This is a genomic window from Paraburkholderia solitsugae, from assembly GCF_013177695.1.
Classification (GTDB): domain Bacteria; phylum Pseudomonadota; class Gammaproteobacteria; order Burkholderiales; family Burkholderiaceae; genus Paraburkholderia; species Paraburkholderia solitsugae.
Genome location: NZ_WOEY01000149.1, coordinates 1 through 56,253, shown reverse-complemented (window position 1 = coordinate 56,253; position 56,253 = coordinate 1). Strand labels below are relative to the sequence as shown.

Sequence of the window (56,253 nt, the reverse complement as noted above, 5' to 3'; positions counted from 1 at the left end):
GGCTCTGCGCGAGTCTTCTCGCGAGCGAGGAGGGCCGCCGCGCGACGATTCTCTCGCTGGTTGCTTCGGTGGCCACCGCTTACATCAATCTGCGCGATCTCGACCAGCAACTGGCTATTGCCAAGTCGACTACCGACAGCCGAGCCGGATCGGTCAAAGTATTCCAGGCACGATTCGCGGGCGGCGATGTCTCGCAGATGGAACTCGCGCAGAGCCAGTCCGAGTATGAAGCATCGCTCGCGACGATTCCGCAACTCGAGACGCAGATCGCGCAGCAGGAGGACGCCTTGTCGGTCCTGCTCGGTCGCAACCCGGGCCCGATTCTGCGCGGCCGTGAGCTGACCGAACTGGTGCTGCCCGCCGTACCGGCAGGTCTGCCGTCTGATCTGATCGAGCGCCGTCCCGATCTGCTGCAGGCCGAGCAAAATCTGGTCGCCGCCAATGCCCTGATCGGGGCAGCACGTGCGCTGTATTTTCCGCAGATTTCGCTGACGGGCCTGTTCGGCTCGACGAGTATCGAGTTCTCAAAACTGTTCACCGGACCTGCGCGCGTCTGGTCGTACGCTGGCTCGTTGACGGTGCCGATCTTTACGGCAGGCAGCATCAGCGGCCAGGTCAGCCAGGCCGAGGCGCAGCAGCAACAGGCGCTGATCCAGTACGAGGAGGCTATCCAGACAGCGTTCCAGGAAGTCGACGATGCGCTCATCGCGCTGCAGAAGTCGCGCGAGCAACTGGTCGTGCAGGGACGCCAGGTGGACGCGCTGCGTACGTATGCGCGGCTCGCGCGGCTGCGCTTCGAAGGCGGTTATACGAGCTATATCGAGGTGCTCGACGCCGAGCGCAGTCTGTTCAACGCGCAACTCAGCTATACGCAGACCAACGGCCTGGTGTTCGCCTCGCTGATCGGTCTTTACAAGGCGATGGGCGGCGGGTGGGTCGTGCAGGCCGAGGCCATGACCGGGCGGGTGATGGGGCAGAAGGCGGTGGCACAGGTGGCCGGTCAGTCCGGCGATCAGTCGGGGACGCCATCAGCGAGTCCGCCAGAGAGTCCCTCAGCGAATCCGACAACCACCTCACCGGGCGCGGAGCAGCCTAAATGACCACCGCCACAACAAACGAGGCAAACGAAGCCGGTCCGATTTCGCTCGTCGCCTGCCACGAGTGCGATCTGCTGCAGCGCGAATCCGCGGTGCCACCCGACGGCACGCTGCGCTGCTGCCGCTGCCAGGCGGAACTCTATCGCGCCCATCCCGACAGCACCGACCGGGCGCTGGCTTTTACGCTCACCTGCGTCGTGCTGTTCTTCATCAGCAATCTGTATCCGATCGTGGGACTCGCGGTGAACGGCGATCTGGTCGAGACAACGCTGCTCGGTGCGGTTCGCGTGCTCTACAAAGACGGCATGTGGCCAATCGCGGGCCTCGTTCTTGCCACCACCTTCCTGATGCCGTTGTTGCAGATGACGGCCATGGCATATCTGCTGGTGCCGTTGCAGCTAAACCGCCGCCCGTATCACGCCGATCTTGTGTTTCGCCTGATGCATCTCGCGCAGCCGTGGGGCATGACTGAGGTCCTGATCCTCGGCATGCTGGTGGCCCTGGTGAAGCTCGCGCACATTGCGAGCGTCGTACCGGGTGTCGCGCTATGGTCGTTCGGTGCGCTCATGCTGCTGCTGGCGGCGGCCGGATCGGCGTTCGATCCACGCGCGCTTTGGCAGCGCATCGGCGGCTTCGACGATGCGGCCTCGAAGACGGAGGCGGCCGCCGCCGCGTCGGCACATACCGCGCTGCGTTGCGGCCTGCTGAGTTGCCATAGTTGCGGCCTGCTGGTGAAGTCGACGGCGCATGTCCACGACGCTGCATGCCCGCGCTGCGGCGCGCATCTGCATGCGCGCAAACCCGAAAGTATCGCGCGCACCTGGGCCTTCCTGATTGCCGCCATCGTGCTGTATATCCCGGCGAATACGCTGCCCGTGATGAATACCAGTTCGCTGTTCGGCTCGGAGAAGGACACCATCCTGAGCGGCGTGGTTTATCTCTGGACCTCGGGCTCATGGCCGCTCGCCGTGGTGGTTTTTATCGCCAGCATTGCGGTGCCGATGCTGAAGATCCTGGCGCTGATGTACCTCGTGATCTCCACGCAGCGGCGCTCGGTCATGCTCGTCCAGCAACGAACCCGCATCTATCGTTTGGTGGAACTGGTGGGCCGCTGGTCGATGCTCGATATTTACGTCATCACCATTCTTGTCGCGCTCGTGCAGTTCAACGCGCTCGCCACGATTCAGGCGGGACCCGCCGCGGTCGCGTTCGGCTCGGTCGTCGTGCTGACGATGTTCGCGGCCATGTCGTTCGACCCGCGCCTGATCTGGGACGCGACGGAGGATCATCATGTCTAGACCTCCCGGGCCGCCTGAGCTCCCCGAAGCGGTGGCGACGCGTCGCTCGCGCTGGCGCATGCAGGTGGTATGGCTGGTGCCGCTGGTGGCGGTGCTGATCGGCGGCTGGCTCGCGGTCAAGGCAATCCTCGAACAGGGGCCGACCGTCACCATCAGTTTCGAAACCGGCGAGGGGCTCGACGCAGGCAAGACCAAAATCAAGTTCAAGAACGTGGATATCGGCGTGGTCAAAAGCGTCATGTTGTCGCGTGATCACCGCAACGTGGTCGCCACCGCCGAGCTCACGAAAGACGCCACGGGTTTGCTGGTGGACGACACGCGTTTCTGGGTCGTGCGTCCACGGATTTCGGGCGGCACGGTGTCGGGCATCGGCACCTTGATCTCCGGTTCGTTCATCGGCATGGATGTGGGCAACTCGCCCAAGTCCCGGCGCGACTACGTCGGGCTCGAGTCGCCGCCGGTGTTCGCGAGCGGTGTGCCGGGCCGCGAGTTCGTCCTGAAGGGCGACGACATGGGGTCGCTCGATATCGGCTCGCCGATCTATTTCAGACGCTTGCAGGTCGGCCAGATCACGTCGTACAAGCTCGACGCGGACGGCAAGGGCGTGACGATGCATGCCTTCGTCAACGCGCCGTACGACAAGTACGTGCAGAACGATACGCGCTTCTGGCAGGCGAGCGGTGTCGACGTCTCGCTCGATGCGACCGGTGTGAAGGTCAATACGCAATCGCTGGTGGCCATTCTGATCGGTGGTCTCGCTTTCCAGACGCCTGACAACACGGTCGATCAGCCGGAGGCGGGTGCCAGCACCGAGTTCACGTTGTTCTCCGACAAGGCCGAGGCGATGAAACGTCACGACCTTATTGTCGATAAGTATGTGCTCGAATTTAAGGAATCGGTGCGCGGCTTGACGGTCGGCGCGCCGGTCGATTTCCTCGGCATCGTGGTAGGCGAGGTCGAGGCGATTCGCACGCGGTTTGATCCAGTCACCAAGCAGTTCAGTATTCCGGTTGACATCAAGCTGTTTCCGGAGCGCTTCACGTCGCGCTTTGCGTCTGGAAAGCCCGGCGGCCGGCTTTCAACCGACGCCGATCGGCAACAACTTGCGCAAACGCTCGTGGATCATGGCCTGCGAGCCCAACTGCGCACCGGCAATCTGCTGACCGGCCAGCTCTATATCGCACTCGGTTTCTTTCCTAATGCACCCAAAGCGAAGGTGGACTTTAGCGTGAACCCGCCCGAGATGCCGACTATACCAGGTGGCTTGCAATCGCTACAGGACTCGGTGACGACGCTCATCGCCAAGCTGAACAAGATCCCGTTCGAAGCGATCGGCACTGATGCGCATCAGACCCTGCGCGACGCGGATGCATTGCTCAAGCGGCTGGATACCGAGGTCGCGCCGCAAGCGGCTCAGACGCTGGCCGCAGCGCAGTCCGCGCTCGACTCGGCGAATAACGCGTTGCAGCCCGACTCCGCGCTATCGCAGAACACCGGCGACGCAATGAAGGAACTGGCGCGCACGGCGGCAGCCTTCCGCACGCTGGCGGACTATCTCGAGCGCCATCCAGAGGCACTGATCCGCGGCAAGCTGGAGGATAAGAAATGATGCGCTCATCCTTAACCGTAGCCGCGGCGTTGGCGCTTGCCGCGTTGTGCGGTTGCGCCTCGTCGCCCAAATCGGACTTCTACACGTTGAGTTCAGCGGCGCCGCAGACGGGCAACCCGCCCGCCGCGCCGATCGCGGTGCTGATCAGCGCGGTGACGGTGCCCGACCTCGTTGACCGGCCGCAGATCGTGGTTCGCAGCGGTGACAACACCGTGGATATCGATGAATTCGCCCGCTGGGCCGATCCGTTGAAAAGCCAGATTCCGCGTGTGGTAGGCGCCGACCTGGGGCAGTTGCTGAACAGCGCGCTGGTGTCGACTTATCCGGTGGGCGGTGATTCGGCGTCGGCTTACCGGGTTCAACTCGACATCCAGCGCTTTGATGCGACGCTCGGCAACGCCGTGACGGTCGACGTGCTGTGGTCGGTGACGCCACCGGGGAAAAAACCGCCGTTAAGCGGCCGGAGCACGGTTCACGAGCCTTGCACCGGTGCCGGTTTCGATGCGGTGGTGGCGGCATACAGCAGGGCGCTCGGAGCGGTGAGCCGCGATATTGCCACCGCGATCCGCCCGGCGTCGCCTTGATGCGCGGTCAGGCATAAGGTCGCGCGTAGTCCGGCATCCGTACATCGGACCCTTGGCGGCGCGTCGCGACACGGGAGAGGTATTGTGAATCGAGCGGGAAATCTGTGTTGTAGTGGGGCGCTTCTCAGCCTCGTGCTAATGGCTTGCGCCGATGCTGTTGCTCAATCCGCCGTGGCGGGGCTGATCGAAGAGCAACATTGCATGTTCTGTCATACCACCGAAGGGGCCGATCTCGCGCCGTCATTCCCGAAGATCGCACAACGCTATCGCACGTCGCCAGGGGCGAGCGCCATGCTGGAAAAGAAGCTGCTAGTCGGCGGAAAAGCTCACTGGGGCGATATCACCATGCCGGAGGCCGATCCGATTCCGCCGCTTTCAAGTGACGATGCCCACGCGCTCATTCAGTGGGTGTTGCGCCAATGACTCAAACTTCACGCGCCTTGAATCCCGGCTTCCTTGCGATAGTCGCTCGGTGAAACGCCTTCCCAGCGCTTGAACGCGCGAGTGAAGTTGCTCGAGTCGCTAAACCCCAGCAGAAACGTGATTTCGGTAATTGATAACGCTGACTGTTGCACGTAGCTGGCGGCCAATTCCTTGCGCGTCGAGTCGAGCAGCTCATTGAAATTCGTATCGTGCTGCGAGAGCTTGAACTGCAAGGTGGTCGGGCTGATGCACATGGCGCTGGCAACTTTGTCTCTTGAACAGTCGCCGTTGGGCAGATATTCAATGATTTTCTGCCGCACCGTGCTCACCACATCGTGTTTGTCGAGACGGGCGATATAGCTGGTGGCGAGGTTGTCATGCAGTTGCGCCAGCTCAGCACACGCGCCGGCCAGCGGCTGTTGCAAATCCGGTTTAGAAAACACGAGTTCCGGCGCCGCCTGGTCAAAATCGACGGGTGAGCGAAATAGCTTCTCGTAGGGGCCGCTGCCTTCACGCGGCATCGCATGAGAGAACGCCACGCGAAGCGGATGGAATTCGGCGTGGTAAAGCTGGCGCATGGACAGTACGACAAAACCCAGCAACGCATCTTCCGTCTCGGCGCACACGGCCACCAGCAGCTTCATGCGCAACAAGATCTCGTCACCATTTTCAATGATGTTGATTTCGCAGGCCTGAGACGCGAGCCTGAAGAAACGTTCCAACCGTTGGCAGAATGCCATCAGGTTCGAACTGGCGGCGAGCGCATACCCGAGTGCGTGCAAATTCGAAACGTGAACGAATCTTGCGACCGTCAATCCGAAGTAGGGGTTGTGCGTCACGTCCACACAGACCTTAAAAAGCCGGGTCATCGTGGCGACCGGCAGCCGCGTCATGGGATCGTTCTTCATCAGCGACGGATCGATGCCGGCCGCGTGAAAGATCCGGGCACTATCGACCCCGTTGTGTTCGAGAGCGCGTGAAATTGCCAGCGCATAGCCACCGATCGTCGTGACAACGGCGTCGCTTTCAGAGCGGGAGTGGGTGGGTTTCTGCATGTTGGACGGCAATCATTGCTGGGCCGGCATGCTGTGTATGACCGGCAGGCAGGCTGTGGGAGAAACACGCGTGAGCGACGGTGCGGGGTCGCGTCGATGTCGCAATAGTGTAGCCGCAATTGCACTGCCAACTCCATCGGCGTAAATGCCAAGTCAGGGATTGTTACCCGCAACCGGTCATTCTGCATGAAGGCTAAAGCGACTGATGTGCGTTTTGCGCGGCGTTCGCAAACATCTTCTATGCGTCTTACTTTCCCTCGGTGTTTACCCGCCTCGAGCGCCAGCTTGCCGACGGCGCAACGCGCAAGACCACTGGATTGTCTTCAAAGACCAGCGTCCCGCGGGATGCGGTTCATAAAATGCCTCCGAATTGTCTATGACCCGCAGAACCGCGATCCGGCGGCTGGCGTCACGTTTCAGTCCATGACAGGAGACCCTCATGACCCGCGAATTCAAACCTGCGGCATCCGATGCCGTTCCGACGGAACCGTCGTCCGAAGCGACCGGCTCAGTCGAGCAGCCCCCGCTCACCGGCGTGGCCGCAGCAGGAACGCAGGATCTGCCGTTTCCCAAAACGCCAACAGCCAGTCTTGCCGCACGTACGCTGGCTGAGTCGAAGCATCAGTGGCGCAGTAAAGCCACCCATTTGCGCGCCGATGCGCCGAACGTCCTGATCATCATGCTGGACGATGTCGGCTTTGCACACGCCGACACCGTCGGCGGCGCGATTCATACGCCGACGCTCAGCCGCATTGCGGATTCTGGCGTGCGCTACAACGCTTTTCACACCACTGCTATCTGCTCGGCGACCCGTGCGTCGCTGCTGACGGGGCGCAACCACCATCGCGTGGAATCCGGGACTATCACCGAGTTGGCGAGCGATTTTGACGGCTACACCGGCGAGATTCCGAAGACGTCGGCGACGATACCGGAAGTGCTGCAGCACTATGGCTACAGCACCGCCGCATTCGGGAAGTGGCATAACACGCCGGCCCAGGACGTCTCCGCCGCCGGTCCGTTCGACCGCTGGCCGACCGGTTGCGGGTTCGACCATTTCTACGGATTCATGGGGGCGGAGTCTTCGCAATACGAGCCGAACCTGTATCGCAACACCACGCCGATTGACCGGCCCAACGATCCGAAATATCACCTGAGCGAAGACCTGGCGGCCCAGGCCACAAGCTGGTTGCGTCAGCAACATGCTCTCGCGCCGGACAAGCCGTTTCTGATGTATTGGGCGCCGGGCGCGGTGCATGGCCCGCACCAGGTGTTCGGTGAGTGGTCGGATAAGTACAAGGGGAAGTTCGACGGTGGTTGGGATGTCTACCGCGCGCAGGCGTTTAAGCGCCAGAAGGCGCTTGGCTGGATTCCTGCCGACAGCATCCTGACGCCGCGCCCGGACACGATGCCCGCGTGGGATAGCCTTGGAAAAGACGAGAAAAGATTCCAGGCGCGCCTGATGGAGGTGTACGCCGGGTTCCTCGAGCATGCCGACACACAGGCCGGCAAGGTCGTGGATGAACTGGAGCGGCTGGGCCTGCGTGACAACACGCTGATCTTTTACGTGCTGTCGGATAACGGCGCGTCCTCGGAAGGCTGGAGCGGCACCATCAACGAGATGCTGACGCTCAACGGCGTGCCGATGCCTTTCGCGCAACAGATGAAGATCCTCGAAGAGGAATACGGCGGCCTGCCCGCGTTGGGCGGTCCGAAGGTGGCGAACATGTATCACGCCGGCTGGGCCTGGGCCGGCGAAAGTCCGTTCCAGGGCACCAAGCTGGTGGCGGGCTATTTCGGTGGGACTCGTGTGCCCATGGCGGTTTCCTGGCCCAAGGGCATCAAGGCCGATGCCGACGTGCGTGGGCAGTTCCACCATGTCAACGATATCGCGCCGACCATCTACGACATCATCGGCATTACGCCACCAGAGTCGGTCAATGGTCTGAAGCAGGATCCGCTGGATGGCGTGAGCCTCGCGTATACGTTCGCTGATAGCGAGGTGGCCACGCAGAAAACGCATCAGTACTTCGAAGTATTCGGTAGCCGCGGTATTTACTCGGAAGGCTGGATGGCGTCTGTTTTCGGGCCGCGTGTGCCATGGTTGCCAGGCGCCTACGCCGCCTATGCGAACTGGGATCCGGATGAAGATGTGTGGGCGTTGTACAAGCTCGACGGCGACTATTCCCAGTCGAACGATGTTTCGCGCGACTACCCGCAAAAGCTCGCGGAATTGAAGGAGAAGTTCGATAGCGAGGCGCGCGCCAATCACGTTTATCCGATCGGCGCGGGCTTAGGGCCGCTTCTCAATCCCGACGCGCGTGTGGGGACCAGTCAAACCGAATGGCACTTCAACACAGAGGTCACGCGCCTGCCCGAGTTCTGTGCGCCTAATCTTCGGGCGCGCAACAACCGGGTAACGGTAGACGTCGATGTGGCCGCGGCGGGCAGCGGCGTGCTCTATTCGCTGGGCGCGGTAGCCGGCGGTCTGGTGCTCTATATGGACGACGGTTACCTTCACTACGAATACAACTTCCTGGGTGTGGTGAGAACGCGCTTACGTTCAGCGGACAGGATCGCGCCAGGCGCGCATCGATTCGATCTCGAGACCGTGATGAGCGGGGCGGCACCGGGAGCGGCTGCAGCCTTGGTGATGGGCGTCGACGGCGTGGAAGTGGCGCGGGGTACGACACCGTTCACCGTCCCGCTTGCGTTCAGCGCGAGCGAAACATTTAACGTCGGCGTTGACCTCGGTTGCCCGGTTACGCTGGATTATCGTGACCGTGCGCCGTTCAGATTCGATGGCCGGATCAACGACGTGCATATCGTCTACCTGCCATGATCGATTACATCGTTATCGGCGGTGGGTCGGCGGGCTGTGTGCTGGCAGCCCGCTTGAGCGAGGACCCACAGGTCCGGGTTTGCCTGCTCGAAGCAGGCAAACCTGATAACAGCGCATTGATTCAATGTCCGGCAGGTCTCGCCGCGTTGATCCCGTATCCCATCTTCAACTGGGCGTTCAAGACGACGCCCAACTCGGGGATGAACGGCCGGATCGGCTACCAGCCGCGCGGCAAGGCGTTGGGCGGGAGTAGTTCGATCAACGGGATGATGTATATCCGTGGCGACCGGACCGACTACGATCAATGGGCAGAAGCGGGCAATGCCGGGTGGAGTTATGACGAGGTGTTGCCGTACTTCAGGAAGTCGGAGAACAACGAGTTCTGGGGCAGCGACGCGTATCACGGCGCCGGCGGCCCGCTCAACGTGGCGGACGTGCTGGAACCGAGCGTTTATGCAAGAGCGTTTGTCGAGGCCGGCGTACAGGCGGGTCATTCGCCCAATCCCGACTTCAACGGCGATCATCAGTTGGGGATCGGACTGACGCAGGTCACGCAAAAGAACGGTGAACGCTGCAGTACCGCGAAGGCTTTCCTGACACCGAATCTCGGCCGGGCGAATCTGCAGGTCATCACCGGTGCGCAGGTTACGCGAATCCTGATGGAAGGTAAGCGCGCGGTTGGCGTCGAGTTTCGGCAAGGTGGCGCAATCAAGGTTTTAAAGGCCACGCAGGAAGTCCTGTTGTCGGCCGGCGCCTTGCAGTCGCCTCAGATCCTGATGCTGTCGGGCATTGGGCCTGCCGGGCATTTGCAGCAGCACGGCATTAAAGTCGTCCACGATTCACCGGGCGTCGGCCAGAACCTGCAGGATCACATCGATATCGTTCACAGCTACGAAGCCGGTGCGTCGCGGGGGCTGTTTGGCCTGTCGCTGTCGGGCGTGTGGTCCGTGGCGAAGGGCATTCGCACCTGGGCGAAATATCGACGCGGTGTGCTGACGTCTAACTTCGCGGAAGGCACGGGCTTTGTGAAGACGCTGCCGGAAGAAGCGCGCCCGGATGTGCAGCTTGTGTTTATCGTTGCAAAACTGATCGACCACGGTCGGAAGATATTGATCGGTAACGGCTACTCGATTCACTGCGGCCTGTTGCGCCCGAAATCCCGCGGCAGCGTTTCATTGGCGAGCGCCGATCCGTTGGCGCCGCCGCTGATCGACACTAACTTCCTCTCCGATCAGGATGATGTGAGCCGTCTCATACGCGCTTTGAAACTGGTGCGCGGCATCATGCGTCAGCCGGCTCTCTCGCGATTTGGCGGCAAGGAATCCAGAAACTCGGCGCGCGCGCAGACTGATGCACAGATCGAAGCGTTCATTCGCAATCACGCTGACTGCGCTTATCATCCTGTCGGGACCTGTCGCATGGGTAACGGTGCGCTCGATGTGGTCGACGATCAATTGCGTGTGAAAGGGGTGCAGGGTTTGCGCGTTGTCGACGCGTCGATCATGCCGAACATCGTGTCCGGCAACACCAACGCGCCAACCATCATGATCGCGGAGAAAGCCGCCGACATGATCAAGGCGGCGTTGGCCGAGATCAAAGAGGGATCATGCTGCGCGTCCTGAAAGCGGCTTGTCTCGCGATCTATGGACTTGCGCTTGCAAGCCTCGTTGCGCCCGGGCCATCGAGCGGACTCGCTCATGGTGTGGAGATCGTGGCGATGGTGTTTCTTGCCATCCACGCACTCGAGGCCGTCTTCGTCTTCGAGAGATTGCGGCTGTCCCGGGGGCCACTGGCGCTTAGCGTGCTTCTAACGCTCCTGTTCGGCATGCTGCACTGGATGCCCCTTGTGACGGCACGATCGCGCGGTACACAAAATTAGAGCCGCAGCGGCATCGGGTAAGAGGCGAAACGCAAAGCGTTTTTCGCCTCGTCTCACCGAACGCCCAGCGCTGCGACGGCTCATCATCTTTATCTCCAGGGGAGCGGAATCATGGGTGTTCTCGACGGAATTCGCGTCGTTGAAATAGCGGGTATCGGGCCCGGTCCTTTTTGCGGCATGTTGCTCGCGGATATGGGCGCCGAAGTCATTCTGATCGAGCGCGCCGACGCCAACGACGGCGGCATGCTCGATCTCGGCAAGAGCGCGATCGTCAATCGCGGCAAACAGTCTATTGCGCTGAACCTGAAGGACACGCGCGCGATCGACGCCGTCCTGCGACTCATCGAGAGCTCAGACGCATTGCTCGAAGGCATGCGCCCTGGCGTGATGGAACGGCTTGGGCTAGGTCCAGAGAAGTGTCTCGCGCACAATCCGCGTCTCGTGTACGGCCGCATGACCGGATGGGGGCAGACAGGACCGTTGGCGCAGAGCGCCGGCCACGACCTGAATTACATCGCGCTCTCCGGCGCGCTGTGGTTCGCGGGCGAACCCGGTAAGCCGCCTATGCCACCGCCCACGCTATTGGGCGATCTGGGCGGCGGCGCGCTGTATCTTGCCATGGGTGTGCTTGCCGGCATCCTGAGCGCTCGCCGTACCGGTCAGGGTCAGGTAGTGGACGCCGCGATCGTCGACGGCAGCGCCAATCTGATGAACCTGCTGCTGTCGGTGCACGCCGCCGGGCATCAGCCTATCGAACGCGGCCGCGGCCTTCTCGACGGCCCGCACTGGAGCGGCACCTATGCGTGTGCCGATGGCCACTTTGTCAGTGTGCAGGCGCTGGAGCCGCAATTCAATGCGCTGCTCTTCAACAAACTGGGGCTTGGTGACGATCCGGATTTCCGGCAGCCTTATCACCCGCATCGATGGCCTGCACTGCGTGAGCGGTTGGCGGCGGTGTTCGCCACGCAACCCCGGCAGCATTGGATCGATTTGCTCGAAGGCAGCGATGCCTGTTTCGCGCCGGTGCTGACACCGGTTGGCGCCATGACGCATCCGCATATGGCCGCTCGCGGCGTCTATGCCGAGCGTGACGGGGTATTGCAGGCCGCGCCCGCGCCGCGTTTCTCCGCGACCCCGTCCGGCGTCCCGAACGCCGTACCGCGTCGTGGCGAACATGGCCTTGCGATCCTCCGAAGCGCTGGGCTTGGCGAAGACGAAATCGCGCACTTGCTTGGCGCTCATTGAGGCCACGTAACTGAGGCTATGTAACTAAGGTCACGTAACTGGGGCCACGTCACATGCAGCCTATCGCCGGGACCTGCGACTTCATTCCAATGACCTGTTGCCGGCCTCAGTTCTCCATACGATCAGCACACTCGCCAATTTCTTGAGGCCGGCGCATTCGTCGAGCGTCCTGATCACTAAAAAAGTATGGAGATGTCATGAACGAAGACGTTTTGTTGTACGACGTCGATGGGTCCGTCGCCCGTTTGACGCTGAACCGCCCGAAGGCGATGAATTCGCTGAACCTGGCCATGCTGGCGGAGCTGGATCGCCGTCTGACGCAGATCGAAGCCGACGACGAAATGCGCGTCCTGGTACTCACCGGTGCCGGTGCGGCCTTCTGTGCCGGCGCGGACCTGAAGGAAGTGCTGGCGGGCCAAACCCTCGGTCCGGGCGAAGCGGATTTTCTCGATCGTGCGAACCAGGTGTTTGGCCGGCTGCGCAATTTCCCGAAGCCCGTGATCGCCGTATTGAATGGCATCACGATGGCGGGCGGCCTGGAGCTGGCGATGTGCGCGGATCTGGTGATCGCCGCCGAGAGCGCCACGCTCGCCGACGCGCATGCCAACTTCGGCGTGTATCCGGGCGCAGGCGGTGCGGCTGTCCTGCCGCGGCTCATTCCGCTCAACATGGCGATGTATCTGCTGCTGACCGGCAAGTCCCTGTCGTCCACCGAGATGAAGGCATGTGGCCTCGTCTGCGAAGTGCATCCGGATGCGGAACTGGCCGAGGCCGCGCAGAAGCTTGCCATGCACATCGCGCGAAAAAGCCCCATTGCGTTGCGCCGCATGAAAGAAGTAGCGCGGCAATCCGCCGACAAAACGCGCGACGACGCCTTGCTGCACGAGCAGGTGATGCTGCGCCAGCACATGCGCACATTCGACTTTCACGAAGGCCTGCAGGCCTTTACAGAAAAGCGCGCGCCCCGGTTTCAAGGCCGTTGATTCACATCGTAACGAGAACGGAAATATGAGCGATATTTATGTGGTCGGCGTCGGCATGACTGCCTTTGGGCGCCTGCTTGAGAAGTCCGTGTACGACATGGTCGGAGAAGCCGTAGCGCTCGCGTTGAAAGACGCCGGTTGCGGCGCGGCCGACATTGGCTCCGCGTTTTACGGGACCATGACAAACGGCCAGTTTCAAGGCCAAACCGCCATCCCCGGTCCGATTGCGATGCGCCGCCTCGGCATTGAAGGCGTGCCGGTATTCACGGTGGAGAACGCCTGCGCTACAGGTTCGTCGGCATTCAACCTGGCAACGCTGGCGTTGCGCTCGGGTAGCTGCGATATCGCGCTGGCCGTCGGTGCGGAGAAGATGAATATTCCGGACAAGGCGAAGATGTTCGCGGCGTTCGACGGCGGCTGGGACGTTTCCACGGTGGAGCACAACAAAGCGACCTTGCTTGCCATGGGCGAGGGCGTGACGCCGCCGCCAGGCACCATGTCGGAGCGTCCGTACAGCGTCTTCATGGACGTGTACGCCGCCATCTGCCGCAACCACATGCAGCGTTACGGCACCACGCAGCGGCAGATCGCTGCGGTCGCGGCAAAGAACCATCAACACTCGGTGCACAACCCGCTGGCGCAGTTTCAGCGTGCCTTCAGCATCGATGAAGTATTGGCGTCGCCGCCGATCGCCTATCCGTTGACCACCTTGATGTGCTCTCCCATTAGCGACGGCGCGGCTGCGGTCGTGCTGTGCAATGCGGCGGGACTGAAGCGGCTCAACGGTGCGGCCAACCGCGCGGTGCGTGTGCTCGCCAGCGTCGTGCAGACCGGCACCACGCGCGGCCTCGATGAACCGCACAAAATCATCGCCCATCTCGCGGCCAAACAGGCTTACGAACAGGCTGGCGTGGCGCCCGCGGATGTCGATGTCGCCGAAGTTCACGACGCGTCCGCGATCGGCGAAATTCTCAATGCCGAGTCATTGATGCTGGTGCCTTTCGGTGAAGGCGGGCCGGCAGCGGAACGGGGCGAGTTTACGGTCGGCGGCCGCATGCCGATCAACCCTTCCGGTGGCCTCGAATCGAAGGGCCACCCCATCGGCGCAACCGGTCTCGGCCAGATCCACGAGCTGGTGACCCAGTTGCGCGGCGAAGCGGACAAGCGGCAAGTGGACAACGCCCGCATTGCGATTCAGGAAAACGGCGGCGGTCTTTACGGTATCGAAGAGGCCGTGGTGGCCATCACGATTCTCGCCAAACAGTAAGTCATTCAGGGAAGCCTAAAGATGGGATACGTATTCAGGACGGAAGAGCAGCAAGGCGCGGTGGACGGACTGCGGCGCTATCTGGCAGACAAGGCCGATCCCTTGTTCAACAAGGAGTATCGCGACAGGTTCGTGCCGAAGGAACTGATGGGTGAGTTCATGCGTGAGCTGAGCCAGTTCGGCCTGATTTCGGGTACCGTGGGTGAAGAGCACGGTGGCCTGGGTCTTGATTGGCTCACGATGATCATGCTGTTCGAAGAAGTGGCGGCCACCTCGGTCGATCTGTCGGTGCCGGTGCTGATCAATAGTTTCTGTGCGCAGATGGTGGCGAGGCTGGCCCCGGCGCACTTGCGCGAGCGCTATCTGCCCGGACTGCTCAAAGGCGAATTGTTTTGCAGCGCCGGTATCTCCGAACCGGACGTCGGCTCCAACGTGCTGGAGATCAAGACGCGCGCCCGGCGAGACGGGGATCATTACATCATCAATGGCGAGAAGACGTGGATCAGTAACGGCGCCTATTCGGACATTCTGATCTGCACGTGCCGGACCGGCGACGATCCGCGCCGCGGCCTGACGCACTTTCTGCTGGACCGCAAAGAGCATCCGTACGAGGTCCGTGACATTCACAAGATCGCCTGGAATAGCCAGTCGACCGCGCAGATTTTCCTCACCGATGTCCGCGTTCCGGCTAGCAACATGCTCGGCAACGAAGGCGAAGCGCTGAAGAACACACTGACGATGTTCGAACGTTCGCGCGTTTTCGTGGCCGCCCAGGGTGTGGGTCTCGCCCGGCGCGCGTTGGAAGAAGCGACGCGCTATGCCACGGAGCGCAAGCAGCACGGCAAGGTGATTGCCGGGCACCAGTTAATCTCCGCGATGCTGGCCGAAATGGCCACGCATGTCGACGCCAGCCGTCTGCTGACCCAGCGTGCCGCATCGATGATCGAAGCGGGGGTGCCCGCCGAGATGGAAGCCGCCATGGCCAAATATTTTGCCTGTGAAGCCGCGGTGACAATCGCTCGCCAGGCGGTGCAGATTCACGGCGGCAACGGGGTCACCAAGGAGTTCCTGGTCGAGAAGCTGGCGCGCGAAGCGATTGTTGCGCCGATTCCGGAGGGCACGACCCAAATCCAGCAACTCATCATCGGGCGCGCGCTGACTGGGGTCAACGCATTCTGATGCATGGCGGTGCTCAGGGCGCCGCCCGCACCAGGGCCTTTCAAATTCTCAACTTCTATTCGGATATCCCATGCGTATTCAGGACAAAGTCGTCGTTATCACCGGGGGCGCTTCGGGGCTTGGCTTGGCCACCGCGCTGTACCTCACGCAGGAAAAGGGCGCCCGTGTCGCTATTTTCGACTTGAATGTCGAAGCCGGTGAAAAGGCGGTAGCCGACATCGGCGCCGATCGCGCGATGTTCGTGCAGACGGACGTCAGCAGCGAAGAGTCGGTGCAAAAGTCTGTCAGTGAGGTGATGGCCCGCTTCGGCGCCATTCATGTCTGTATCAACGGCGCAGCCGTGCCGACTCCGTTCAAGGTGCTGGGCAAGGACGGCAAGGCCGCTCCGCTCGCCAAATTTGCGCAGACGACCGCGGTCAACCTCAACGGCGTGTTCAACGTCATGTCCAAATGCGCGGAGCAGATGGCGAGCAATGACCCTGAGGCGGGCGAAGAGCGCGGCGTGGTGATCAACGTTTCTTCGGGCGCCGCGTACGAAGGCCAGATCGGGCAGAGCGCCTATGCGGCGACGAAGGCGGGCGTTATCGGTCTGAACATGCCAGCCGCGCGCGAACTTGGCGCGATTGGGGTTCGCGTCAACGCGATTGCCCCGGGTCTGTTCCTGACGACCATGGTGGCAGGGCTCGACGAGAAGGTGCTGACCATGCTCAAGGAGCAGATGGAAGCGCCGAAGCGTTTAGGCGATATGCGCGAGTTCGCTCACTGCTGCGCGTTCATCATTGAAAACGCGTACCTCAACGGTGAAACCATTCGTCTCGATGCTGCGTCACGTATGCGTGCGAAATAGGATCGGTCGATCCCTGAACGTTTGAGAGTTGGTGCTGGAGGAGATTAAAAGAATGAGATTGGCAGACTATTTCGATGCGGTAGCGCAGCTTCACCCTGACAACCTGGCGTTTGTCGATGGCGCCACCCGCATGACGTACGGTGAGGCTCAAAAGTACGTTCATGCAGTAGCACATGGCCTGACTCGCGCGCGCGCGGCGGGCGCTGGCACGCATGCTGCCATTTATGCACCCAACGATTATCGGGTCAGTCTTCTGCATCTGGGTATCAACCTGGCTGACTCCGCATGGTTGTCCGTTCACATTCGCAATTCGGTAGAGACCAATGCCGAGGTGCTCGAGTACTTCGACACCGACATTGTGTTCTTTCACAGCTATTTTGAAAGCAGCGTTCCCGTGCTGAAAGCGACGCTATCGAAAGCCCGACTGTATGTCTGTATCGACCGCGCGTCGGAGCATGGGATATCGATGGACGAATGGCTGAAGGATTGCTGGACGCCATTCCGTAATCAACCGGAAGACCCGGCCACGCGCGCTTTCCTGCAGCCGACTGGCGGCACCACTGGGCCGTCCAAAGGCGCGGTGCATACGCATCGAAGCCTCGAATTCATGGGGCTGGGACTAGCTTCGGCCTTCGGCATCACGTCCAGTTCGCGGCATTTGTGCGTCGCTCCGCTAACGCACGCGGCTGGACTGCTCGTGCTTGGCTTCACAATCAAGGGTGGTGTCAACGTTCTCATGCCAGGTTTCGATCCAGAGGCCCTGCTCAGCCTGATCGAAGCAGAAAAGATCACTCACCTCTATCTGCCGCCCACCGCCGTTTATGGCCTGCTGGCGCATCCGAAGACGCGGGCGACCGATTTCTCGTCGTTGCAGGCGTTCATCGTCGGCGCGGCGCCTATCGCACCCGAGAAGTTCAAGGAAGCGGTTCAGGTGTTCGGCCCCATCATGTACGAAAGCTTCGGGCAAACCGAGACGCTGGTGCCAATTCTGGTCAAAGGTCCCGCCGACTATCTGAAGCAGGACGGCAGCTTCGACGAGGACGTGGTGAAGGCTGCCGGCAAAGCGGTCGACGTGGCGTGTCTTGCCATCATGGACGAAGCCGGCAATCTGTTGCCTGCCGGCGAACGTGGCGAAATCGTCGTGCGCTCGTCGATGGTCATGCAGGGCTACTACAAAAAGCCGGACGACACGGCAGCCGTTTCGAAGTTCGGCTGGCACCACACCACCGATGTAGGCGTGCGGGACGCACGGGGCTACATCACCATCGTGGACCGCATTAAGGACATGATCGTCACCGGCGGCTTCAATGTTTTTCCCGTCGAAATCGAGAAGGTTATTCAGGGCCATCCCGCCGTTCTCGACTGCATTGTGATCGGCGTGCCCGATGATAAATGGGGCGAGGCGGTGAAAGCGGTGGTTCAACGCAAGCCGGGGCAGACCGTTTCCGAAGAAGAGATCATGGCGCTCTGCAAGGAACATCTGGGCAGCACGAAGACCCCAAAGAGCGTCGAGTTCTGGGCGGATCTGCCGCGCAGCGCGGTGGGCAAGCTGCTCAAGAAAGACGTGCGGGAAAAGTACTGGGACGCGCAGTGGCGCTCGGTGTGAGTGCCGTTGTACCGATGCGCCGGCCACCTCCTGGCTGAAGCGCACGGTACTGCGGGATCGGGTACTCGAAGGTGCGCGATCGGGAACGTGTCGAGAAAGCGTCGAGAACGCGGGTGAAGGGGAATGCCGAGATGAAAGACTCGATTGAGAATCTGCGGGACGTATTGGCCCGGCAACGCGCGGCATGCCTTGCCAGCCCCTATCCTGAACGCTGGCAACGCAGGCGCGCGTTGAAAGAGGTGCGAGAGGCGCTGAGCCGCTACCAGGATCGACTCGCGGCAGCGATGAGCGACGATTTCGGCCGCCGCTCCGAGTTCGAATGCAAGATGCTGGATGTGATGTTTCCGGCGTTGCAGATCGACCACGCGCTTGCCAACCTGCGCCGCTGGATGAAACCTCAGAAGCGGCACACCGACTGGCTGTTTCTCAGCAACAGCGCCAAGGTTGTGTACCAGCCCAAGGGGGTCGTCGGCGTGATTGCGGCCTGGAACTTTCCGGTTGTCGAGGCCGTGGGGCCGATGATCATGGCAATCGCAGCGGGCAATCGGGTGATGATCAAGATGTCGGAATTCTCGTCCCGCAGCACGCTGGTCCTGCGCGAGATGCTGGCCGAAATATTTCCGCAAGATCAGGTGGCGGTGTTTGGCGGTGGCGTGGATGTTGCGCAGGCCTTTGCGAGCTTGCCGTTCGATCACATCGTGTTTACCGGTTCGCCTGCCGTCGGCAAAGAAATCATGCGTGCGGCGTCAGCCAATCTGACACCTGTCACGCTGGAGCTCGGCGGCAAGTCGCCTGCGATCGTCGCCCCTTCAGCGTCGATCGCGGCCGCGGCGCGCTCGATCGCGCACGGCAAGGCATTCAACGCGGGGCAGGCCTGCGTGGCACCGGATTATGCGTTGGTGCCGCGCGATCGGATCGACGAATTCGTTGCAGCCGCGGTGAGCGCATTCCAACGCATGTACCCTGATCCGGTTGGCGATCCGCACTACACCTGGATCGCTTCCGATCGTCACGCCACGCGCGTGCAGGCGTTGCTGGCCGATGCGGTTGCCAAGGGCGCTACCGTCATTTCGTGCGGCACCGGCAACGGCTCACACGTCGTGCCCATGCAGATCGTGACAGATGTGACGCCGGATATGCGCATCATGCACGAAGAGCTGTTCAATCCGATCCTGCCCGTGGTGGCCTGCGATTCGCTGGACGAAAGCATCCGGTACATCACGGCGCGGCCTCGTCCCCTGGCGTTGTACTACTATGGTGCGGACGCGGGCGAAATCAAACGGCTGGAGCGGGACGTTCACGCCGGAGGTATGACCATCAACGATTGGGCATGGCATGTGTTCCAGGGGGACTTGCCATTCGGCGGCACCGGCAATTCGGGAATCGGAAGCTGGCGTGGGCCGGAGGGATTCAGAGCGCTGTCGCACGGCAAGGCGGTGCTGAAGATGAGGCGGTGGTTCCCGATCGGTCTGTTTCATCCGCCCTACGGCACGCGCGTTCAACGGCTGATATCGAAGCTCTTCCTTGGGCATCCTGACCCCGCGTTGAACCTTCCGTGTTCGCATGAGAGTGAACCCCGTCGGTATGGTTCGACGGCGCAAGACACGAGCAGGGAGTCGACATGAGGGCGCTACACCTGATCCAGGCCCGGGGGGCTTCCCGCTCCGGCGCGTACCAGAGCTCGAAGGCGTATGCGTGGACCGTGTTCGCATTGAGTTTCGGGCTGATTCTCTCGGACTACCTGTCGCGCCAGGCGGTTGGCGCCGTATTTCCGTTGCTCAAACCGGTGTGGGGAGTATCGGATTCGCAACTGGGCGCGCTGGTCAGTATCGTGTCGCTGGTGGTCGGCGTGATGACCATTCCGTTATCGCTGATGGCGGATCGTTGGGGGCGCGTCAAGAGCATTACGCTGATGGCGTTCGTCTGGTGCTTCGCCACCATCGCGTGCGGCCTCGCGACCAGCTACACGCAGATGCTCGTGGCTCGTGCCATGGTGGGATTTGGCGAGGCCGCCTATGCGGCTGCGGGCGCGGCTTTGCTGGCCCACACTTTCCCAGAAGATAAGCGCTCCGCGGTGCTGGGGGCGTTTCAATCGGGCAGCGTGTTCGGCTCCGTCATGGGGGTGGTGATTGGCGGTGCGGTCGCGAGCCAGTTCGGCTGGCGCTATGCCTTTTTCGCTGTCGGCGCACCAGGCCTGCTGTTCGCCGTCCTTTACCCCTTCTTTGTTCGGGATTACCAGGTTCCTGCTTTGCAACAGGACGCTTCTGACCATGGCCTCAACGGGCGGCTGCGGCTTGCCGAAGTATTCAAACACGTGTTCGCTGCGCGTTCCGGCAACTTCACGTTCGCCGCGTTCGGTCTGCAGGCGGGGATCCCCGCCATTCTGATCGCATGGGTGCCGACGTACTTCAATCGCTTCTACGACTATGACCCGAAGAAGGCGAGCCTGATCGCGGCGGGGGTGGTGCTCGTGATGGGTATGGGCATGCTCTTTGGCGGCGGCGTGGCCGATTGGCTGAGCAGGGGGCGGCCGCGCTATCGGGCGCTCGTGTCCGCCGCGTACGCGCTGATTTCCGCGTTGACGCTGTTTGCGGTGTGCGCCTTGCCGCCTGGCGTAGCGGGGCTTGTGCTGCTGCTCGTCGGCGCGCTCTTCGCCGCGGCGCATGGGGGCGCCGCGGTGGCGATGCTGATCGACGTCACCCGTCCCGCCGTTCACGCCACCGTGACGGCAACCGCGGTGTTGAGCGCCAGTCTGCTTGGCATGGCGCCGGGTCCTTATCTGGTGGGGATCCTTTCCGACGTCGCGAATCTGCGGACAGCGCTCACTGTTGCGCCACTGATGTCGCTGGCCGCGGTGGTTCTATTCCTGCTTGCCGCGCGCTACTACGAAGCGGATATCGCCGCGAGGAAGGCTGCCGGCTAGGACCGGCAGTCGTTTCTCGCGGCGCCTCATGTCGCACGCCGAACGCCGCGCGATTCTGGCGACACTCTGAAAGACCATTCTTTTGGCCGCAATGACAGGCGCGGAATCCGCTCGTCCCATACGATGAACCATCGACGCAATACCGCCTGAGCCGGCTGTATTGCGGGGTGATTTAGCCAAATCTCAAGCGGGTTGCTTGTTCGTCCAAGGTCATAGCCATGATTTCTACTTTGCATTCCCGAGCGGCCTACGGCTGCTGTCAAGCATGAATACCGACGCTGCGGCAACGCTAACCGGCATTCATCTGATGGCGAAGCCCATCGGCGCGCTTTGCAATCTGGATTGCGGCTATTGCTTCTACCTCGAGAAACAGAACGCGTTCCCGCCGCGTGAGCGCTTTCGCATGTCCGATGAGGTCCTCGAGGCCTATGTCCAGCGATATATTGCGGCTCAATCGGCGCCAGAGGTCGAATTCACGTGGCAGGGCGGCGAGCCCACCCTGCTGGGGCTGGACTTCTTCGAGCGCGCCGTCGCACTGCAGCGCAAGTTTGCTCAGGGCAAGCTGATTCGCAACACCTTGCAGACCAACGGCACCTTGCTCGACGACGAGTGGGCTGCGTTTCTTCGGCGCGAGCATTTCCTCGTGGGCGTCAGCCTGGATGGTCCGCGTGCCCTCAACGACGTGGCACGCCCTGACAAGCGCGGCCATTCGAGTTACGACGATACCGTGCGTGGTTTGGCCGCCTTGTCGCGTCATGGCGTGGATTTCAATGTGCTGGTCACGGTATCCAGCGCCAATGTGCATCAGCCACTCGAGATCTATCGCCACCTGAAAGAGTTGGGGGCGAGTTTTATCCAGTTCAATCCGGTCGTCGAGCGCGCAGCTCAGCCGGAGGAAAAGATCATCGGACTGCATTTTGGCGTCCCCCCGGCGCTCAGCGTATCTGCCGTAGCGAAAGCAAAGCCGGTGGCGCGTACAGGGACTGCTGTGACTTCGCACACGGTGAGCGCGCTTGCATACGGCGCGTTCCTGTCGGCGGTATTCGATGAATGGGTTCGCAACGACGTCGGCATGGTTCACGTGATGAACTTCGAATGGGCGCTTGCGTCGTGGTGCCAATTGCCCGCGGGCGCGTGCATCTTCAGCCCGCGTTGCGGCAAAGCCGCCATCGTCGAGCACGACGGCAGTGTCTACGCTTGCGACCATTTCATGTACCCGGAATATCGCCTCGGCAACGTCATGTCCGACGATCTGGGCACCATGATGTCCTCGCCGGCGCAGACCGACTTCGGCATGGCGAAGGAAACCTCGCTGCCGGGTGAATGTCTGCGTTGCGAATTCCGTTTCGCGTGCCATGGGGAGTGCCCCAAGAACCGCTTTATCGAAACGGCAGAGGGTGAGCCCGGCCTCAATTATCTGTGCGCCGGCTATAAGGCCTACTTCCGCCACATCACGCCCGCGATGAACATCATGGCGCGCTTGCTGGGGCAGGGGAAGCAGGCGGACGAGGTCATGGACATCCTCCGGTCCTGACGCCAAACCCGTGATGTCTCGCCCGACGATCGCGGCGGGACGTCCGGTTTGAATGACCATCCGATACGGCTGACGCGAACGACTTCAGGCGCGTATTGGACCGCGGTGCCTTGACGATCTGTCATGTGGCACTGCCCGTTGAGAGCTGATGAGCGGCTTACACAAGCCGTTCGCCGGTTGACTGCTGACCACGAGTCTCGCAGGTTGCTGGTTTTATAAAGTGATGCAGCACAGAAATTTCTGGTTGCCACGTGGACGCAGGATCAGGTACTCCAAGGAGACAAAATGAAAAGAGGTTTTGCAGTTGCAATCGCAGTGGCAACAGTTGGTACTACTGTGCATGCACAATCGTCGGTAACAATGTATGGGGCAGTGGATACGGGGTTGCTTTATCAGAGTACGGCAGCGGCTTCGTACAGTCCCGCCGCGCCGAATACCGGCCACCTTTTCAAAATGGCGAACGGCGGTATTTATACCAGCATGCTCGGGTTTAAGGGAACGGAAGACTTGGGCGGCGGATGGAAAACCAACTTCAAATTGCAAGGTGCGTTTGACAGTACAAGTGGCAAGTTTGGGTTGAGCGGTACCGCTGGCGCGGCGGCGCAATTCAATCAGGAGGCGTCGGTTGGCCTGGCCGGCCCGTACGGGTCGCTCACCATGGGCCGGCAGATTATCCCGCTGACCTACGCGATGGCTTACACCGATGTGCGCCAGGGTGGCTACTTCGGCAGTATCTTTACCGCGCTGGTCAGCATGAATTCCGCTGCGGGTTGGCCCGGGACCAGCACGAACGCACAGCTCGGGGCGGTGTTCGACGACAACGCCATCGTCTATACCTCGCCGAACTTCGGCGGCGTGACCGCCAGCCTCGAATACGCGCCGGGTGGTGTAGCGGGGCAGGCGCAGGGCAGCACACGGGAATCGGCGGTTTTGCAGTACGACAACTACGGACTGAAACTCGCGGCGGCCTATTACAACGGGCACGATACCAATCCCAGTCCGACCACCGTGGCGACCGGGCTGGACAACAACCGGTTCTACTACCTCGGCGCGCTGTATTCGATCAATGGCTTTTCGGTCAGCACGTCGTTTAGCAACGGCCGCAATCCCGCGCATCCGAAGACCACCAACTTCGATATGATTTCCGGCGGCCTCGGCTATCGGTTCACGCCGGCGTTCGAGGTGACAAGCGGCGTCTATTACATCAAGGACGAAAATAACTCGGCGAACAAGTCGACTGAATTTGTGCTCGGCGCGAACTACAGTCTTTCCAAGGCCACCACGCTGTATGCGCAGGTGGGCTATGTGGACAACAAGGGCAAGATGAATCAGTCGATTGAATATGGGCAGCCTGTTGCGCCGGGTATGAATACGACGGCGGCGATGATCGGCATCAGAAAGCGGTTCTGACGGCGGCTGCCTAGGTATTCCTGGGAGGGGCGCACCGAAGCGCTCCTCCCAGTTGCCGTTATGGATTCGATTGCGTACGCCGATGGAAGACCGTGGTGCACGGCTCGCGCGTGGCCGCCTGGCGAGTCGCCGTTAACCTTCCCGCTTCTCGCCGGATCGTATTGCGCAGGTCATCCACAGAAAATGTTCATATCCTTGTGGACAAGTCTTGGCCAAACCCGCCAAGTGATTGAGCGCAGAGCGATTTCCCGATTGATACGGCGAGCAGGCGCATCCATGCAGACGACTGGCAACGTGCCGCTCATTGCGCCGGAGAGGCCAGCAGCGACACCGGCACGCCATGACAACTCACCGTGGCCACGAGCGCTGCGTCGAGGCCGGTACTCGTTTTTGTGTTGGCATCGAACGACGACGCTTCCCTGTCGACGCGCAGAATGTTGATCGGCCACGATGCGCGGGAGAGCCGTTCGTGCGCGAAAGCCCCGACCCACAGCGGGGCGGCTGACGCGCCGTTCTCCACGGCATAGCCGCTCGGCCAGAAGCGCAGGACGTCACGTTCGTCGCGGGTTTCGCCCGGGCGCATGAAGACGAGCGACGAAGGCACGCCGTTGTTCAGCTTCGGCAACACCGGCAGCGCCACCGCCGCGACGTTTGGCGAAGCAAGCGAGAGCAGGCTGTGCGCGGACAGGTCAGTGCCCTCGATCCACCCCTGGGCACGCAGTTGCCCCCTGATCGAATCGCGGCTCGATACCCATTGCAAGGTGAGCGGTTCCTTGCGATCGCCGCCCATATCCGAGCGATAGCATGGCAGTCTCTTCCACAGCGACACCGTCCACTGCGCCTGCGTGACCAGCACGGGCGGCGGGCGCATTGCGTTGTCCGGTGGCGGCGCCGGTGGATTGACGCTCAGTTGCACCCCCACGCTCACGAGCATCACCAGCAGAATCACGACCGGCATGAAGCCGCGTGCCGGTGGCACTTCCGGATGCCGCAACATCGCCGTCAGCGCGACGATCGCCACCCAGATGTACGCGAGCGCGGCGCCGCCGATCGCGTCGGAGACCCAGTACCTGCCGAAGTAAAGTCCCGCCAACGCGACCACGATCACGATGACTGTACTCGCGCTCGCCACGAGCAAACCGCCGAGCGTGCCGACCCGTCGCGCGAGCAGGAACGCGAGGAAGCCGTAGACGATCACCGTCGCGGCGACGTGATCGCTCGGAAACACGTAGGCGTCGGCCATGAGTTCATTGGGCGCCGCGCGGTGCATCGCGAACTGCAGGGCGAAGATCAGCAATTGGGAAAACAGGACCGCGGCGAGCCAGTAGCCGATGGTGCGCCAACGCCGTTCCAGCAGCATCCACACCACCACCGTCGCGACCAGCGCGGTCAGCGTGAAGACGCTGCCGAGCGTCGCGAGTCCTGCGAGGACCGTGTCACTCCAGGGCGTGCGCACCGATTGCAGGAAGTGATAGACGGACAGGTCGACGCTGATCAGCGGATCGCCGCTGATCACGTCGCCGAGAACCCCGAAGAAGAGCCCGCCCGACACCAGCACGATCAGCGACGTCACCACGATGCTGGTGGCATCCGGCTGTTCGGGGTCCAGCAGTCGCCGCGCGAGACGGCCGAACGGTCCTGGGTGGCGGCAAGCCCAGTTTCCCAGGTAGCGGCCCGCCGCGCTCGACCACGCACTGGCATGGGAGAGCAGGAAACGGGTCGCGCGAAAGCTCAGCCAGACGATGCCCGCCAGCAACGCGATGATGACGACGAGACGGAACGACACCGCGCCGGCCAGCAGCACCGAGGCGCCGAATACCACGCCCGGCAGGATATGCGCGGGCGCCCATAGCAACGCCGACAGTACGTTCATCCCGTAGAAACGCAACGGCGTCATGCCCAGCATGCCCGCCACCACGGGCACGATGGCCCGCAGTGGTCCGATGAAGCGGGCGAACACGACGCTCTTGGCGCCCTGTTTCTGAAAGAAGCGGTGGCCTGCGTCGAGTACCTGCGGGTGGGTGCTGAATGGCCAGAGCTGGACGATCTTGTCCTTGTAGCGCTTGCCGCTCCAGAAGCTTATGCCATCCCCGGCGATGGCGCCCGCCACCGCCCACAGGAGCGCCCAGCCGAGGCTCAGCGAGCCCGTGCCGACCAGCGCCCCGGCGAGAAACATGGCCGTGCTGCCTGGGATGAAGGTACCGATGACGGCGATGGATTCCAGGAACGCAGCCAGGAAGACGACCGTGAGCGTCCATGCCGAATGGCCGGCAAGCAGGTGCAAAAGGTGGGTGTAGGCGTGCTCCATCGTGCGCGTTATGATCAGCCGTTCTGGCGTAACGGTTGATCATAACGCGCACGGCGCAGCCCCACATTTTTGCTAACCGGCATCCGGTGAGATGCCGGCGTAAAACCTCACGAAGCCGTCAGCGAATCGCCGGATACGTGGACCCGCTCGCCGATCTGGACGTCAGGCTGGGCCGGGTAGCTGAAGTTGCGGTAGCTGCCGTCCTGCATGCGCACCTGAACCTGATAGGTGGTCTGCTTGCGCATGGCGTGTTCGATCCCGTTGCCGGCCAGCCCCCCGCCGACCACGCCCGCGATGGTGGTGAGAATCTTGCCGCGTCCGCCGCCAATCTGATTGCCGACGAGGCCACCGGCGACCGCGCCACCTAGCGCGCCGAGCCCGGTGGTCGGCTCAGGCGCCTGCACCGTGTTGATCGCGACGACTTCGCCCGCATAGGGGTCGGCGACCGGCCTTGCCGGTGCGGATTCATACGGTGCCTGGTAGCCCTGATTGTTTGCGTACCTCGGCGTGTCCGCGGCGGGCGCGCTGTGCGTGTGATGGACGCGCGGCCGTACCGGCGCGGCTTGCTGGACCGTTTGCTGAACCGGAGCCGATTGGGGCGCGGCGACTGGAGCGCTCGCAATCTGCGCCGCGACTGGGGCGGCCGGCTGCGCGGGCTCCGTAACGGCGTGCGAGGTCGGCAGAAGTCCTGTCATCGCCGCGATGCCGGTGGCGCTCGCAAGGATGACGGCCACTGCCGCGCCGGCGACCAGGGGGTGAATGCGGCTGCGTTGCGGATTGCTGGAGGTGAGGTTTGTGTTCATTGCGGGCTCCGCGGGTAGATGCCTGCAATAACGCCGCAGCAGCGCGGGCGGTGTACGCCAGACGCAAGCTGCTTTGTAAGCATTTGTACAACTTGCTGAAGGGGTGTGGCTCGCTCAGATTTCTAGCGATGAACAAATGTGGCCGGCGGCCAGTCTTACTCTTTAACCAGCGTCCTTCTCGAACGTCGTTTGCTCTGCATCGAGGCGATGTGCTGGGAGCATCGGTCGGTCAATTTGGTGGCATGACGGAGTGGGCTATGAAAATCCTGACAAAGGCGATGTTGACTGCGGCGCTGGTGACAGGTCTGACGAGCGTGGCTTATGCACAGTCGGCAAACTTGGGCGGATTGCAGGCAGGTGGGACAAATGGAGCGGGCGCGGGGCAGGGAATGAGTTTGGGCACGGGAGCGGCAGGGCCAAGCCCCACGCCGGGCGTGAGCGCGGTGGGCCGTTCCACTACGAGCGGTGGAACCGGCAGCATTGGATCGGGCCCGGTGCTCAATAACATGCGCGCGAACGGCACCAGCCTGAATATGAACCCGGATCCGCGCGCACCGAATGTGGCGGGAAAGGCGTTCGGGCAGCAGTAGTCAGTCAGCCCGAACCAATTGCAGAACGATGCGCTTCGCCGACGCGAGATGTTCCACCGTCATCGATCGCGCGAGGCGTGCATTTCCGGTCTCGCAGGCTTCGAGAATCTTGAGATGCTCGTCCTGGAAGGCCGGTGTGTCGGCGAGCAACGTGCTTTGCAATCGTTCGTAGCGCTCGACCTGAGCGCGCAACTCGCGGATCGCCTTCAATTGCCGGCCGTTCGCACATGGGCGGTACAGCAGCTCATGAAACTCGCGATTCAGCTCGCCCTGTCTTTGCTCGGTATCGGCATCTCCCAGAAGCCGATGAACGAGTTCGGCGCGCGATAACGTTTCACTGTCCATGCGCTTGACCGCGTGAAAGATCGCGTCCCCTTCGAGCAGCATGCGCAGGCCGTAAATCTCGTCCAGGTCGGACTCCGTGAGGGTTCGCACAACAGCGCCGCGATTGCGCATGAGTTCGACCAGTCCTTCGCCCTCGAGCTTCTGGATGGCCTCTCTCATCGGCACCCGGCTCACTCCGAATCGATCGGCGAGTTCGCGCTCGACCAGCCGCGCACCGTCCTCCAGCTCGCCGGCTGCGATCAGTTCGCGTAGTGAGACGGCGATGGCGTCGGCCGTCGAATCCAGTTTGCGGTCCATGTGCTTTTGTCGGTTGCCGATTGTCGTTTGGAATAATGGTATACCAAAACCGCCGCGCGCATATAGAATGTATTCGTTGCGAATTCTATTCCGGGTCAACAGCAAAGGAGATGGGCATGGCGTACGGCGAGCACAAATACGCGGTATCGGTGCAATGGACAGGCAACCGCGGCAGTGGCACCTCGGGATACCGTGAATACGGTCGGGACCATATTATCACTGCGGGCAGCAAGCCCGACATTCCCGGGTCATCGGACGCGGCGTTTCTCGGCGATGCGAACCGGTGGAATCCGGAAGATCTGCTGGTCGCCTCGGCGTGCGCCTGCCACAAGCTCTGGTATCTGCATCTTTGCTCGGACGCCGGCATCGTTGTTTTGAGCTACCGCGATAACGCCGAAGGCACGATGCTCGATAGTCCGGAGCAGGGCCGCTTTTCGCAGATCGTTCTACGCCCGCATGTTGTCATTCGAGCAGGCGGCGACCTTGAGCTGGCCGAGCGTTTGCATCACGTGGCGCACGAGAAGTGCTATGTCGCGAACTCGGTCAACTTTCCGATTCTGTGCGAGCCGGCGATCGAGGCGGAAGGGGTGTGACGCATGCGTGGCCGTCACTGGCATACGCCAGAGCGGTCGCAACGCGACGGATCAGGTCAAGCCGTGTGAGGTGGGTAGGGCGGAGCTGGCCGTTTGCCCGCCGCTCACCGAAACAACCGGGAGCAGGCGGGCAGTACTGATTTAATGCAGCAAAGTCATCTGCACGACCTTCACGACAATGAGTGCGACTGCCACGATCAGATAGCCGCGCAGCACGCCCATCCAGACGCGTTTGGACAGCGTGAGATTCGGCGGCGCCAGCTCATCCAGTGGCGGCATGCGCCACGTATCGCGGGCGTTCTTCGGATACTTCTGCACATCTGCGTCCGCGGCTTCGCGACGGAGTCGGCGAAGCCCGACCGTGGCGGCGTAGCCAAAGATTGCCAGCAGTGTCCCGCCAGCGAGCGTTTCCAGAATCGTTTCGCCCGTGATGTCCGGGTAGACGACCGAGGCGGTCAGGATGATGGACAGCATCACCAGCACCCAGATAACGGCGCCCGTGAACAGGTTCAGTTTCTTCGAGTTGACCCACGGGCCAAGCACAGCCTTGTCGTTGCACAGCAGAAGCAAAAATACGGTGGCGCTCGGCAGCAATACGCCCGCGAGCGTTTGCACGGCTTCAGTCAGCAGACCAAGCGGGCTACCGGGAATCAGCACCAGCGCTGCAGCGGCGGCAACAATACCGAAGTAGACGAGATAGAAACCCTTGGCGTCCGACACGGGACGATGCAGCGAGTGGCGAATCTTGAACACGTCGCCGATCGCGTACGCGGTCGACAGCGACACGGCGGCTGCGCCGATGATGCAGGCATCGAGCAGTGCCACCGCGAAGAGCGTGGCGGATGTGCGACCCGCGTATTTTTCCAGACCTGCAATCACACCACCTGCGTCCGTGAAATTGCCGAACTCGGGCTTGCCGGCGTACATCGCCGCGCAGAATGAAATCATCGCCACGGCGCCAATCAGCACGAACACAATGCCAATCCACAGGTCGGCCTTTTCGTACTTCATGAAACGTGGTGTGATGCGCTTGTCGACGATGTAGCTCTGCTGGAAGAACAGTTGCCACGGCGCGACCGTCGTGCCGACGATGCCGATGACGAGCAGCATCACATCGCTCAGCTTCGAGTGGGCAGGCCAGTTCGGAATGAAGAAATCGCGCGTCATCTGGCCAACCGGCGGGTGAATCGACACCAGCACCGGCACCAGCAACAGGCTCAGGAGGCACAGTACGACGGCGAAGCGTTCAAACCGTCTGAAGTTGCCCGTACTGACGGCCGCCATCGTTAGCGCCGCGGCAATGCAGACGCCCAGAATCTTGGAGATGCCGAAGAAGTCGAGGACGAACGTGATGCCGATGAACTCGGTCACGATAGTCAGCGCGTTAAGGATGAACAGATCGACAACGCTGAACGCACCCCAGAACTTGCCGAAGCGTTCGAAGATGAGGCGTGCGTGGCCGACACCGGTGACGGCACCGAGGCGCAGCACCATTTCCTGATTGACGAAGAGGACGGGCACGAGCAGCAGCATGGTCCACAGCGACGTGGTGCCGTAGTTCTGGCCGGCCTGGGTGTAGGTGCCGAAGGCGCCGGCATCGTTGTCGCCGACCATTACGATGAGGCCAGGACCGAGGATGGCGAGCAGTGTGCGGAAGCGCGCCCACCAATTGGTGCGCGGGGCGGTGTCGTGATGCGCGATGGTGCCGAGCGCGCCTCTGATGTCGCCGAGATGGGCTTCGTCGAGAACGGCACTGCGTGGCGGTGAGACGTTAATTGGAGTGGACGTTTTTAACTGCGTGAGTAGGTGTGAGTTGATTGCAGTGGCGCGCCTTCAGGATCCGCAGCGCACGTGTCGTCGAATGAAATCGACCGACGGCGGCGCATGCGGATCGCAAAGGCGTACGGGTGCTGACAGTGGGGAATTACGAAGCTGAAAACGAAACTGAGTGCGAGACGAGTGCTTTGACGCGGTGCCAGGACACGGCGAGCCAGTGCGGCTTGATGCTGTGAAGTGCGAGTGCAGCGTCGCTGTGGATATGCGTTTGCTGAAGGGTCGGTACGAGGATGGCGAACATGGTATTTCTCCGGGCGTATGGCTTTACGCGGGTTGCGGAAAGCCAGCAGACACGGAGCGCGGCCGGCATTATGCGCGCGGCGGCGAACGTCTACTCGCTTTCCTCAGGCAAAAAAAGATTGCGGGGCAATTGAGCGGCATAAGGGATAACTGTCACTGTCCGGCATGGGGGCTCCTTATCGGCGTTGCTCATCGACGTTGCTCGTCGACGTTGAGTACGCACGTGTTCGTCCACGCGCTCAGCCGCACCGGCGTTCGAACGGATCGAACCGGCGTGAGTGAACGCTGCCGCGAGCGGATGCTCGCGACGCGATGCCAAACGGACGCGCGGACGCAGGACATGCGTAAGCACGGCGCGGCCGAATGGCGCTAGTTAGGGTGCACGGAGAGAGTTACTACGGCGCGCACCGTCTGCCTGCTGGCGAGACGGCGGCTGAGAAATGAGAGCGCGGGCGTCGGGCTGGTCAGGCAGTGAAACTGTTCGAAGATCGACTACTGCTGGTGTCCAAGGCAATGGCCCCGTTTGTTATGACGGGCGAATTTTATGCATTCCCCCAACGGGAAGTCAACATACTTCGTTAAGCGAAGCAAATATTCTTTGTTTATGTGTTGGGGAGGGCGCTTCGTCATCTTTAGCGCGGCTGAATCTCTCAGAAGTGACAGGAAAGACGGGTGGATGAAGGGTGCAGAGGCCGTGGTGAATGCGACAACCGGGTATCTGTCGAAGGGCTCGTCGGCGACACGCGTAGTGCGATTTCTTTTGTGCGGTTTTTACTTGCGATTTTATAGTCGCTGCGGCGACCTGCCAGTATCAGGCCGCACCGTGGTGGCAATTGCAGGCGGACTTCCAATTCTGGGCGCTGCAACGCGTTGAAACTCACAGGACCGGGTAACCGGTTAGGGCGGGTGACGGGTAGAAGGCGATCCGGCCTGGCGGTAATTCGAGTGCTAAGACATAAATGCGCAACTAACGGTCAAGTCCGACCGGCACCTCCAAATAACGCGGCGCCCGTCCCGATGGAAACCGAAGACGGCCGCCGCTCGCGTGCTACGCAGCAGCTACCCAGTGCAGAGACCGGCTATGCCACTCAACGATTGCCGTCAAGCAGATCGCCGAGCAATTCGTCGAATGCGGCCTGGGCGTCTTCGAGTTCCTGCAACGCAGCGTCGAAAGTCTGCAGCGCGAACTGCGAAGGCTGGCCGCTGCCGGCCGGCGGGAATTGCGATTGCAGCGACGCGAAGGCCGCCTGTACCCGCTTGGTCGCGGTCAATACGCGCTCCATCGCGGCTGTTTCTTCGGCTCTTGCCTTTTCGTGATCCATGAAAACTCCGTGCTCGTCTGGTCGGCTCGCGCCGTATCAAAAGGGGTGACTATGCCACGTCCGTGTTCAGGACAGCGGCAGCCCGCCGTTAGCCTTGACTTCCCGTAGCGACAACGCCGATTCCACCGACGTCACGCCCGGCAGGCTGCGCATCTCGTCGCGCATGAAGGTGCCGTAGTCGTCGAGATCGCGCGCGACCACCTGGAGGATGTAGTCGGCGCTGCCGGACACGTTGTGGCACGACAGAATTCGCGGGATCGCCTGCACCTCCCGCTCGAAGCGGGTGGCCACCGCACGGTCGTGCACGGCAAAACGTACGTAGACGAACGCGACGACGCCGAAGCCGAGGGCGGAGCGCGAAAGCATCGCGCGGTACTGGTCGATATAGCCGTCGTTCTCGAGGCGCTTGAGGCGTCGTGCACATGGCGTCTCACTCAGGCCGACCATGTCGGCCAGTCGTGCATTCGATATGCGGCCGTCCTTCTGCAGCGCGGCGAGGATCGCGCGGTCTGTTTTATCGAGGTCGGTTGTCATGGCTTTTAGGGTGTTTACTGCGTGTTAGCGGAAAATGTGGTTCGGGGGTGAAATATTAGCGCATTCCCCCAAAGGCAACGCGCGCGCGCCTGCATTTCGCCAGCAAACCCTCCGCCGACGATAGCAAGATAGAGCCCTTAAAAACAAGGGGTTTCTATGATTTCCGCACACCTTCTGGCCGTCTATATCGCTGCGCTGTTTGTGGTCTATGCCGTGCCAGGGCCCGACATGGCGCTGGTTCTGCAGACCAGTATCGGACGCGGCATGCGCAGTGGCTTCGCGGCGGCCGGCGGCCTTGGGCTGGCGCGTGCAACGCACGTCACATTGTCTGCATGCGGGGTGGCGGCGCTGTTGCGCAGTGCGCCGTGGTTGTACGAGGTAGTGCGTTACGGCGGCGCAGTTTATCTCGCGTGGGTCGGTATCCAGATCTTCCGCTCGCCCGTGTTCGCGTTGCCTGAAGGCGGCGTCGTGGGGGTCGAGTCCCGGCCGTTGCGGACCGCCTTCGTCAAGGGTTTGCTGACCAATCTGCTGAACCCGAAAGCGCTGCTGTTCTGCTCGGTGCTTTTGCCGCAGTTTGTGCGTCCTGAAGCCGGACCGGTTGCATTGCAGATGGTTGAACTAGGGATGGTGCTGCTCGCCGTTGGCGTGTGTTTCGACGTCATGTATGCGATCGGCGCGGCGCGCATCGCCGGCTGGATGCGGGCCCATCCTCTTGCGCAGACACTGCAGCGTTGGACTTTCTCAGCGGCGTTGATCGGCTTTGCGCTGCGGCTCTCGCTAGACTGACCCGACCCGCTATTGCGAACCGGCACGCCGTTCATTTGTTCAGCTTATGCTCACGGCGCGCGCGATCCTCGATGACAGGTAGCGAGCGGGCATCAGATGCGACGTCTGTCGCGTGTGCCATGCCCGGGCGCAGAGTGATTGTGTTAATAAAACAGATAGACTGCCGCGCACGGTCCCGCGGCAACACAACTACGCGCCTCGATCTGTCGATGAAAACTTTTCTGCTTTATGCCGTGACCGCCATTGCCGAAATCGTCGGGTGTTATTTGCCCTGGCGTTGGCTGAAGGAAGGGGGCTCCATCTGGCTGCTGGTGCCCGGTGCGCTCAGCCTCGCCCTGTTTGCCTGGCTTCTGACGCTGCACGGCACCGCCGCAGGCCGCGTGTATGCGGCTTACGGCGGTGTGTACGTGGCGGTGGCGATCGCGTGGCTATGGTGCGTCGACAAAGTGCGCCCCACGCTGTGGGATGCGGCCGGCGTAGCATTCACACTTGCCGGCATGGCGATCATCGCGTTCCAGCCACGCGTTTGATGCCACTCGCGCATGGCTCATACGTGGTTCATGCCTGGTTCGCACACGACTCACGTGCGGCCTGCGTGCTGCTCATGCCGCGATCGCGTGGCGCTCGCGCAATAGCCCACGCCTTCTTACTTGATGCCACCCAGATAGTCGAGCTTGCCAAGTTCGACGCCGTTGTGACGCAGAATGTCGTACGCCGTCGTGACGTGAAAATAGAAGTTTGGCAGCACGAATCCGAGCAGATATGACAGCCCCGTGAACTCGATCGGGCCGCTGCGCATTTTCAGCTGGATCGGACGTTCTTCCGATCCGTCGATCTGTTGCGCATTGAATTCCTTCAAATAGTCAATCGTCTTTTGAAGGCGGGCATCAAGTTCGTCGAAGGTCTGTTCGACGTCGTCGTACTTCGGCGCTTCAACGCCGGCCAGACGCGCGGCGCAGCCCTTCGCCGTGTCGCTCACGATATAGACCTGGCGCACCAGCGGCAGCATGTCCGGCGCGAGCCGGGCGCTCAGGAGCACGGACGGGTCGATCTGTTTCTCGGCAGCGTGCGCCTCGGCCTTGCCGAGGATGACCTGCAGGTTGGTCATGCCGCGCACCAGCACGGGCAATGAGGCTTGATACATCGAAATAGGCATGGGGGGTTCCTCTGAATCTTCGATCGTGCGCGCGGGCGGCGCGCGAGGCGCTGCAACGGCTGGATTGCCGCTTCAGCATCATAGCGCGGGTGCTGCGCGATGCGCATTGATCCAGCCCGGCGTTAGCCATTCGGACAACTGCCACGCACGTTGGAACTGTGTTCGAATGCGTGGGTCGGACGGAATGGCTAAGTCCTTGAAACAGCAACTCGCCGCTGGTCGCGAGGCGGTGAGTTCGTGCAGACGCGTGGCGTGCCTGGGGTCCACCTTGTGGCCCGCGCTGTCACGCTAACAGGAGAATCGACACCATGGTCAACAGACAACCGCTGCCGGGAAGCGAGCGAACGGCAGAACAAGGTTCGACAGTCGTCGGGCAATGCGATCCGGCAGAACGGATCGAGGTTTTCGTGATACTGCGCCGTCAGCGGCAGGCGCAGTTCGACGCACTGATGAGCAAGATTGAAGCGGGCGACCCGAGCGTCAAACCCCTATCGCGTGAGGCGTTTGCCAAAGATTATGGCGCCGCCCCGGATGACATCGCCAAGGTCAAAGCCTTTGCCGCCGCACACGGCTTGACTGTGGTGCGGGAAGATCCGGCAGCGCGCCAGGTGTTGCTGAGCGGCACGATCGCGCAGTTCGAGACCGCGTTCGGCGTCAAGCTGGAACATTATCAGCATCACACGGCGGGGCAGTTCCGCGGCCGCACCGGCACGATCAGCGTGCCGGACGATCTGCACGGCATCGTGCAAGCTGTGCTCGGGCTCGATAACCGGCCTCAGGCGCGGCCGCACTTTCGTATCCGGCCGCCGTTCCAGCCGGCTAAAGCGCATCAGCAGGCTTCCTCCTTTACGCCGCCGCAGCTCGCATCGTTGTATCAGTTTCCGCAAGGCGACGGCAGCGGCGAATGCGTCGGCATCATCGAACTCGGCGGCGGGTACAACACGTCCGACCTCAAGAGTTACTTCGCGAGCCTTGGTGTGGCTTCACCGAAGGTGACACCGGTCGGCGTCGATGAGGGCAGCAACCAGCCGAGCGGCGACCCGAACGGGCCCGACGGCGAAGTCACGCTCGACATCGAAATCGTTGGTGCGATTGTGCCAGGCGCGACGATCGCGGTCTATTTCACGCAGAACAGCGACGCCGGTTTCATCGACGCGGTGAGCAGCGCGGTGCATGACACGACCAACAAGCCCACGGTCATCTCGATCAGTTGGGGTGGCCCGGAGTCGAGCTGGACCGCCCAGTCGCTGCAAGCGTTCAACAGCGTGCTGCAAACGGCGGCGGCCCTGGGGGTGACGGTTTGCGCGGCGTCGGGCGATAGCGGTTCGAGCGACGGGTCCGGCAGCGATCAGGTCGACTTTCCGGCGTCAAGCCCTTATGTACTGGCATGCGGCGGCACGAGCCTGACCGCGTCGGGCACCTCGATCTCGCATGAGGTGGTGTGGAACGACGGCGCGCAAGGCGGCGCGAGCGGCGGTGGCGTGAGCCGGGCCTTTCCGGTCCCGGTGTGGCAACAAGGCTTGTCGGCCACTTCATCGAGCGGCGCGAAGACGGCGCTCAGCGGGCGTGGCGTGCCGGACGTCGCCGGCGATGCGTCGCCTGTCACCGGCTATAGCGTATTGATCGACGGCACGCAGACGGTGGTCGGTGGCACCAGTGCGGTTGCACCGCTGTGGTCGGCGTTGATTGCGCGGATCAATGCGGCGAAGGGGCAACCGGCCGGTTTAATCAACCCGAAGTTGTACAAGGCGCCGGGCGCTCTTAACGACATCACCCAGGGCAACAACGGCAGCTTCGCCGCGTCGCCGGGCTGGGATGCGTGTACGGGACTCGGCAGTCCCGATGGTCAGAAGGTCGCGGCGGCACTATAGTCTGATGAGTCGCGGAGCGGTTCGGATCGCGCCTGGCTGGCCGGCAGCTCAGGTGCTCACCAGCCGTCCGCGCTTGTCCCACGGTGCGCCGCTTTCAGGCCGCAGGCGGTAGGGTGCATGGCTTCAAGAGACGCAGGTAACGCAGGACACACAAGAGACACCAAGACACTTCAAGACGTTAACGAACCCATGGAGCGATCATGACGAACACCGAGTCAGCTTCCGTTAGTCCGCAGTCTTCACACAACACGCATGCTGCACCCGCAACGGTTGCCGCCGGCGCGTCGCACAAAGCAGGCGATCAGCCGTTCTTCGATCCGGTTGCTTATGGCAACGGGCCGGACGATTCCGTGACCGATACCACTGAAACGGCCGCGGTGACGCATCATTCGATCGTGATCGGCGGCCAGAAAATCAACTACACGGCGACGGCGGGTCACCTCGTGATTGTCGACCCGAGCAGTTCGCAGCCTGAAGCCAAGATGTTCTACGTCGCGTTCACGCAGGACAATCAGAAGGAGGACACCCGCCCGGTGACGTTCTTCTACAACGGCGGTCCGGGTTCGTCTTCGGTGTTCGTGCTGCTGGGCTCGTTCGCGCCGCGCCGCATCAAGACGTCGATGCCGGGCTTTACGCCGCCCGCGCCGTATTCGATGGAAGACAACCCGGATAGTCTGCTCGACAAGAGCGACCTCGTCTTTATCAATCCGGTCGGCACGGGCTACTCCGCGGCCATTGCGCCGAAGACGAACCGCGCCTTCTGGGGTGTCGACCAGGACGCAGACTCGATCAAGCAGTTCATCAAGCGTTTTCTTACCAAAAACAATCGCTGGAATTCGCCGAAGTACCTGTTCGGCGAGTCTTACGGCACGGCACGCAGTTGCGTGCTGGCGTACCGGCTGCATGAAGACGGCGTCGATCTGAACGGCATCACGCTGCAATCGTCCATTCTCGATTACACGCAATCCGGCAACCCGGTCGGCGCGCTGCCCACAGCCGCCTCGGACGCGTGGTATCACAAGAAACTCGGCATTGCGCCGCGGCCGACCGACCTGGGCACGTTTGCCGAAGAAGTGGCGCAATTCGCGCGCACCGACTATCTGGCGGCGCTGCGCAAGTTTCCGACTACCGATTCCGCAACGGTCGAAAAGCTGAGCGAATACACCGGTATCGACAAAACCACCTTGCTCGCCTGGAGCCTCGATATCGCGTCGTACGACAGCCGCGGCAATTCGCTGTTCCTGACCACGTTGCTGAAATCGCAGGGCCTCGCGCTCGGCGAGTACGACGGCCGCGTGACGGCGATCAACACTGGCATCGCCGGCAAGATCGACCCGAATTCCGGCGGCAACGATCCGACCATGACGGCGGTGACCGGCGTCTACACGACGATGTGGAACGTGTACCTGAACGAGCAGTTGAAATACACGTCGAATTCGGCGTTCACGGACCTCAACGATCAGGCATTCCAGTATTGGGACTTCAGCCACATCGATCCGACCGGCGCACAGAAGGGGCTCGATGCGAAGGGCAACATCATTCTGTACACCGCCGGCGATCTTGCTGCCGTGATGGCGCTCAATCCTGACCTGAAGGTGCTGTCGGCGAACGGTTTCTTCGACTACGTCACACCGTTCTATCAGACCGTGCTCGATCTGCAGCAAATGCCGCTTGTCAGCCAGCAGGTCCGGCTGAATCTGTCGGCGCGTTTTTATCCGTCGGGGCACATGGTCTATCTCGACGGCGGCTCGCGTACCGCGCTCAAGGCGGATCTCGCCAAGATGTATGATGCGACGGTGTCCAATACTCAGGCGCTCGGGCGTATCCGCGCCTTGCAGGCTCGGGTTCAGGTGGCGAAACCCGGTTGATGTAGCGTGCTGTTGGCGCGGTGCGTGAGCGGCGTGCCAACAGCGGCGCTATCTTTATCCTGGGGTTCGGCGCGGTCTTGCAAGGTGTATGCGTGCACGGCAAGACCGCACCGGCCGACACCTGCGAGCGCATCTGGATGCATCCGCGCCAATTTGCGCCAGTGCGGCTTCTTCACGCAGAAATATTGGATGTGTTTTAATTGTCTGAGAATTGAACTATTGCGCGCCGCTGCCGGCGCGCCGACGAATGAACGTAGGCATTGCAGACAGGCGCCGCATCATCCATTCCAGCGACGCAACCAGCCGTACCTATCAAGCGATTCCACCAACGCTCGCGCGCCGGTGCGGCGCCGCGCGTCCTGCCCGCAAGTTGCGCGTTGCCTTCCTGCTCGGCTTCGCCGCGGCACTTGTATTGCGCGTCGGTGAGGCCCGCGCTCAGGATTCAGCGATGCTCGACGAGCGCGTTACGCAAGAGTCGGTCAGCGACACGATTTGCCGACCCGGTTACGCGGACACGGTTGCACCGCCGTTCGACGAACTGATGGCACACAAGGCGCGCATGCTTGCCGAGCGCGGCATCGATGCCGACAGCGGTCCCACTTTCGCGCTGGACAGGCGCGTGCCCATTGTGCTCGGCGGCTCGCCGAATGCGCTCTCCAATCTCGACGTTCTGCCGTGGGCAGGCCAGCAGGGCGAGCGTCGCAAGGCGCGCGCCGCGGTCATGCTCAAACGCTGCGTTTGCGAAGGGAAACTGAGCCTCGCGGAGGCGCAAGCCGCGATTGTCGGTAACTGGTCGGTGGTCTATTCAGGTTTCAGCCAGACGTCTTGCGACGTGAGCCGTCTCGATGTCGCGACCGGCGACAGCAACGGGCGAGGTGACGGTCGCGACAGCGCGCCATGAGGCGCGCCGATCTTCGCCTGCGTCGAAGTTCCGTCTGCGGTGCTGGTTCACGTGCCGCAAGGCAAGAATGCGTGGTGGGTGAGCGCGGCCAACGTGCAAGCGACGGACTGATCCCGACGATCAGCCCGCCCTTTGCGCACGTCCCCCGCAGGATGCCCGTGGCGATGCATGTCGTGGTCCGGTTTTTGCGTCCAGCGTCCGCGTCTGGGCATGTACCGGGCCTGCACCACTGAATGAACATGTGTTTTGCTATTTTTACCGCTGCTTATTCAGGTACAGTGCATTAACGGACGTTTTAAAGTCCGTTTTTACGACGTTGTGTCGCATCGCTTTTGTTGTCGATTGTGGCTATCCTGAAAACAGGACGAATTTCGAAGGGGAGATTTAAATGGTTGCCTTCTATCTGACATTGGCTGCTTTGGGTGCGGCCGGTGCTGCATTGATCCGCCAACTCGCGGCTGCTCAGGCGAAACAGCGTGCCGCGCTGCGCCCGGTGCGCGTGCAGGCCGCGGATCGCAGTACGCGCCGAGGGTAGGCGGCATGAACCTGATCGTGCGCAATATCGCGGAATCGTGCAGCGAACAGGAAGTGCGGGAATTTCTCAAGCGTGAGCTTGGGCATTACGCGAAACACGTCGAGGTGGTCGACGCCGGGAAACCCAGCGCCTACGCCACGGTCGAGTTGAACGCGGAAGTGCCGTATGTGGGCGAGGTGATCGCGCGGCAGATTCACGGCAAGCATTTGGGCGGCCTGATGCTCGAGGCGAGCGCCGATCTGTTTAGCGACGATACGTCGCCGCCTGCTCACTGAGCTCTCGCCGCCGCGTCTGCCGCAGGCGTCGACTGCGTCTATTGAGAAGAACACGCGGCGTCTGGCGCATTCCCGACGCGCATCCTCCCCGCGCATTCTGGTTGTGACATTCCCTCTCTCATTTCCCGTTTGCCTTCACCGGCCAATCGAACGGCGTGTAGGGCAACGCCCGCTTGTGCCGCGTGACATCGTAGAAGCGCAAGACCGTCTCGCGCGCGGCGTCGCTCACGGGTTTGCCTTCCAGAAAGTCGTCAATATCGTCGTAAGGGATGCCGTACGCGTCTTCGTCCGGTCGTTGTGGGCGCAACATTTCCAGGTCGGCGGTCGGTACCTTGTGGGCCAGCACTTCGGGTGCGCCCAAGGCTTTGGAGAGTGCCCGCACACGGCGTTTGTTCAGGCCGGTGAGCGGCAGCACATCGGCGCCGCCGTCGCCGAACTTCGTGAAAAATCCCATCACCGATTCGGCCGCGTGGTCCGTGCCGATCACCACACCGGCTCGGGCGCCGGCTACCGCGTATTGCGCGATCATTCGCTGCCGTGCCTTGATATTGCCTTGAATGAAATCCTGCTGTGAGTCGTCGTTAAATCGCATGCCACTGTTATCCAGCGCGGCGAGCATCGCATCGGCGGCGGGTTTGATATCGATGGTGAGATTTTCGTCCGCACGAATGAAACTCAAGGCCTGCTGTGCGTCGGCTTCATCTTTTTGCACGCCGTAGGGTAAGCGGATCGCGATGAAACGCGCGTCGTAATGCTCGGCGCGCAGCCGTTCGACCGCGAGTTGCGCAAGCCGCCCGGCGGTCGTCGAATCGACACCGCCGCTGATGCCGAGCACATAGGTTTTCAGGCCGCTGCTGCGCAGATAGTTCGCCAGAAAAGCGACCCGGCGCTCGATTTCCTGCGTGGCGTCGAATTCGGCGGCAACGTGCATTTCCGCTACGATGCTTGCCTGGCGTGCGGCTGGGTCTTGTTGCGTCATGTTCCTCTTTCCTCAGTGTGCGATGGCGCGGGTGTCGGCCGTGAACGCTCGCACGAATGGCACGAGCGGCCGGCCCACGAACAGACCGGCTCTGCGGGCATGATGTGGCGAATCAGTCCCGCGGTTTTATCGCGGCTATTGGCTTTAAATGCACTTTGTGCTGCTTTTAAAGCGCTGCGCAGAGCGTTAAATATTGCCGGTCCAGGGTGATAGGGGTGAATTGGCCGATTCTTCATCGACAGATGCTAATGTGCTTAGTAACATCCTCGTTCCGAGCGCCGCATGAGCCGGCGAGCAGTCAATAATAATCAGGTTTGCTCAAATACGCGATGAACTACCCTAATTGGCCTAGCCAGCCTGGACCGGATCGCAGTACTTCCGCATCGGTAGATCGTCGAAGCGAAGTAGTGTGTATGTCGGATTTACTCTCTGCGCCGTGTTCCGCGCGCGCAGTTCGTTCAGTACGCAATCTGACGCGCGCGTTGGGGGCGGTCTTTTGCGCGGTGTCATGTGGCGTCGCGATTGCGGCGTCGGGCACGGCGCCGGCTGCGGGCACCACGACCGCGCGGGCATCGGCATCTCTAGCGGCGGCCCACCCGGCGCCCGCCGGCAATGCGTCGGCCGTTGCCGCGCCCGATGCGGCCGGCGTGGTCGACCCGCGCCGCGCGTTCCTGCTACGGGGCGTGTTCGCACAAGAAGTGACGCGTCGGCTGAAAGTGCCGGCTGCGGAGCAGCGCGCCTATGCTGACCGCCTGCAAACGGCGCTCGGCGAGAACATGCTCGGCAACCTGTCGGGCGAGTATGTCGTGATGGTGGACCGCAATGCCAACGTGCAGGCGCTGTTCATCTATTTCCGGGCGACCCCGTCCGATAGCTGGCAGATGATCGGTGCGTCGCCGGTCTCCACCGGGCGGCCCGGCGAGTACGACCACTTCATCACGCCGCTTGGCGTGTTCGAACATACGCCGTCCAACATGGACTTTCGTTCTGAAGGCACGCTGAACGAGAACCACATTCGCGGCTACGGCAAGCGCGACATGCGGATCTTCGACCTTGGCTGGGCGCAGGGCGAGCGTGGTTGGGGCAAGGGCGGCATGTCGCAGATGCGTTTCCAGATGCACGCCACCGACCCGGACCGGCTCGAGCCGCTGCTCGGTATTCGCCATTCGAAGGGCTGCGTGCGGATTCCCGCGTCGCTCAATGCTTTCCTCGACCACTACGGCATTCTCGACGCTGAATATGCAGCGCTCGTCGAGTCCGGCAAATCGCTGTGGGTGTTGAAAAGCGATCGCCAGGTGACCCCATGGGCGGGGCGCTACATCGTCGTGGTGGATTCGGAACGCAAGAGCCGCCCGGCCTGGGCACCGGCCCCGGGCAGCAAAGTGCGCGCAAAAGTACCGGCCGGCGCCGATACGGCGGATTGATCCACGGGTTGAGGGGCGAGGGTGTCGAGCCAATATCGAGCTGGCGGCGTTCGCGCATTGACCGACGCAGGCTGGCGTGCGCCGGTCAACCGCTCACGACCGGGCCAGCAGCACGCCGATCAGGGCTACCGCAAATCCCGCGATCTGCACCGGCAGCAGCGTTTCGCCGAAGCCGACATATCCTTCGAGCGCAGCGAGCGGCGGCGCGAGAAACATCAGCGCGGTGGCGCGCGCAGCATCGCCGCGCCTGACCATCCACACCAGTAAGGTGACGCTGATCCCGGACAGCATCACGATGCCCCACGCAAGCGACCCCCACAACGTGGCCGATGCAATCCAGCGATGCTCGCCGAGCACCAGCGCAAGAATCGCCGCAATCACCGCCGCGCCGACATTCTGCACCGCGCTTGCGCTGCGGATATCGGCTTTCGCCAGCGAGGTCTTCTGAAACAGCGTGCCCGCGGTGATCGCGCCGATCGCGACGATCGAAATGAACACGATCAGCCACGGCGGCGCGTTGCCATGCGAAGTGGACGGCGCGGCCGCGGCGAGTTTCGGTTCGAGGACCAGCACGACACCGGCGAGGCCGAGCGCCATACCGGTCCAGCCGCGCCGCGACAGGCGCTCGCCAAATAGCGGCGCGGCGACGGCAGCAGTGGCGAGTGGTTGCAGCGCGCCGAGCAAGGCCATGACACCTGCGCTCAAGCCTTGCGCGACGGCCCAGTAGCCCGCGCCGAGATAGACACCTTGCAGCAGCGCGCCCGCGAGCAGATGCTTGCTGAGATCGCGGCCGGTTGGCCACGCGGCGCGTGTGGCGAGCGCGGCAAGCGCGAATATCAGCGCGGTGCCGCCAAAGCGCGCAAGCAGGAACAGATTGGGATCGGCATAGGGGGTGATCGCCCGGGCGACCACGAAACCGGTCGACCACAACACGACGAATACGGCGGCGATTGAGGAAGCGAGCATCGGAGACGGGTGGCGTGAAAAGCCGCCATCTTGCCAGGACACGCGAAGTGCGTCTTGTTCGAAGCTGCAATCGCCGGTACGGGCTCAATGGCGAATTGCCCGAACCGCGCCTCGGAGCGTCCACGGCGTCCCTGGTATCACCACATCAACAATACCGTCCCCGCGCCGAGCACGCCGCCGCACAGCGCGCATGCCCACAGCAGCCTGCGCGTACGCCGATATTCAAGGCTGATATCCAGTAACAACTGGGCATTCTGCTGCGGTGTGCGGGCGCGATCGTGCTCATGCTGCAGGTAGCGCACGGCCAGTTGCGGCACGCGCGGCAGCATATGCGCCAAATGCGGCAACTCGCGCGCGATATGTTTGATCCAGCCGCGGTGATCCATATCGCGCCGCGCAATCCCCGCCAGCACACCGCGTGCGACATTCCACGTATCGACGCCCGGATGCAGCGCGCGCGCCAGCATTTCCGCTTGCTGGAACGAGCGCTGCGCGGTGGCGAGGCGGCCAGACACGGCGCCGTCGAAGGGATGCACCGCGTGCAGCAGATGATGAAATAGCGAGCCCGCCGACCGGTCTTCCGGCTCGGCCGCGAAGTGCGCTTCGGCGCGTATGCGCAACTCGGCTTCGAGCATCTCCGCGCGCGTGTCGTGCGGCACATGCCCGGCATCGCGATGCAGTTCGGCAAGCCGGCCGTAGTCCTGGTTGAACAGCGCAGTCGCGCCGTGCACGAAGAATTCGCGCTCGTCGGTCGACAGACTCGACATGATCGAAAACTCCGCCAGCACAAGGCGTCCCAGCGTGTCGGGTTCGATGCTCACGCGCACCCGGCGCGCATCGAGCGTCGCGTGAAAAAAACCGTGCTCGAACGCCTGTTCAGTCACCACCTCGACGATATGCGCGGCCAGCGGCGCGAGCTTGATGTGATGCGCATGCAGGCCGGGCAGGTCGCTTGCGGCCAAGGTGCTGACGCGTTGCATCGTCAGCGTGTAGTTGGTGCAGAGATCCCAGATCACATCCGGCACGACGATGCGCGCGTCGCCGTCGAAATGATGGCCGGTCTGGCTCAGATTGGCGGCTTCGGCGCGCAGATCGAAGCGGCGCAGGATGTCGTCAGTGAAAGTCTGCGCCAGCGTACGCAGTTGCAGGCGGCGGGCAGAGCCGGAAAGCTTCTCCAGCCAGCGCGCGACCCAGCGCAACAGCGCGAGTTCGTCGCCGATCTGTTGCAACTGATCGGCGCGCACCAGCTTGATGGCCACTTCGCTACGGCCGTTGACCGGCACGAGGAGCCGCGCGAAGTGCGTCTGTTCGGCAAAGCCGCCGCGCACGGGCACCAGATCGACCGCGCTGAAGATCGTGGCGAGCGGCCGGCCGAATGCGCGTGCCAAGGCCTGTTCGGATTCCTGCGGCGGCAGCGGGGCTTCGAGATGGTCGATCGCGTCGATGGCGTCGTGCAGGGTGCCGGTCGCGAGTTCGGGCCGTTCAGCCAGTGTCTGCGCGAAGCGGCTCGCGAGTGGCCCGAGCGCGGGCAGCACGCCGTGCAGGCTCTCGCCGCGCCCGGACGCATGCACGCGGCCGACCAGATCGATTATCCAATGCAGTTTGTGGTCAGGCGGGGCGGCAAGCCAGAACAGGCGAGCGCCATAACGCAACGCGTGGAACAGCAGCAGTAAACGGCGAAACAGTGGCGGCATCGGCAGTTCGGTTGATGGACTACACGGCATCGACGGGCGTCGGCGCGCAGCCAGGGCATTCAGGTTAGCAGGTAAGCGCGGCAAGAGGAGCATCCCCGCGCCGCGCGTAATACAATACGCCGGCCTTTCAACCGTGGCGAAACCCAAGCGTGCCGGCTTCCGGCCCTCATCAGATGCTCGCAGAACAACGTCACCAATACATCCTGGCGCAAGTCGCCAAAACCGGCGCGCTCTCGGTTGCTGAACTGGTGCGCGAACTGAACGTGTCGCGCGAGACGATCCGCCGCGATCTGAATGCGCTGGCCGGGCGCGGCTTGCTGGTCACGACCCACGGCGGCGCGCTGTCCAGCGACCGGCGCGAGCCCGACCTCGATACCCGCGAAGCCGCCAACGCCAGCGCCAAGCGGGCGATCGGCGAACGCGCGGCCGAGTTCGTGCCGGACGGCGCCTCGCTGGTCATCGACTCGGGCAGCACCACGCAAGCGGTGGCCCGGGCGCTGCTCGACCGGCATCGCCTGTCGGTCTATACGAACGACTGGCGTATCGCGCTGCTGCTCGGCCGCCGCAACGATAACCGCGTGACGCTACTCGGCGGCGAACTATCGGATATCGAAGACGCTACCTTCGGGCTCGACACGATTCATCAGTTGACGCAGTACCACGCGGACTTCGCCTTCATCGGTGCGGGCGGCATCTCGCCGGACGGCTATCTGACCGACTACAGCCGCATGGCGGCTGAAGTGCGCAGCCGCATGATCGCCGCCGCCGACATGGTGGTAATAGTCGCCGACCACTCGAAGTTCGGGCGCGTGACGCCCGTGCGCATCAACGGCATCGAGTCGGCGCGTTATCTGGTGACCGAATTGGCGCCGGAGAAAACGCTCGCCAAGGCGATCACGGCGCATGGGCCGGAAATCCTGATCGCCTGAGCACCCGGGCGGCTGATGGCCGGAGCGCATGAAAGCATGAGGCAGCGCCCTGTGCATCTCGTGCACCGCGGGTGTTCCGCGGCGTCCACGTCACTTCACGCGAATCCCAAGCCGTTGCAGCGTGCGACCGATCGCGGCCACCGCGTTATGCAGTTCGTTCGCCTCGATTGCGCCGATGCAACCCACGCGGAAGGTGTCCACTTGCGTGAGCTTGCCCGGATACAGCACGTAACCGGCGTCGCGCACCGCAGCGTAAAAGTCCGCAAAATTCCACGCCGGGTCGCGCGGCGCGCGGAACGTGACGATCACCGGCACTTGCACGTCAGGCCTCAGGAACGGCTCGAAGCCGAGCGCTTTCATGCCACTTACTAGCGCCGCCCAGTTCTGCGTGTAGCGTGCGCCGCGCGCGGCTTGCCCCCCTTCCGCGATGAACTGATCGAGCGCTTGACGCAAAGCAGCGACCACATGAGTCGGCGGCGTGAAGCGCCACTGCGTCGTCTTCTGCATATAGACGTATTGGTCGTGCAGATCCAGCGCAAGCGACGGCGAACGTCCTTCGCTCTGCTCCAGTACGCTGCGCCGCACAATCACAAATCCCATCCCCGGCACGCCTTCCAGGCACTTGCCGCTCGCCGAGATCAGCGCGTCGATGCCGCCGCGACGCAAATCGATCGGCAGTGCGCCGAACGAACTCATCGCGTCCACGATCAGGCTCTTGCCGTGCCGCTGACACACCGCGGCGATATCGTCGAGCGGATTGAGCAGACCCGCGCTCGTTTCCAGATGGACCTGAGCGACGTGGCTGATGCGGGAGTTGCGATTGAAGGCGTCTTCGATGGCCGCGGCGCTGACCGGTTCGTCTTCGCGTAGCGCCAGTTCGTCGTAAGCGATCCCCATTCGCTGCAATATTCGGATCAGACGGGTACAGTACGCGCCGTTGTTCGGAACCAGCACACAGCCTTGACGTGGCACCAGCGTACCCAGCGCCGCTTCAACCGCGAACGTGCCGCTGCCTTGAAGCGGCACACATACATAGTCATTTTCGCCATGTACGATTTTCACGAGGTCGGCGCATACGCTATGGGTCATACGGTTGAACGCGGCGTCCCACGATCCCCAGTCGCGTAGCATGGCTTCGCGAGTTTGCGGCGAGGTGGTGAGCGGGCCCGGGGTCAGCAGGATGGGGTCGTTTCCAAGGATCACACAGCCTCCGTCATCAGATGAATGTTCGTTGCCCGGTCAGGGCGAAGAACAGATTGACTTGGATATTATTGGCGAATTGTGTCATTTTTTGGAATTAGACAGAATAGTCATGGCGTTGTCATGGAAACCTGTGATCCTTGCTGTGCCCGATCAGGCATGGCAGGCAGCGCGACGCGTAGGTGAGCTGTAAGTCAGGCTGGAGAAGAAGCGGCAAAGTTGTCGGCAATCTGCAATCTGTACGAAACTGCACGACAACTGGCCGCGGGCAACACGCAACACGCAAGCGGCACGGCGCTACCGCCGTTCAATCACAACAGGTATCGGGTTATCCCGACCGTCTGGTTTTTTGCCTTTCGGAGAGAGCGACATGACAAAGACGAATTCCCTTCACGCCACGGCTGGCCTCGCACGCAAACTGTTGCCGGCGCTGATCGCCGCTGCAGCGTTCGGCGGCACGGCGATGCAGGCCCATGCGGCTGACGCAGTGGTGCTGTACACCGCCGACGGCCTCGAAAACCTCTATAAGGATGTGCTGCCGGCCTTCGAAAAGAAGGAAGGCGTGAAGGTCAACATCGTCACGGCAGGTAGCGGTGAAGTGGTGAACCGCGCCACCATCGAGAAGGATCAGCCGAAGGCCGACGTGATCGTCACGTTGCCGCCGTTCATCCAGCAAGCCGACCAGAGCGGCCTGCTGCAGGCGTATCAGAGCGCCAACTACAAGAACGTGCCGGCGATCGCCAAGGCGCCGAACGGTGCATGGGCGACCTTCGTGAACAACTACTTCTCGTTCGCGATCAACCCGGACGTCACGAAGAACCAGCCGAAGACGTTCGCCGACCTGCTGCATCCGGATTACACCGGCAAGGTCGCCTACTCGAACCCGGCCACGGCTGGCGACGGTATGGCCGTGATCATCCTGACCACGTCGCTGATGGGTGAAGACAAGGCGTTCGACTATCTGAAGAAGCTCGAAGAGAGCGCCAAGTTCCACACCAAGGGCACCGGCTACCTCGACGTGCTGCTCTCGCGTAACGAAATCGCCTTCGCTAACGGCGACCTGCAGATGGATCTGGACGATGCAGCGAACGGCGGTCTGTCGCTCAAGCCAATCTTCCTCGCAGCCAGCGCCGGCGGCAAGCCGACTACGTTCCAGCTGCCGTACGCGATCGGCCTGATCAAGAACGGCCCGAACCAGGCAGAAGGCAAGAAATTGATCGACTACCTGATGTCGACCGACGTGCAATCCAAGGTGCCGGACATCTTCGGTATCCCGGGCCGTACCGACGTGCCGCTCGCCGGCAAGAACGGTGAAGCAGTCAAGAAGGCGATCGCCGGCGTGACGCTGATCCCGGTGGACTGGACGCAAGTGATGGCGAAGAAGGCTGACTGGACGGCGCGTTGGAAGAGCGATGTGATCGGTTCGTCGGGCAAGCAGATCGAAGTGGTCAAGCCGGCGCAGTAAGCAGCAGTTCGTAATTGAGTCAGGCGGCGCCCCCTGCATTCGCGCGAGGCGCCGTATCAGCATTAATCTAGTTGGAGGATGAACCCGGTGAATACGGCCAGTCTTGCTCACCCAGGCGCGCTCGGCGCCTCACCGGACGCGCTCGACGCCGCGCGTTCGAACACGCCGGGCGGCGTGCAGATCGACCATCTGACGGTGCGCTTCGGAACGCGCACCGTGCTCGACGATCTGTCGCTGACCATTCAGCGCGGTGAATTGCTCACCGTGCTCGGCCGCAGCGGTTGCGGCAAGACCACGCTGTTGCGCTTCATCGCCGGGTTCATTGAAGCGGACGGACTGTCCGGTACGCTGACTGTTGCCGGTCACGACCTGACGCATGTGCCGCCGCATAAGCGCAATCTCGGCTTGCTGTTTCAGAGCTATGCGCTGTTTCCGCATCTGTCGGTGTTCGACAACGTGGCTTTCGGGTTGCGCGCGCGCCGCACGCCGTCGAAGGATGTCGCGCGACGGGTTGCCGATGCCTTGAAGCTCGTGCAACTGGGCGACGCCGGGCATCACATGCCCGCGCAATTGTCGGGTGGCATGCAGCAGCGTGTGGCCTTGGCGCGCGCGCTCGTGATCGAGCCCGATGTGCTGTTGCTCGACGAACCGCTTTCCGCACTCGACGCCAATCTACGCGCCTCGGTGCGTTCCGAACTGAAGGCGCTGCATGAGCGCCTGCCGAATTTGACGATCGTCTGCGTGACGCACGATCAGGACGACGCGCTGGTGCTGTCCGACCGCACGCTGCTGATGCGCGAAGGCCGCATCGCGCAGCTCGGCACGCCGCAACAGTTGTACGACACGCCGAACGACGGTTTTGTCGCGCGCTATCTGGGCGCGGCCAATCTGTTGCCGCCGCAGGTCGCATTCAGCATGGGCGACGTGCACTATAACGAGCGTGAGCGGGTCGCGTGTCTGCGTCCGGAGGCGCTGCGTATCGTCCCGCTCGGCGAAGGCCAGTTGCATGGCGCGATTACGTCGGTCGAATGGTACGGCGCGGTGCTGTCGGTGTCGGTCGCTCTGGACGCGATGCCCAACGAGCCGGTGCTCGTCACCACGCAGCGCGGCAACGGCATGATGCCGGAGAAGGGCGCGCGTGTTTCCCTGCGTTATGAGGCTGACGATGTCGTCCTTATCAACCCCTGATACCCCCAATTCGCTCAGCGCCGCTGCCGCCGACGCTCGCCGGGCCGCCAGCGCCGCGGCGCATACGGCCTCGGTGAAGCGCCGCGAACGCGCCGCGCAATGGCATCTGCTGTTCATCGCGGTAGTCGTACTCGGTCCGCTCGTCATTTATCCGCTGGTGCGGCTGGTGCTATTGAGTTTGACCGGCCAGCACGGTTTGAGTCTGCAAGCGTACTCGACGTTCTTCGGTAACCCGGAGACGCGCGGCGTAGTGGGCACGACGCTATGGATCCTGTTCGTCAGCGCGGGGCTCGCGTCCTTGCTCGGCGTCGCGTTGGCGTCGCTATTGTTCTTCAAGCCGTTTCCCGGCGCGCGGATGATCACGCGCTTTCTCGAACTGTTCGTCGCCTTTCCGTCGTTTCTGGTGGCGTTCACGCTGATCTTTCTGTACGGCTCGCAAGGCTCGGTCAGCATTGCCTTGCAGCGGCTGTTTCATCTCGAGGCGCCGCCGCTCAATTTCCTGTTCGGCGTGGGCGGGGTGATTCTCGCGGAAGTGGTCTTCTACGCACCGTTCGTCGTGCGTCCGACGCTGGCGTCGTTCGCCACGCTCGACATGCGGTTGATCGAAGCCGCCCGCAGTCTCGGCGCAAGCGGTTGGATGGTCGCGTACAAGGTGATCCTGCCGCTCGCGTGGCCGGGTATCGCCGCGGGCACGATCCTGTGTTTTCTGCTGACGTTGAACGAGTTCGGCATTCTGCTCGTGCTCGGTAGCGCGCATCTGATTACGCTGCCGGTCGCGATCTACAGTTCCGCGACCGTCGACCTCGATCTGCCGACCGCCGCCGCCGGCGCGGTCGTGATGCTGATCATGTCTTTGTCGCTGTACGCGTTGTACCGACAGGTCAACCGTCGCAAGGTGAAAGGAGCGGGCCATGGCCGTTGAACTCGACCCGACCGTTTTGCCGGTCATGCACAAGAAGGCGCGGCCGGTCCGGCACAGCCTGCTGGTGCGGATGTTAGGCGGCCTGTTTCTCGGCTTTGCCGCGTTGCTGTGCTTCTGGCTGTTCGTCTTGCCGGTGCTGGTGGTCGCGCTATCAAGCGTGGCCGGGCACTGGTCGGGCACGATCCTGCCGGACAGCCTCAGCATGCGCTGGTTCGAACGGCTGGGTTCCAGCGACTTCGACGCGTTGACGACGAGCCTCGGAATCGGCATGGGCGTTGCCGTGCTCGGCACGATTATCGGGCTGTGGCTGGCGCTGGCGCTCGAAGGACGCGACCGGCGTGGTCTCGGCGCGCTCGTGGACACCATCGCAATGATGCCCAATGGCGTACCGAGCGTGGTGCTCGGGCTGGCCGTGCTGATTGCGTACCACAAGCGGCCGTTCGATCTCTCGAGCTCGGCGGCTATCGTCGTCTTTGTGCAGCTCGCGTTGGTGTTGCCGTTCTGCTACCGATGCGCGGCTGCCGCGTTGCGTCCGGAATTGACCATTCTGCGCGAAGCGGCAGCGAGCCTCGGTGCGCCGCCGTCGATGGTGCTGCGGCGCGTCGTGCTGCCGCAACTGGTGCCGGCGATCCGCGCGAGTCTCGCACTCGGCTTCGCGCTTTCGCTCGGCGAACTCGGCGCCACGCTCACCGTGTACCCGCCAGGCTTTGCGACGGTGCCGATCGTTGTGGTCGGGCAGGTGGAGCGTGGTTATTACCTGCCGGCCTCCGCGTTGTCGCTGATTCTGCTGATGGTCTCGCTGGCCGCGCTGCTGCTGATCGCGGCGCGTGTCCCGCGCCGTCGGGCAGACTGACACGTATCTTTTGATGGTTGTGTTTGCGTGCCATACGGCGCGCAAACTCATATCGATGTGGCGAAATTTGTCAAAATGACCGAATATATGCAAACTGCTTCTGTCGATCCGATTGAGGTTGTGCGCAGGCATTCGCTGACGACGCTGGTCCGCGACGAAATCGAACGACACATCATCGAAGGGGCGATCGCGCCCGGCGACAAACTCAATGAAGCCGACTGGGCCGCGCGTCTGCAAGTGTCGCGTGGGCCGGTGCGTGAGGCGTTTCGCGCACTGGAGCAAGCGGGCCTCGTGCGCACCGAAAAAAACCGTGGCGTGTTCGTGCGGACGGTTTCACTGGCGGAAGCGGACGAGATTTACGTGGTGCGCGCGGTGCTTGAAGAAGCGGCGTGCCGGATGCTGGCTTCGCGTATCGATGCGCAGAAGCTTGCCGTGTTGCGCGAGTGGGTCGACGCGATGCGCGCCGCGCTCGACGCGCAGGATCACGATGCTTACGCGCGCGCCAATGTGGCGTTTCACGACGCGATCGTGGCGGCGTCGGGCAACGTCAAGCTGTACGAGACGTACCGAAGGCTGGTGAGCGAGTTGAGCCTGTTTCGCCGTGCCGCGCTGGTGGTGCATGCCGATGCGATGGAGCGCTCGCTCGCCGAACATCGCGCGATTCTGACAGCGCTGGCCTCGCGCGACGCCGAACATGCCGCCGCGCTGATGCACGCGCATGTGAACGGCGGCCTGCAGCGCGCGCGTGAGGCGTGCGAACCGGCGGGGCTGTTGGGCGCGGTGCAGATGTCGGCGGCATCGAACGATTGAGACTGGTTGCAACAGATTGACTAGAGCACGCGTGCTCTCCATGCATGGAAGGTAACAATGGCAAACCCAAGCGAACATACGATCGACGTCAACGGCCGCAGCTACCGGCTGCCCTCGCAACCGACCGTCGTGGTGTGTGTCGACGGCTGCGAATACGATTACCTCGAAGCCGCGGTCGCGGCGGGCGTCGCGCCTTTCATCGGCAAGATGCTCAAAAGCGGCGCGGCCTTCAAGGGCGACTGCGTGATTCCGTCGTTCACCAACCCGAATAATCTGTCGATCGTGTGCGGCGTGCCGCCCTCGGTGCACGGCATTTGCGGTAATTACTTCTGGGACCCGGACGCGAACGGCGGCGAAGGCGCGGAAGTGATGATGAACGATCCCGCCTATCTGCGCGCAGGGACCTTGCTGGCGGCCGCTGCTGAAGCCGGCGCGTCGGTTGCCGTGGTCACCGCGAAAGACAAGCTGCGCCGTTTGCTCGGCTGGCAATTGAAGGGCATCTGTTTCTCAGCGGAAAAAGCCGACACGGTGACGCGCGAAGAAAACGGCATCGACGAAGTGCTCGATCTGGTCGGTTTGCCGGTGCCGGATGTCTATAGCGCGGGTCTGTCCGAATTCGTGTTCGCTGCCGGCGTACGGCTTGCTGAGACCCGCAAGCTCGACCTGATGTATCTGTCGACCACCGATTACATCCAGCACAAATGGGCGCCGGGCACCGAAGGCGCGAACGCGTTCTACGCAATGATGGATGGCTATCTCGCGAAGCTCGACGCACTCGGCTGGGTGATCGGCCTGACCGCCGACCACGGCATGAACGCCAAGCACGATCCGCAGACCGGCGAGCCGAATGTCATCTATCTGCAGGACGTGCTGGACGATTGGCTCGGGCACGGGAAAGCGCGTGTGATTCTGCCGATTACCGATCCCTATGTCGTGCATCACGGCGCGCTCGGTTCGTTCGCGACGATCTATCTGCCGCATGATGTGAGCGTCGCACAGGTGATCGAGCGGATCGGCGGCTTGCAAGGCATCGAGGTCGTGCTCGACAACGGCGCGGCGTGCGAGCGCTTTGAGCTGCCGAACGACCGCGTCGGCGATATCGTCGTGGTCAGTACCCGGCATGTGGCGCTCGGCACGCGTCGCGATGAGCACGATCTGTCCGGACTAACCGTGCCATTGCGTTCGCATGGCGGTATTTCCGAGCAGGAAGTGCCGCTGCTGTTCAATCGGCGTGTCGAGGGAGTGCCCGCTGGTAAACGGTTGCGCAACTTCGATATCTTCGACGTCGCGTTGAATCACGTGTCGGCATCATGAACGCCGTGTTGCGGGACCATCCGGCATTTCGCGCAGAAGCGCTGCGGCTCAAAGGCGAGCGCGCGGCACGGTCGCGCACGCTCGACGTGTTCGATCCTTTTACGGGGACGCGGGTGGGCACGGTCCCGTTGGCGAGCATCGACGACGTGCGCGCCGCGTTCGAATATGCCGCCGCGTATCAGGCGAAGCTCACGCGCTACGAGCGTTCGCAGATTCTCGAGCGCGCCGCGGCATTGCTGCGGGAGCGGACCGAGGAGGCCTCGGACCTGATTTCGCTCGAGTCGGGTTTGTCGAAGCAGGATTCGCGCTACGAGATCGGCCGCGTCGCCGATGTCTTCAAGTTCGCCTCGATCGAAGCCTTGCGCGACGACGGCCAGAGCTTCTCCTGCGATTTGACGCCGCATGGCAAGCAGCGGCGGGTGTTTTCGCAGCGCGAGCCGCTGGCGGGTGTGATTGTCGCGATTACGCCGTTCAACCATCCGATGAACCAGGTCGCGCACAAGATTGCGCCGGCTGTTGCAACCAATAATCGTGTCGTGCTGAAGCCGTCGGAGAAAGTGCCTTTGTCGGCGTTGTACCTGGCGGACATTCTTTATGAAGCGGGTTTGCCGACGCCGATGCTGCAGGTGTTGACCGGCGATCCGCGCGAAATCGCTGACGAACTGATCACGCATCCTCTGGCGGAGCTCGTGACCTTCACGGGTGGCGTGGCGATCGGCAAATACATTGCGGCGAAGGCGGCTTACCGGCGCGTCGTGCTGGAACTGGGCGGCAACGATCCGCTGATCGTGCTCGAAGACGCCGACCTCGAACGCGCGGCGACCCTGGCCGTGCAGGGCTCGTATAAGAACTCCGGGCAGCGGTGTACTGCAGTCAAGCGGATGCTGGTGCAGAAGAGCATCGCGGCGGACTTCACCGATCTGGTCGTGGAGAAGACGCGTGCATGGACCTACGGCAATCCGTTCGACGCGTCGAATCAGATGGGCACCGTGATCGACGTCGCTGCAGCAGAACTATTCGAGGCGCGCGTCAACGAGGCGGTCGCGAGTGGCGCGCGCTTGCGTATCGGCAACCAGCGCAACGGCGCGCTTTACTCGCCGACCGTGCTCGATGGCGTCGATCCTTCAATGACGCTGGTGCGCGAGGAAACGTTCGGCCCGGTGTCGCCGATCATTACCTTCGACACGCTCGACGACGCCATTCGTATTAGTAACGGGACGCCGTTCGGATTGTCGTCCGGTGTGTGCACGAACCGGCAGGACGCGATCACGCGCTTCATCAACGAGTTGCGCGTGGGGACGGTCAACGTATGGGAAGTGCCGGGATACCGGATCGAGCTGACGCCGTTCGGCGGCATCAAGGATTCCGGCCTTGGCTATAAGGAAGGCGTTCAGGAAGCGATGAAGAGCTTCACCAATCTGAAGACTTTTTCATTACCGTGGGAGTAAGAGCGTGGCATTGAGTCTGAACGACATCCGTTCGCTTTTTGAGCAATACGGCAATCTTGCCTACAGCGGCGAGCCGGTGACCCAGCTTGAACATGCGTTGCAGAGCGGCGCGTTGGCGGAGGAGGCGGGCGCTCACGATGAACTCGTTGCCGCTGCGTTTCTGCACGACCTCGGCCATCTGTTGAATCTGCAAGGTGAAACGCCGACGGAGCGGGGCATCGACGACCTGCATCAGTATTTCGCGCTGCCGTTCTTGCGGCCGGTGTTGTCGGACGCGGTGTTGGAGCCGATTCGGCTGCACGTCGACGCCAAGCGCTGCCTTTGCGCCATCGACGATGCTTATTTTGGCCAGCTTTCCGCCGATTCGGTGCGGAGCCTGGAATTGCAAGGCGGCATCTTCAGTAAGGAAGAGGCTGAGACGTTCTTGCAGAAGCCCTACGCGGATGACGCATTGCGCCTGCGCAAATGGGACGATCGCGCAAAAGAAGAGAACCGCGCGACACCGGGCCTCGATCACTATTTGAACGTAGTCGAGCGCGTGATGCAAAGGCGCGCGGCCGCCTGAACGAGGCGGTTTTTGGCGGGCCTTTGGGTGAGTGTGTTGTGCCACGTGTTGAGCCATCTTCGCGCCATTTCTGGCGCAATCCATGCGTATCAAAATAACGCTTGCAAGACACGGTCCGGCTCGCTAGAATCTCGCTCTTTCGTGCTTCGGACGCCGGGGCACGGGAGGCGGGAGAGCCAGAGTGGCAAGGCTTTCAGCGAAGTGAGCGGGTTGAGAAAGTTAAAAAAACCTGTTGACGACGTAGCGAAAGTTCTCCATAATCTCGTTTCTCTGCTGCTGATGCAGCGACGCAGAACGAAGCGGTGCCGGGTGGTTGTGAGGTTGACGACAGCGGTGCAGGTTCGGTAGTGAATGCGTAATCGATCTTTAAAAATTAACAGCCGATAAGTGTGGGCGCTTGATGCGCGACGCGCAGTGGATCCTTCGGGGTCTGCTGGAAGCGAAAGTATCAAGTCTCA

The 56,253-nt window shown here is 62.2% G+C and carries 50 protein-coding genes; 37 read left to right on the top strand and 13 right to left on the bottom strand.

Annotation, left to right across the window (positions count from 1 at the left end):
- The 5 genes from GNZ12_RS37745 to GNZ12_RS37725 form a co-directional block, all read left to right on the top strand.
- A partial coding sequence (locus GNZ12_RS37745; RefSeq protein WP_172317283.1) for an efflux transporter outer membrane subunit occupies positions 1-1,100 on the top strand: 1,100 nt, incomplete at its 5' end.
- Positions 1,097-2,395 carry a paraquat-inducible protein A gene (locus tag GNZ12_RS37740; RefSeq protein ID WP_172317281.1) on the top strand — a complete coding sequence of 433 codons (1,299 nt, stop codon included), beginning with the start codon at positions 1,097-1,099 and terminating at the stop codon, positions 2,393-2,395. The genes GNZ12_RS37745 and GNZ12_RS37740, both read left to right, overlap by 4 nt.
- Positions 2,388-4,004: a PqiB family protein gene (locus GNZ12_RS37735; RefSeq protein ID WP_172317279.1), complete on the top strand. Its 1,617-nt coding sequence runs from the start codon at positions 2,388-2,390 to the stop codon at positions 4,002-4,004. Before GNZ12_RS37740 ends, GNZ12_RS37735 begins: the two co-directional genes overlap by 8 nt.
- Positions 4,001-4,588, top strand: coding sequence for a PqiC family protein (locus GNZ12_RS37730; protein WP_172317277.1), 588 nt, complete (start codon positions 4,001-4,003; stop codon positions 4,586-4,588). The genes GNZ12_RS37735 and GNZ12_RS37730 overlap by 4 nt, the downstream gene beginning before the upstream one ends.
- 138 nt (positions 4,589-4,726) lie before the next feature.
- The gene (locus GNZ12_RS37725) at positions 4,727-5,011 is read left to right on the top strand and encodes a c-type cytochrome (protein WP_172317289.1); all 285 of its coding nucleotides are present in this window, start codon (positions 4,727-4,729) and stop codon (positions 5,009-5,011) included.
- An 8-nt stretch (positions 5,012-5,019) separates the two neighbouring features.
- Here the strand turns inward: GNZ12_RS37725 and GNZ12_RS37720 are convergent, their stop codons facing one another.
- Positions 5,020-6,066, bottom strand: coding sequence for an AraC family transcriptional regulator (locus GNZ12_RS37720; RefSeq protein ID WP_172317275.1), 1,047 nt, complete (start codon positions 6,064-6,066; stop codon positions 5,020-5,022).
- Between the two features lie 439 nt (positions 6,067-6,505).
- Between GNZ12_RS37720 and GNZ12_RS37715 the strand changes: the two genes are divergently transcribed.
- From GNZ12_RS37715 to GNZ12_RS37655, 13 genes are all read left to right on the top strand, one after another.
- Positions 6,506-8,905, top strand: coding sequence for an arylsulfatase (locus tag GNZ12_RS37715; protein WP_172317273.1), 2,400 nt, complete (start codon positions 6,506-6,508; stop codon positions 8,903-8,905).
- Positions 8,902-10,527 carry a GMC family oxidoreductase gene (locus GNZ12_RS37710; RefSeq protein ID WP_172317271.1) on the top strand — a complete coding sequence of 542 codons (1,626 nt, stop codon included), beginning with the start codon at positions 8,902-8,904 and terminating at the stop codon, positions 10,525-10,527. Before GNZ12_RS37715 ends, GNZ12_RS37710 begins: the two co-directional genes overlap by 4 nt.
- Complete coding sequence (locus GNZ12_RS37705; RefSeq protein WP_172317269.1) at positions 10,512-10,784, top strand: hypothetical protein; 273 nt, start codon at positions 10,512-10,514, stop codon at positions 10,782-10,784. The genes GNZ12_RS37710 and GNZ12_RS37705 overlap by 16 nt, the downstream gene beginning before the upstream one ends.
- A gap of 111 nt (positions 10,785-10,895) precedes the next feature.
- Positions 10,896-12,029 (top strand): CaiB/BaiF CoA transferase family protein, encoded by a 1,134-nt coding sequence (locus GNZ12_RS37700; protein WP_172317267.1) that lies wholly within the window; start codon positions 10,896-10,898, stop codon positions 12,027-12,029.
- Between the two features lie 197 nt (positions 12,030-12,226).
- A complete protein-coding gene (locus GNZ12_RS37695) occupies positions 12,227-13,012 on the top strand; it encodes an enoyl-CoA hydratase/isomerase family protein (RefSeq protein WP_172317265.1) in 786 nt (261 codons plus the stop codon).
- Between the two features lie 25 nt (positions 13,013-13,037).
- Positions 13,038-14,279, top strand: coding sequence for a thiolase family protein (locus GNZ12_RS37690; protein ID WP_172317263.1), 1,242 nt, complete (start codon positions 13,038-13,040; stop codon positions 14,277-14,279).
- 21 nt (positions 14,280-14,300) lie between these two features.
- The gene (locus tag GNZ12_RS37685; RefSeq protein WP_172317261.1) at positions 14,301-15,458 is read left to right on the top strand and encodes an acyl-CoA dehydrogenase family protein; all 1,158 of its coding nucleotides are present in this window, start codon (positions 14,301-14,303) and stop codon (positions 15,456-15,458) included.
- Positions 15,459-15,528: 70 nt separating this feature from the next.
- Positions 15,529-16,305: an SDR family NAD(P)-dependent oxidoreductase gene (locus tag GNZ12_RS37680; RefSeq protein ID WP_172317259.1), complete on the top strand. Its 777-nt coding sequence runs from the start codon at positions 15,529-15,531 to the stop codon at positions 16,303-16,305.
- Positions 16,306-16,357: 52 nt separating this feature from the next.
- Positions 16,358-17,911, top strand: a complete 1,554-nt coding sequence (locus GNZ12_RS37675) for a class I adenylate-forming enzyme family protein (RefSeq protein WP_172317257.1) — start codon at positions 16,358-16,360, stop codon at positions 17,909-17,911.
- Between the two features lie 131 nt (positions 17,912-18,042).
- On the top strand, positions 18,043-19,536 hold the full coding sequence (locus GNZ12_RS37670; RefSeq protein ID WP_172317255.1) for a coniferyl aldehyde dehydrogenase: 1,494 nt from the start codon (positions 18,043-18,045) through the stop codon (positions 19,534-19,536).
- Entirely contained in the window at positions 19,533-20,834 is a 1,302-nt protein-coding gene (locus tag GNZ12_RS37665) for an MFS transporter (protein WP_172317253.1), read from the top strand. The genes GNZ12_RS37670 and GNZ12_RS37665 overlap by 4 nt, the downstream gene beginning before the upstream one ends.
- Before the next feature lie 265 nt (positions 20,835-21,099).
- Positions 21,100-22,368 carry an anaerobic sulfatase maturase gene (locus GNZ12_RS37660; protein ID WP_172317251.1) on the top strand — a complete coding sequence of 423 codons (1,269 nt, stop codon included), beginning with the start codon at positions 21,100-21,102 and terminating at the stop codon, positions 22,366-22,368.
- 285 nt (positions 22,369-22,653) lie between these two features.
- Positions 22,654-23,778 (top strand): porin, encoded by a 1,125-nt coding sequence (locus GNZ12_RS37655; protein WP_172317249.1) that lies wholly within the window; start codon positions 22,654-22,656, stop codon positions 23,776-23,778.
- Positions 23,779-24,079: 301 nt separating this feature from the next.
- On the opposite strand, the gene GNZ12_RS37650 is transcribed toward GNZ12_RS37655, so the two are convergent.
- Both GNZ12_RS37650 and GNZ12_RS37645 read right to left on the bottom strand, forming a co-directional pair.
- Positions 24,080-26,086 (bottom strand): bifunctional DedA family/phosphatase PAP2 family protein, encoded by a 2,007-nt coding sequence (locus tag GNZ12_RS37650; RefSeq protein WP_172317247.1) that lies wholly within the window; start codon positions 26,084-26,086, stop codon positions 24,080-24,082.
- 107 nt (positions 26,087-26,193) lie between these two features.
- A complete protein-coding gene (locus tag GNZ12_RS37645; RefSeq protein WP_172317245.1) occupies positions 26,194-26,889 on the bottom strand; it encodes a glycine zipper 2TM domain-containing protein in 696 nt (231 codons plus the stop codon).
- Positions 26,890-27,146: 257 nt separating this feature from the next.
- Between GNZ12_RS37645 and GNZ12_RS37640 the strand changes: the two genes are divergently transcribed.
- Positions 27,147-27,479 carry a hypothetical protein gene (locus tag GNZ12_RS37640; RefSeq protein WP_172317243.1) on the top strand — a complete coding sequence of 111 codons (333 nt, stop codon included), beginning with the start codon at positions 27,147-27,149 and terminating at the stop codon, positions 27,477-27,479.
- Here the strand turns inward: GNZ12_RS37640 and GNZ12_RS37635 are convergent, their stop codons facing one another.
- A complete protein-coding gene (locus GNZ12_RS37635) occupies positions 27,480-28,121 on the bottom strand; it encodes a GntR family transcriptional regulator (RefSeq protein WP_172317241.1) in 642 nt (213 codons plus the stop codon). It lies immediately after the preceding gene.
- Between the two features lie 116 nt (positions 28,122-28,237).
- Here GNZ12_RS37635 and GNZ12_RS37630 point away from each other — a divergent pair, with 116 nt between their 5' ends.
- The gene (locus GNZ12_RS37630) at positions 28,238-28,714 is read left to right on the top strand and encodes an OsmC family protein (protein WP_172317239.1); all 477 of its coding nucleotides are present in this window, start codon (positions 28,238-28,240) and stop codon (positions 28,712-28,714) included.
- A gap of 141 nt (positions 28,715-28,855) precedes the next feature.
- On the opposite strand, the gene GNZ12_RS37625 is transcribed toward GNZ12_RS37630, so the two are convergent.
- The 4 genes from GNZ12_RS37625 to GNZ12_RS37610 all read right to left on the bottom strand — a co-directional run bounded on the left by GNZ12_RS37625 (position 28,856) and on the right by GNZ12_RS37610 (position 32,646).
- Positions 28,856-30,532 (bottom strand): NRAMP family divalent metal transporter, encoded by a 1,677-nt coding sequence (locus tag GNZ12_RS37625; RefSeq protein WP_172317287.1) that lies wholly within the window; start codon positions 30,530-30,532, stop codon positions 28,856-28,858.
- Positions 30,533-30,638: 106 nt separating this feature from the next.
- Positions 30,639-30,791 carry a hypothetical protein gene (locus GNZ12_RS37620; RefSeq protein ID WP_172317237.1) on the bottom strand — a complete coding sequence of 51 codons (153 nt, stop codon included), beginning with the start codon at positions 30,789-30,791 and terminating at the stop codon, positions 30,639-30,641.
- 1,087 nt (positions 30,792-31,878) lie between these two features.
- Positions 31,879-32,112 (bottom strand): hypothetical protein, encoded by a 234-nt coding sequence (locus GNZ12_RS37615; protein ID WP_074287882.1) that lies wholly within the window; start codon positions 32,110-32,112, stop codon positions 31,879-31,881.
- Positions 32,113-32,178: 66 nt separating this feature from the next.
- Entirely contained in the window at positions 32,179-32,646 is a 468-nt protein-coding gene (locus tag GNZ12_RS37610; RefSeq protein ID WP_172317235.1) for an Lrp/AsnC family transcriptional regulator, read from the bottom strand.
- Positions 32,647-32,802: 156 nt separating this feature from the next.
- On the opposite strand from GNZ12_RS37610, the gene GNZ12_RS37605 reads away from it, so the two are divergent.
- Positions 32,803-33,432, top strand: a complete 630-nt coding sequence (locus GNZ12_RS37605; protein ID WP_172317232.1) for a LysE family translocator — start codon at positions 32,803-32,805, stop codon at positions 33,430-33,432.
- A gap of 209 nt (positions 33,433-33,641) precedes the next feature.
- Positions 33,642-33,962, top strand: coding sequence for a YnfA family protein (locus tag GNZ12_RS37600; RefSeq protein ID WP_116121219.1), 321 nt, complete (start codon positions 33,642-33,644; stop codon positions 33,960-33,962).
- A 116-nt stretch (positions 33,963-34,078) separates the two neighbouring features.
- On the opposite strand, the gene GNZ12_RS37595 is transcribed toward GNZ12_RS37600, so the two are convergent.
- Positions 34,079-34,588, bottom strand: coding sequence for a DUF1993 domain-containing protein (locus tag GNZ12_RS37595; RefSeq protein ID WP_172317230.1), 510 nt, complete (start codon positions 34,586-34,588; stop codon positions 34,079-34,081).
- A 308-nt stretch (positions 34,589-34,896) separates the two neighbouring features.
- Between GNZ12_RS37595 and GNZ12_RS37590 the strand changes: the two genes are divergently transcribed.
- The 5 genes from GNZ12_RS37590 to GNZ12_RS37570 all read left to right on the top strand — a co-directional run bounded on the left by GNZ12_RS37590 (position 34,897) and on the right by GNZ12_RS37570 (position 40,038).
- Entirely contained in the window at positions 34,897-36,459 is a 1,563-nt protein-coding gene (locus GNZ12_RS37590) for a S53 family peptidase (RefSeq protein WP_172317228.1), read from the top strand.
- Positions 36,460-36,659: 200 nt separating this feature from the next.
- Positions 36,660-38,327: a S10 family peptidase gene (locus GNZ12_RS37585; protein ID WP_172317226.1), complete on the top strand. Its 1,668-nt coding sequence runs from the start codon at positions 36,660-36,662 to the stop codon at positions 38,325-38,327.
- A 247-nt stretch (positions 38,328-38,574) separates the two neighbouring features.
- Positions 38,575-39,228, top strand: a complete 654-nt coding sequence (locus GNZ12_RS37580) for a hypothetical protein (protein WP_172317224.1) — start codon at positions 38,575-38,577, stop codon at positions 39,226-39,228.
- Between the two features lie 388 nt (positions 39,229-39,616).
- Positions 39,617-39,763, top strand: a complete 147-nt coding sequence (locus tag GNZ12_RS37575; RefSeq protein WP_172317222.1) for a hypothetical protein — start codon at positions 39,617-39,619, stop codon at positions 39,761-39,763.
- 5 nt (positions 39,764-39,768) lie between these two features.
- On the top strand, positions 39,769-40,038 hold the full coding sequence (locus GNZ12_RS37570; protein ID WP_172317220.1) for an RNA-binding protein: 270 nt from the start codon (positions 39,769-39,771) through the stop codon (positions 40,036-40,038).
- A 118-nt stretch (positions 40,039-40,156) separates the two neighbouring features.
- Here GNZ12_RS37570 and nadE read toward each other — a convergent pair whose 3' ends face one another.
- Positions 40,157-41,017, bottom strand: coding sequence for an ammonia-dependent NAD(+) synthetase (gene nadE / locus GNZ12_RS37565; protein ID WP_172317218.1), 861 nt, complete (start codon positions 41,015-41,017; stop codon positions 40,157-40,159).
- Positions 41,018-41,430: 413 nt separating this feature from the next.
- Here nadE and GNZ12_RS37560 point away from each other — a divergent pair, with 413 nt between their 5' ends.
- On the top strand, positions 41,431-42,441 hold the full coding sequence (locus GNZ12_RS37560) for a L,D-transpeptidase (RefSeq protein ID WP_235994011.1): 1,011 nt from the start codon (positions 41,431-41,433) through the stop codon (positions 42,439-42,441).
- A 93-nt stretch (positions 42,442-42,534) separates the two neighbouring features.
- On the opposite strand, the gene GNZ12_RS37555 is transcribed toward GNZ12_RS37560, so the two are convergent.
- Both GNZ12_RS37555 and GNZ12_RS37550 read right to left on the bottom strand, forming a co-directional pair.
- The gene (locus tag GNZ12_RS37555) at positions 42,535-43,407 is read right to left on the bottom strand and encodes a DMT family transporter (protein WP_172317214.1); all 873 of its coding nucleotides are present in this window, start codon (positions 43,405-43,407) and stop codon (positions 42,535-42,537) included.
- 137 nt (positions 43,408-43,544) lie between these two features.
- Positions 43,545-45,101 (bottom strand): ABC1 kinase family protein, encoded by a 1,557-nt coding sequence (locus GNZ12_RS37550; RefSeq protein WP_172317212.1) that lies wholly within the window; start codon positions 45,099-45,101, stop codon positions 43,545-43,547.
- A 173-nt stretch (positions 45,102-45,274) separates the two neighbouring features.
- Here GNZ12_RS37550 and GNZ12_RS37545 point away from each other — a divergent pair, with 173 nt between their 5' ends.
- Complete coding sequence (locus GNZ12_RS37545) at positions 45,275-46,030, top strand: DeoR/GlpR family DNA-binding transcription regulator (protein WP_172317210.1); 756 nt, start codon at positions 45,275-45,277, stop codon at positions 46,028-46,030.
- A 90-nt stretch (positions 46,031-46,120) separates the two neighbouring features.
- Here GNZ12_RS37545 and GNZ12_RS37540 read toward each other — a convergent pair whose 3' ends face one another.
- Positions 46,121-47,233, bottom strand: coding sequence for a 2-aminoethylphosphonate--pyruvate transaminase (locus GNZ12_RS37540; protein ID WP_407947761.1), 1,113 nt, complete (start codon positions 47,231-47,233; stop codon positions 46,121-46,123).
- A 367-nt stretch (positions 47,234-47,600) separates the two neighbouring features.
- Here GNZ12_RS37540 and phnS point away from each other — a divergent pair, with 367 nt between their 5' ends.
- The 8 genes from phnS (at position 47,601) to GNZ12_RS37500 (ending at position 55,795) form a co-directional block, all read left to right on the top strand.
- Positions 47,601-48,695 carry a 2-aminoethylphosphonate ABC transporter substrate-binding protein gene (phnS, locus tag GNZ12_RS37535; RefSeq protein WP_172317208.1) on the top strand — a complete coding sequence of 365 codons (1,095 nt, stop codon included), beginning with the start codon at positions 47,601-47,603 and terminating at the stop codon, positions 48,693-48,695.
- 87 nt (positions 48,696-48,782) lie between these two features.
- The gene (phnT, locus tag GNZ12_RS37530) at positions 48,783-49,883 is read left to right on the top strand and encodes a 2-aminoethylphosphonate ABC transport system ATP-binding subunit PhnT (protein ID WP_172317206.1); all 1,101 of its coding nucleotides are present in this window, start codon (positions 48,783-48,785) and stop codon (positions 49,881-49,883) included.
- Positions 49,861-50,805 (top strand): 2-aminoethylphosphonate ABC transporter permease subunit, encoded by a 945-nt coding sequence (locus GNZ12_RS37525; protein WP_074287867.1) that lies wholly within the window; start codon positions 49,861-49,863, stop codon positions 50,803-50,805. Before phnT ends, GNZ12_RS37525 begins: the two co-directional genes overlap by 23 nt.
- Complete coding sequence (gene phnV, locus GNZ12_RS37520) at positions 50,795-51,658, top strand: 2-aminoethylphosphonate ABC transport system, membrane component PhnV (protein WP_172317204.1); 864 nt, start codon at positions 50,795-50,797, stop codon at positions 51,656-51,658. The genes GNZ12_RS37525 and phnV overlap by 11 nt, the downstream gene beginning before the upstream one ends.
- Before the next feature lie 75 nt (positions 51,659-51,733).
- On the top strand, positions 51,734-52,468 hold the full coding sequence (locus tag GNZ12_RS37515) for a phosphonate utilization associated transcriptional regulator (protein ID WP_172317202.1): 735 nt from the start codon (positions 51,734-51,736) through the stop codon (positions 52,466-52,468).
- Positions 52,469-52,525: 57 nt separating this feature from the next.
- Positions 52,526-53,782, top strand: coding sequence for a phosphonoacetate hydrolase (gene phnA / locus GNZ12_RS37510; protein ID WP_172317200.1), 1,257 nt, complete (start codon positions 52,526-52,528; stop codon positions 53,780-53,782).
- Positions 53,779-55,230, top strand: coding sequence for a phosphonoacetaldehyde dehydrogenase (gene phnY, locus GNZ12_RS37505; protein ID WP_172317198.1), 1,452 nt, complete (start codon positions 53,779-53,781; stop codon positions 55,228-55,230). Before phnA ends, phnY begins: the two co-directional genes overlap by 4 nt.
- Before the next feature lie 4 nt (positions 55,231-55,234).
- Complete coding sequence (locus GNZ12_RS37500) at positions 55,235-55,795, top strand: phosphonate degradation HD-domain oxygenase (protein WP_172317196.1); 561 nt, start codon at positions 55,235-55,237, stop codon at positions 55,793-55,795.
- The last annotated feature ends 458 nt before the right edge of the window (positions 55,796-56,253 follow it).

Coding starts and splice junctions, on each gene's coding strand:
- GNZ12_RS37740 (WP_172317281.1), top strand. CDS start 1,097: ATGACCACCGCCACAACAAACGAGGCAAACGAAGCCGGTCCGATTTCG.
- GNZ12_RS37735 (WP_172317279.1), top strand. CDS start 2,388: ATGTCTAGACCTCCCGGGCCGCCTGAGCTCCCCGAAGCGGTGGCGACG.
- GNZ12_RS37730 (WP_172317277.1), top strand. CDS start 4,001: ATGATGCGCTCATCCTTAACCGTAGCCGCGGCGTTGGCGCTTGCCGCG.
- GNZ12_RS37725 (WP_172317289.1), top strand. CDS start 4,727: ATGGCTTGCGCCGATGCTGTTGCTCAATCCGCCGTGGCGGGGCTGATC.
- GNZ12_RS37720 (WP_172317275.1), bottom strand. CDS start 6,066: ATGCAGAAACCCACCCACTCCCGCTCTGAAAGCGACGCCGTTGTCACG.
- GNZ12_RS37715 (WP_172317273.1), top strand. CDS start 6,506: ATGACCCGCGAATTCAAACCTGCGGCATCCGATGCCGTTCCGACGGAA.
- GNZ12_RS37710 (WP_172317271.1), top strand. CDS start 8,902: ATGATCGATTACATCGTTATCGGCGGTGGGTCGGCGGGCTGTGTGCTG.
- GNZ12_RS37705 (WP_172317269.1), top strand. CDS start 10,512: ATGCTGCGCGTCCTGAAAGCGGCTTGTCTCGCGATCTATGGACTTGCG.
- GNZ12_RS37700 (WP_172317267.1), top strand. CDS start 10,896: ATGGGTGTTCTCGACGGAATTCGCGTCGTTGAAATAGCGGGTATCGGG.
- GNZ12_RS37695 (WP_172317265.1), top strand. CDS start 12,227: ATGAACGAAGACGTTTTGTTGTACGACGTCGATGGGTCCGTCGCCCGT.
- GNZ12_RS37690 (WP_172317263.1), top strand. CDS start 13,038: ATGAGCGATATTTATGTGGTCGGCGTCGGCATGACTGCCTTTGGGCGC.
- GNZ12_RS37685 (WP_172317261.1), top strand. CDS start 14,301: ATGGGATACGTATTCAGGACGGAAGAGCAGCAAGGCGCGGTGGACGGA.
- GNZ12_RS37680 (WP_172317259.1), top strand. CDS start 15,529: ATGCGTATTCAGGACAAAGTCGTCGTTATCACCGGGGGCGCTTCGGGG.
- GNZ12_RS37675 (WP_172317257.1), top strand. CDS start 16,358: ATGAGATTGGCAGACTATTTCGATGCGGTAGCGCAGCTTCACCCTGAC.
- GNZ12_RS37670 (WP_172317255.1), top strand. CDS start 18,043: ATGAAAGACTCGATTGAGAATCTGCGGGACGTATTGGCCCGGCAACGC.
- GNZ12_RS37665 (WP_172317253.1), top strand. CDS start 19,533: ATGAGGGCGCTACACCTGATCCAGGCCCGGGGGGCTTCCCGCTCCGGC.
- GNZ12_RS37660 (WP_172317251.1), top strand. CDS start 21,100: ATGAATACCGACGCTGCGGCAACGCTAACCGGCATTCATCTGATGGCG.
- GNZ12_RS37655 (WP_172317249.1), top strand. CDS start 22,654: ATGAAAAGAGGTTTTGCAGTTGCAATCGCAGTGGCAACAGTTGGTACT.
- GNZ12_RS37650 (WP_172317247.1), bottom strand. CDS start 26,086: ATGGAGCACGCCTACACCCACCTTTTGCACCTGCTTGCCGGCCATTCG.
- GNZ12_RS37645 (WP_172317245.1), bottom strand. CDS start 26,889: ATGAACACAAACCTCACCTCCAGCAATCCGCAACGCAGCCGCATTCAC.
- GNZ12_RS37640 (WP_172317243.1), top strand. CDS start 27,147: ATGAAAATCCTGACAAAGGCGATGTTGACTGCGGCGCTGGTGACAGGT.
- GNZ12_RS37635 (WP_172317241.1), bottom strand. CDS start 28,121: ATGGACCGCAAACTGGATTCGACGGCCGACGCCATCGCCGTCTCACTA.
- GNZ12_RS37630 (WP_172317239.1), top strand. CDS start 28,238: ATGGCGTACGGCGAGCACAAATACGCGGTATCGGTGCAATGGACAGGC.
- GNZ12_RS37620 (WP_172317237.1), bottom strand. CDS start 30,791: ATGTTCGCCATCCTCGTACCGACCCTTCAGCAAACGCATATCCACAGC.
- GNZ12_RS37615 (WP_074287882.1), bottom strand. CDS start 32,112: ATGGATCACGAAAAGGCAAGAGCCGAAGAAACAGCCGCGATGGAGCGC.
- GNZ12_RS37610 (WP_172317235.1), bottom strand. CDS start 32,646: ATGACAACCGACCTCGATAAAACAGACCGCGCGATCCTCGCCGCGCTG.
- GNZ12_RS37605 (WP_172317232.1), top strand. CDS start 32,803: ATGATTTCCGCACACCTTCTGGCCGTCTATATCGCTGCGCTGTTTGTG.
- GNZ12_RS37600 (WP_116121219.1), top strand. CDS start 33,642: ATGAAAACTTTTCTGCTTTATGCCGTGACCGCCATTGCCGAAATCGTC.
- GNZ12_RS37595 (WP_172317230.1), bottom strand. CDS start 34,588: ATGCCTATTTCGATGTATCAAGCCTCATTGCCCGTGCTGGTGCGCGGC.
- GNZ12_RS37590 (WP_172317228.1), top strand. CDS start 34,897: ATGGTCAACAGACAACCGCTGCCGGGAAGCGAGCGAACGGCAGAACAA.
- GNZ12_RS37585 (WP_172317226.1), top strand. CDS start 36,660: ATGACGAACACCGAGTCAGCTTCCGTTAGTCCGCAGTCTTCACACAAC.
- GNZ12_RS37580 (WP_172317224.1), top strand. CDS start 38,575: ATGAACGTAGGCATTGCAGACAGGCGCCGCATCATCCATTCCAGCGAC.
- GNZ12_RS37575 (WP_172317222.1), top strand. CDS start 39,617: ATGGTTGCCTTCTATCTGACATTGGCTGCTTTGGGTGCGGCCGGTGCT.
- GNZ12_RS37570 (WP_172317220.1), top strand. CDS start 39,769: ATGAACCTGATCGTGCGCAATATCGCGGAATCGTGCAGCGAACAGGAA.
- nadE (WP_172317218.1), bottom strand. CDS start 41,017: ATGACGCAACAAGACCCAGCCGCACGCCAGGCAAGCATCGTAGCGGAA.
- GNZ12_RS37560 (WP_235994011.1), top strand. CDS start 41,431: ATGTCGGATTTACTCTCTGCGCCGTGTTCCGCGCGCGCAGTTCGTTCA.
- GNZ12_RS37555 (WP_172317214.1), bottom strand. CDS start 43,407: ATGCTCGCTTCCTCAATCGCCGCCGTATTCGTCGTGTTGTGGTCGACC.
- GNZ12_RS37550 (WP_172317212.1), bottom strand. CDS start 45,101: ATGCCGCCACTGTTTCGCCGTTTACTGCTGCTGTTCCACGCGTTGCGT.
- GNZ12_RS37545 (WP_172317210.1), top strand. CDS start 45,275: ATGCTCGCAGAACAACGTCACCAATACATCCTGGCGCAAGTCGCCAAA.
- phnS (WP_172317208.1), top strand. CDS start 47,601: ATGACAAAGACGAATTCCCTTCACGCCACGGCTGGCCTCGCACGCAAA.
- GNZ12_RS37525 (WP_074287867.1), top strand. CDS start 49,861: ATGTCGTCCTTATCAACCCCTGATACCCCCAATTCGCTCAGCGCCGCT.
- phnV (WP_172317204.1), top strand. CDS start 50,795: ATGGCCGTTGAACTCGACCCGACCGTTTTGCCGGTCATGCACAAGAAG.
- GNZ12_RS37515 (WP_172317202.1), top strand. CDS start 51,734: ATGACCGAATATATGCAAACTGCTTCTGTCGATCCGATTGAGGTTGTG.
- phnA (WP_172317200.1), top strand. CDS start 52,526: ATGGCAAACCCAAGCGAACATACGATCGACGTCAACGGCCGCAGCTAC.
- phnY (WP_172317198.1), top strand. CDS start 53,779: ATGAACGCCGTGTTGCGGGACCATCCGGCATTTCGCGCAGAAGCGCTG.